General features: G+C 65.5%; 53 protein-coding genes, 1 other RNA gene and 3 pseudogenes. 37 read left to right on the plus strand and 20 right to left on the minus strand.

Features of this window, described 5'->3' with window-relative positions:
- The first annotated feature begins 82 nt into the window (after nucleotides 1–82).
- Both ACCQ16_RS07745 and ACCQ16_RS07750 read left to right on the plus strand, forming a co-directional pair.
- On the plus strand, nucleotides 83–763 hold the full coding sequence (locus ACCQ16_RS07745) for a carbonic anhydrase (protein ID WP_011346996.1): 681 nt from the start codon (nucleotides 83–85) through the stop codon (nucleotides 761–763).
- A gap of 11 nt (nucleotides 764–774) precedes the next feature.
- Nucleotides 775–2,343: a SulP family inorganic anion transporter gene (locus ACCQ16_RS07750; RefSeq protein ID WP_008572157.1), complete on the plus strand. Its 1,569-nt coding sequence runs from the start codon at nucleotides 775–777 to the stop codon at nucleotides 2,341–2,343.
- Nucleotides 2,344–2,551: 208 nt separating this feature from the next.
- Here ACCQ16_RS07750 and nth read toward each other — a convergent pair whose 3' ends face one another.
- From nth to ACCQ16_RS07765, 3 genes are read right to left on the minus strand one after another with little or no spacing between them, the layout of a single operon-like run.
- Nucleotides 2,552–3,262 carry an endonuclease III gene (nth, locus tag ACCQ16_RS07755; protein WP_057681563.1) on the minus strand — a complete coding sequence of 237 codons (711 nt, stop codon included), beginning with the start codon at nucleotides 3,260–3,262 and terminating at the stop codon, nucleotides 2,552–2,554.
- Nucleotides 3,259–3,639: a hypothetical protein gene (locus ACCQ16_RS07760; protein ID WP_014089831.1), complete on the minus strand. Its 381-nt coding sequence runs from the start codon at nucleotides 3,637–3,639 to the stop codon at nucleotides 3,259–3,261. Before ACCQ16_RS07760 ends, nth begins: the two co-directional genes overlap by 4 nt.
- Before the next feature lie 7 nt (nucleotides 3,640–3,646).
- Nucleotides 3,647–4,429 (minus strand): enoyl-CoA hydratase/isomerase family protein, encoded by a 783-nt coding sequence (locus ACCQ16_RS07765; protein ID WP_122273074.1) that lies wholly within the window; start codon nucleotides 4,427–4,429, stop codon nucleotides 3,647–3,649.
- A 163-nt stretch (nucleotides 4,430–4,592) separates the two neighbouring features.
- Here ACCQ16_RS07765 and ACCQ16_RS07770 point away from each other — a divergent pair, with 163 nt between their 5' ends.
- The 4 genes from ACCQ16_RS07770 (at nucleotide 4,593) to ACCQ16_RS07785 (ending at nucleotide 8,118) form a co-directional block, all read left to right on the plus strand.
- Nucleotides 4,593–5,291: an FKBP-type peptidyl-prolyl cis-trans isomerase gene (locus tag ACCQ16_RS07770; RefSeq protein ID WP_004429231.1), complete on the plus strand. Its 699-nt coding sequence runs from the start codon at nucleotides 4,593–4,595 to the stop codon at nucleotides 5,289–5,291.
- Nucleotides 5,292–5,403: 112 nt separating this feature from the next.
- A complete protein-coding gene (locus tag ACCQ16_RS07775; protein ID WP_014089834.1) occupies nucleotides 5,404–6,207 on the plus strand; it encodes a CoA pyrophosphatase in 804 nt (267 codons plus the stop codon).
- The gene (locus ACCQ16_RS07780; RefSeq protein ID WP_372380245.1) at nucleotides 6,204–7,076 is read left to right on the plus strand and encodes a sulfurtransferase; all 873 of its coding nucleotides are present in this window, start codon (nucleotides 6,204–6,206) and stop codon (nucleotides 7,074–7,076) included. Before ACCQ16_RS07775 ends, ACCQ16_RS07780 begins: the two co-directional genes overlap by 4 nt.
- Nucleotides 7,077–7,164: 88 nt before the next feature.
- Entirely contained in the window at nucleotides 7,165–8,118 is a 954-nt protein-coding gene (locus ACCQ16_RS07785) for a DUF1684 domain-containing protein (protein WP_277572898.1), read from the plus strand.
- Between the two features lie 219 nt (nucleotides 8,119–8,337).
- Here the strand turns inward: ACCQ16_RS07785 and ACCQ16_RS07790 are convergent, their stop codons facing one another.
- Nucleotides 8,338–8,913, minus strand: a complete 576-nt coding sequence (locus tag ACCQ16_RS07790) for an N-acetylmuramoyl-L-alanine amidase (protein WP_008576336.1) — start codon at nucleotides 8,911–8,913, stop codon at nucleotides 8,338–8,340.
- A 23-nt stretch (nucleotides 8,914–8,936) separates the two neighbouring features.
- Between ACCQ16_RS07790 and ACCQ16_RS07795 the strand changes: the two genes are divergently transcribed.
- From ACCQ16_RS07795 to ACCQ16_RS07830, 8 genes and pseudogenes are all read left to right on the plus strand, one after another.
- Nucleotides 8,937–9,428 (plus strand): MOSC domain-containing protein, encoded by a 492-nt coding sequence (locus tag ACCQ16_RS07795; RefSeq protein WP_008576334.1) that lies wholly within the window; start codon nucleotides 8,937–8,939, stop codon nucleotides 9,426–9,428.
- Nucleotides 9,425–9,952 carry an alpha/beta hydrolase gene (locus ACCQ16_RS07800; protein WP_008576332.1) on the plus strand — a complete coding sequence of 176 codons (528 nt, stop codon included), beginning with the start codon at nucleotides 9,425–9,427 and terminating at the stop codon, nucleotides 9,950–9,952. Before ACCQ16_RS07795 ends, ACCQ16_RS07800 begins: the two co-directional genes overlap by 4 nt.
- Before the next feature lie 40 nt (nucleotides 9,953–9,992).
- Entirely contained in the window at nucleotides 9,993–10,499 is a 507-nt protein-coding gene (locus ACCQ16_RS07805; protein ID WP_029819137.1) for a GNAT family N-acetyltransferase, read from the plus strand.
- A 311-nt stretch (nucleotides 10,500–10,810) separates the two neighbouring features.
- A pseudogene (locus ACCQ16_RS07810) lies at nucleotides 10,811–11,287 on the plus strand (ATP-binding cassette domain-containing protein); the annotation flags it as partial.
- Complete coding sequence (locus tag ACCQ16_RS07815) at nucleotides 11,284–11,475, plus strand: hypothetical protein (RefSeq protein WP_074053196.1); 192 nt, start codon at nucleotides 11,284–11,286, stop codon at nucleotides 11,473–11,475. The pseudogene ACCQ16_RS07810 and the gene ACCQ16_RS07815, both read left to right, overlap by 4 nt.
- Nucleotides 11,472–13,607, plus strand: a complete 2,136-nt coding sequence (rlmKL, locus tag ACCQ16_RS07820; protein WP_277572899.1) for a bifunctional 23S rRNA (guanine(2069)-N(7))-methyltransferase RlmK/23S rRNA (guanine(2445)-N(2))-methyltransferase RlmL — start codon at nucleotides 11,472–11,474, stop codon at nucleotides 13,605–13,607. The genes ACCQ16_RS07815 and rlmKL overlap by 4 nt, the downstream gene beginning before the upstream one ends.
- Before the next feature lie 220 nt (nucleotides 13,608–13,827).
- The gene (locus ACCQ16_RS07825; protein WP_008576325.1) at nucleotides 13,828–14,604 is read left to right on the plus strand and encodes an NAD kinase; all 777 of its coding nucleotides are present in this window, start codon (nucleotides 13,828–13,830) and stop codon (nucleotides 14,602–14,604) included.
- Nucleotides 14,605–14,807: 203 nt separating this feature from the next.
- Nucleotides 14,808–15,764 carry a 5'-nucleotidase gene (locus ACCQ16_RS07830; protein WP_014089840.1) on the plus strand — a complete coding sequence of 319 codons (957 nt, stop codon included), beginning with the start codon at nucleotides 14,808–14,810 and terminating at the stop codon, nucleotides 15,762–15,764.
- A gap of 30 nt (nucleotides 15,765–15,794) precedes the next feature.
- Here the strand turns inward: ACCQ16_RS07830 and ACCQ16_RS07835 are convergent, their stop codons facing one another.
- From ACCQ16_RS07835 to sbcB, 4 genes are read right to left on the minus strand one after another with little or no spacing between them, the layout of a single operon-like run.
- Nucleotides 15,795–16,346, minus strand: coding sequence for a DUF2939 domain-containing protein (locus ACCQ16_RS07835; RefSeq protein ID WP_008576322.1), 552 nt, complete (start codon nucleotides 16,344–16,346; stop codon nucleotides 15,795–15,797).
- A 41-nt stretch (nucleotides 16,347–16,387) separates the two neighbouring features.
- Nucleotides 16,388–17,380 carry an aldo/keto reductase gene (locus ACCQ16_RS07840; protein WP_008576320.1) on the minus strand — a complete coding sequence of 331 codons (993 nt, stop codon included), beginning with the start codon at nucleotides 17,378–17,380 and terminating at the stop codon, nucleotides 16,388–16,390.
- Nucleotides 17,380–18,066, minus strand: a complete 687-nt coding sequence (locus ACCQ16_RS07845) for a DUF2461 domain-containing protein (protein WP_008576319.1) — start codon at nucleotides 18,064–18,066, stop codon at nucleotides 17,380–17,382. Before ACCQ16_RS07845 ends, ACCQ16_RS07840 begins: the two co-directional genes overlap by 1 nt.
- The gene (sbcB, locus tag ACCQ16_RS07850; RefSeq protein WP_014089841.1) at nucleotides 18,063–19,508 is read right to left on the minus strand and encodes an exodeoxyribonuclease I; all 1,446 of its coding nucleotides are present in this window, start codon (nucleotides 19,506–19,508) and stop codon (nucleotides 18,063–18,065) included. The genes ACCQ16_RS07845 and sbcB overlap by 4 nt, the downstream gene beginning before the upstream one ends.
- Before the next feature lie 147 nt (nucleotides 19,509–19,655).
- Here sbcB and ACCQ16_RS07855 point away from each other — a divergent pair.
- Nucleotides 19,656–19,732, plus strand: a non-coding RNA gene (locus ACCQ16_RS07855) — sX9 sRNA.
- Between the two features lie 34 nt (nucleotides 19,733–19,766).
- Here the strand turns inward: ACCQ16_RS07855 and ACCQ16_RS07860 are convergent.
- The 5 genes from ACCQ16_RS07860 to can form a co-directional block, all read right to left on the minus strand.
- Nucleotides 19,767–21,134, minus strand: a complete 1,368-nt coding sequence (locus tag ACCQ16_RS07860; RefSeq protein ID WP_372380246.1) for an FAD-dependent oxidoreductase — start codon at nucleotides 21,132–21,134, stop codon at nucleotides 19,767–19,769.
- A gap of 171 nt (nucleotides 21,135–21,305) precedes the next feature.
- Entirely contained in the window at nucleotides 21,306–22,577 is a 1,272-nt protein-coding gene (gene kynU / locus ACCQ16_RS07865) for a kynureninase (protein ID WP_277572900.1), read from the minus strand.
- Nucleotides 22,578–22,610: 33 nt separating this feature from the next.
- Complete coding sequence (locus ACCQ16_RS07870) at nucleotides 22,611–24,791, minus strand: FUSC family protein (protein WP_055026647.1); 2,181 nt, start codon at nucleotides 24,789–24,791, stop codon at nucleotides 22,611–22,613.
- Between the two features lie 12 nt (nucleotides 24,792–24,803).
- Entirely contained in the window at nucleotides 24,804–25,334 is a 531-nt protein-coding gene (locus ACCQ16_RS07875; RefSeq protein WP_372380248.1) for a 3-hydroxyanthranilate 3,4-dioxygenase, read from the minus strand.
- Nucleotides 25,335–25,420: 86 nt separating this feature from the next.
- A complete protein-coding gene (gene can, locus ACCQ16_RS07880) occupies nucleotides 25,421–26,083 on the minus strand; it encodes a carbonate dehydratase (protein ID WP_008576307.1) in 663 nt (220 codons plus the stop codon).
- A 155-nt stretch (nucleotides 26,084–26,238) separates the two neighbouring features.
- On the opposite strand from can, the gene ACCQ16_RS07885 reads away from it, so the two are divergent.
- The 5 genes from ACCQ16_RS07885 to ACCQ16_RS07905 are packed head-to-tail and all read left to right on the plus strand — an operon-like array spanning nucleotide 26,239 to nucleotide 28,797.
- Complete coding sequence (locus ACCQ16_RS07885; RefSeq protein WP_014089846.1) at nucleotides 26,239–26,775, plus strand: glycoside hydrolase family 108 protein; 537 nt, start codon at nucleotides 26,239–26,241, stop codon at nucleotides 26,773–26,775.
- Between the two features lie 42 nt (nucleotides 26,776–26,817).
- On the plus strand, nucleotides 26,818–27,348 hold the full coding sequence (locus ACCQ16_RS07890; protein ID WP_008576304.1) for a DUF2589 domain-containing protein: 531 nt from the start codon (nucleotides 26,818–26,820) through the stop codon (nucleotides 27,346–27,348).
- A 51-nt stretch (nucleotides 27,349–27,399) separates the two neighbouring features.
- Entirely contained in the window at nucleotides 27,400–28,017 is a 618-nt protein-coding gene (locus ACCQ16_RS07895; protein ID WP_109290672.1) for a DUF2589 domain-containing protein, read from the plus strand.
- Nucleotides 28,018–28,062: 45 nt separating this feature from the next.
- Nucleotides 28,063–28,323, plus strand: coding sequence for a hypothetical protein (locus ACCQ16_RS07900; protein ID WP_008576302.1), 261 nt, complete (start codon nucleotides 28,063–28,065; stop codon nucleotides 28,321–28,323).
- Nucleotides 28,324–28,797 carry a hypothetical protein gene (locus tag ACCQ16_RS07905; protein ID WP_109290673.1) on the plus strand — a complete coding sequence of 158 codons (474 nt, stop codon included), beginning with the start codon at nucleotides 28,324–28,326 and terminating at the stop codon, nucleotides 28,795–28,797.
- A gap of 11 nt (nucleotides 28,798–28,808) precedes the next feature.
- Here the strand turns inward: ACCQ16_RS07905 and ACCQ16_RS07910 are convergent.
- Nucleotides 28,809–28,997: pseudogene (locus ACCQ16_RS07910) on the minus strand (hypothetical protein); the annotation flags it as partial.
- 52 nt (nucleotides 28,998–29,049) lie between these two features.
- Here ACCQ16_RS07910 and ACCQ16_RS07915 point away from each other — a divergent pair.
- The 4 genes and pseudogenes from ACCQ16_RS07915 to ACCQ16_RS07930 all read left to right on the plus strand — a co-directional run bounded on the left by ACCQ16_RS07915 (nucleotide 29,050) and on the right by ACCQ16_RS07930 (nucleotide 32,079).
- Entirely contained in the window at nucleotides 29,050–29,760 is a 711-nt protein-coding gene (locus tag ACCQ16_RS07915; protein WP_031422035.1) for a hypothetical protein, read from the plus strand.
- Nucleotides 29,761–29,928: 168 nt separating this feature from the next.
- Nucleotides 29,929–30,798 (plus strand): hypothetical protein, encoded by an 870-nt coding sequence (locus ACCQ16_RS07920; protein WP_039417640.1) that lies wholly within the window; start codon nucleotides 29,929–29,931, stop codon nucleotides 30,796–30,798.
- A gap of 371 nt (nucleotides 30,799–31,169) precedes the next feature.
- A complete protein-coding gene (locus ACCQ16_RS07925) occupies nucleotides 31,170–31,883 on the plus strand; it encodes a response regulator (protein WP_127167859.1) in 714 nt (237 codons plus the stop codon).
- A pseudogene (locus ACCQ16_RS07930) lies at nucleotides 31,850–32,079 on the plus strand (hypothetical protein). The gene ACCQ16_RS07925 and the pseudogene ACCQ16_RS07930 overlap by 34 nt, the downstream one beginning before the upstream one ends.
- A 140-nt stretch (nucleotides 32,080–32,219) precedes the next feature.
- Here the strand turns inward: ACCQ16_RS07930 and ACCQ16_RS07935 are convergent.
- The 5 genes from ACCQ16_RS07935 to asnS are packed head-to-tail and all read right to left on the minus strand — an operon-like array spanning nucleotide 32,220 to nucleotide 35,135.
- The gene (locus tag ACCQ16_RS07935) at nucleotides 32,220–32,855 is read right to left on the minus strand and encodes an FMN-binding negative transcriptional regulator (protein ID WP_277572901.1); all 636 of its coding nucleotides are present in this window, start codon (nucleotides 32,853–32,855) and stop codon (nucleotides 32,220–32,222) included.
- Between the two features lies 1 nt (nucleotide 32,856).
- Nucleotides 32,857–33,183 (minus strand): type 2 periplasmic-binding domain-containing protein, encoded by a 327-nt coding sequence (locus ACCQ16_RS07940; protein WP_014089854.1) that lies wholly within the window; start codon nucleotides 33,181–33,183, stop codon nucleotides 32,857–32,859.
- Nucleotides 33,180–33,485: a hypothetical protein gene (locus ACCQ16_RS07945; RefSeq protein WP_029819146.1), complete on the minus strand. Its 306-nt coding sequence runs from the start codon at nucleotides 33,483–33,485 to the stop codon at nucleotides 33,180–33,182. The genes ACCQ16_RS07940 and ACCQ16_RS07945 overlap by 4 nt, the downstream gene beginning before the upstream one ends.
- Nucleotides 33,482–33,739: a hypothetical protein gene (locus ACCQ16_RS07950; protein WP_029819147.1), complete on the minus strand. Its 258-nt coding sequence runs from the start codon at nucleotides 33,737–33,739 to the stop codon at nucleotides 33,482–33,484. Before ACCQ16_RS07950 ends, ACCQ16_RS07945 begins: the two co-directional genes overlap by 4 nt.
- Before the next feature lies 1 nt (nucleotide 33,740).
- Nucleotides 33,741–35,135 (minus strand): asparagine--tRNA ligase, encoded by a 1,395-nt coding sequence (asnS, locus tag ACCQ16_RS07955; RefSeq protein WP_011347025.1) that lies wholly within the window; start codon nucleotides 35,133–35,135, stop codon nucleotides 33,741–33,743.
- Between the two features lie 204 nt (nucleotides 35,136–35,339).
- Between asnS and ACCQ16_RS07960 the strand changes: the two genes are divergently transcribed.
- The 7 genes from ACCQ16_RS07960 (at nucleotide 35,340) to ACCQ16_RS07990 (ending at nucleotide 42,385) form a co-directional block, all read left to right on the plus strand.
- Complete coding sequence (locus tag ACCQ16_RS07960) at nucleotides 35,340–35,678, plus strand: HesB/IscA family protein (RefSeq protein WP_007966300.1); 339 nt, start codon at nucleotides 35,340–35,342, stop codon at nucleotides 35,676–35,678.
- 408 nt (nucleotides 35,679–36,086) lie between these two features.
- The gene (rpsF, locus tag ACCQ16_RS07965) at nucleotides 36,087–36,518 is read left to right on the plus strand and encodes a 30S ribosomal protein S6 (RefSeq protein WP_003485869.1); all 432 of its coding nucleotides are present in this window, start codon (nucleotides 36,087–36,089) and stop codon (nucleotides 36,516–36,518) included.
- Between the two features lie 11 nt (nucleotides 36,519–36,529).
- Nucleotides 36,530–36,760 (plus strand): 30S ribosomal protein S18, encoded by a 231-nt coding sequence (gene rpsR / locus ACCQ16_RS07970; RefSeq protein WP_002804494.1) that lies wholly within the window; start codon nucleotides 36,530–36,532, stop codon nucleotides 36,758–36,760.
- Between the two features lie 284 nt (nucleotides 36,761–37,044).
- Nucleotides 37,045–37,494: a 50S ribosomal protein L9 gene (rplI, locus tag ACCQ16_RS07975; RefSeq protein WP_003485864.1), complete on the plus strand. Its 450-nt coding sequence runs from the start codon at nucleotides 37,045–37,047 to the stop codon at nucleotides 37,492–37,494.
- A 209-nt stretch (nucleotides 37,495–37,703) separates the two neighbouring features.
- Complete coding sequence (gene smc, locus ACCQ16_RS07980; protein ID WP_011347026.1) at nucleotides 37,704–41,207, plus strand: chromosome segregation protein SMC; 3,504 nt, start codon at nucleotides 37,704–37,706, stop codon at nucleotides 41,205–41,207.
- A 56-nt stretch (nucleotides 41,208–41,263) separates the two neighbouring features.
- Nucleotides 41,264–41,995, plus strand: coding sequence for a cell division protein ZipA (gene zipA, locus ACCQ16_RS07985; RefSeq protein ID WP_372380249.1), 732 nt, complete (start codon nucleotides 41,264–41,266; stop codon nucleotides 41,993–41,995).
- A 6-nt stretch (nucleotides 41,996–42,001) separates the two neighbouring features.
- A complete protein-coding gene (locus tag ACCQ16_RS07990) occupies nucleotides 42,002–42,385 on the plus strand; it encodes a hypothetical protein (RefSeq protein ID WP_014089859.1) in 384 nt (127 codons plus the stop codon).
- A 181-nt stretch (nucleotides 42,386–42,566) separates the two neighbouring features.
- On the opposite strand, the gene ACCQ16_RS07995 is transcribed toward ACCQ16_RS07990, so the two are convergent.
- Nucleotides 42,567–43,691, minus strand: a complete 1,125-nt coding sequence (locus ACCQ16_RS07995; protein WP_031422051.1) for a pyridoxal phosphate-dependent aminotransferase — start codon at nucleotides 43,689–43,691, stop codon at nucleotides 42,567–42,569.
- 339 nt (nucleotides 43,692–44,030) lie between these two features.
- Between ACCQ16_RS07995 and ligA the strand changes: the two genes are divergently transcribed.
- The 6 genes from ligA (at nucleotide 44,031) to ACCQ16_RS08025 (ending at nucleotide 55,151) form a co-directional block, all read left to right on the plus strand.
- Nucleotides 44,031–46,532 carry an NAD-dependent DNA ligase LigA gene (gene ligA, locus ACCQ16_RS08000; RefSeq protein ID WP_218495621.1) on the plus strand — a complete coding sequence of 834 codons (2,502 nt, stop codon included), beginning with the start codon at nucleotides 44,031–44,033 and terminating at the stop codon, nucleotides 46,530–46,532.
- A complete protein-coding gene (gene epmA, locus ACCQ16_RS08005) occupies nucleotides 46,529–47,491 on the plus strand; it encodes an EF-P lysine aminoacylase EpmA (protein WP_277572902.1) in 963 nt (320 codons plus the stop codon). Before ligA ends, epmA begins: the two co-directional genes overlap by 4 nt.
- Before the next feature lie 108 nt (nucleotides 47,492–47,599).
- Nucleotides 47,600–48,286, plus strand: coding sequence for a DUF3011 domain-containing protein (locus ACCQ16_RS08010; RefSeq protein WP_008576270.1), 687 nt, complete (start codon nucleotides 47,600–47,602; stop codon nucleotides 48,284–48,286).
- 198 nt (nucleotides 48,287–48,484) lie between these two features.
- Nucleotides 48,485–49,549: an S-methyl-5-thioribose-1-phosphate isomerase gene (gene mtnA / locus ACCQ16_RS08015; RefSeq protein WP_011347031.1), complete on the plus strand. Its 1,065-nt coding sequence runs from the start codon at nucleotides 48,485–48,487 to the stop codon at nucleotides 49,547–49,549.
- Nucleotides 49,550–49,758: 209 nt separating this feature from the next.
- A complete protein-coding gene (gene gyrA, locus ACCQ16_RS08020; RefSeq protein ID WP_014089864.1) occupies nucleotides 49,759–52,458 on the plus strand; it encodes a DNA gyrase subunit A in 2,700 nt (899 codons plus the stop codon).
- A gap of 224 nt (nucleotides 52,459–52,682) precedes the next feature.
- A complete protein-coding gene (locus tag ACCQ16_RS08025; protein ID WP_277572903.1) occupies nucleotides 52,683–55,151 on the plus strand; it encodes a membrane-bound PQQ-dependent dehydrogenase, glucose/quinate/shikimate family in 2,469 nt (822 codons plus the stop codon).
- Nucleotides 55,152–55,410: the final 259 nt, after the last annotated feature.

Genomic DNA, 55,410 nt, shown 5'->3' on the forward strand with positions numbered 1-55,410 from the left:
GCCGGATTCCCAATTGATTTGTTTGTCTTGCAATTCGCGGTTTGCGCCGCGGATGGCTATTCGTTGCCTAGAGGAATCTCCCATGGAAAGTTTGCTAGAAGGTTTTCGCCATTTCCGTAAAGAAGTCTATCCGCGTCAGAGTGCGCGCTTTCAGGAACTGGCAGGCGGCCAGAGCCCGCACACGCTGTTCATCACCTGCGCAGACTCGCGCGTCATGCCGGAGCTGATCTTCTCCGCACAGCCAGGCGAATTGTTCGTCTATCGCAATATCGGCAATGTGGTGCCGCCGTACTCGCAACATGTCAGTGGCGTGGTGGCAGCGATCGAATACGCCATCGCAGTGCTGGGCGTGCGCCACATCGTGATCTGCGGGCACACCGACTGCGGCGCGATGAAGGCCGTGCTCAAGCCGGAGTCGCTGGAAGACGTGCCCTCCGTGGCAGCGTGGCTCAAGCACACCGATGCGGCGCGCCATGTCACCGCGCATCACGGGCACGATCCGCAGAGCCATGAAGCGCTGAGCTGCATGACCGAAGAGAACGTGGTCTCGCAGTTGGACCACCTGCGCACGCAGCCGGTGGTGGCAGCGCGCCTGGCGGCGGGCACGTTGCGCATCCACGGCTGGATCTACGATATCGCGCACGGGGAGATCCGCGCCTTCGATGCCGAGAAGGGTGGCTTCCGGCCACTGCTGGCCGAAAGCACCCCCGAAGCCACTCCACGCCCGCGACTGCAACAAGTCGTGCGCGCTGAACTCGCCTGACGGAGCCTGCCATGAACACATCAGGTATCGGCGGATATTTCCGCCAGGGACTGTTTGGGCGTGATTTATTGGCGTCCGTGGTGGTCTTCCTTGTCGCGCTGCCGCTGTGCATGGGTATCGCGATCGCATCCGGCATGCCGCCCGCCGCGGGCCTGATCACCGGCATCGTGGGTGGTCTGGTCGTCGGCTTTCTGGCGGGTTCTCCGCTGCAGGTGAGCGGGCCGGCCGCCGGCCTGGCTGTGTTGGTGTTCGAACTGGTGCGGGAGCACGGCGCTGTTGCGCTCGGGCCGGTGATCTTGGTGGCCGGCGCAATTCAGCTGATTGCCGGTCTGTGCCGCGCAGGCGTCTGGTTCCGGATGACATCGCCGGCCGTGGTGGCCGGCATGTTGTCGGGCATCGGCATCCTGATCGTGGCCTCGCAGGCGCACGTCTTGATGGATGCCGCGCCCAAGGCCCGCGGTCTGGAAAACTTCGCTGCATTGCCTGGCGTGTTGTGGCAGGCCATCAGCGAGGGGACCGGCCGTAATGCGCTGTTCGTGGGTCTGGCGACGATCGGTATCATCCTGGCCTGGGACAAACTGCGCCCTCAGCGCCTGCGGTTTTTGCCGGGTGCATTGATCGCGGTGGTGGTTGTCACCGCGACCGTGCAGTTGCAGGGCTTGAACGTCAACAAGGTCGATGTCCCGACCAATCTGTTCTCTGCGATCAGCATCCCCAGCATTTCCGACATCTTCGGCGTGTTCAACCACACCTTGCTGGTCTCGGCAGTGACCTTCGCCTTCATCGCCAGCGCCGAGACCTTGCTGTCGGCGGCGGCGGTGGACCGCATGCATCAGGGGGCGCGGACGCAGTACGACCGTGAGCTGGCGGCGCAGGGCGTGGGCAATATGCTCTGCGGCTTCCTGGGGGCATTGCCGATGACCGGGGTGATCGTGCGCAGCGCGGCCAACGTGCAGGCCGGTGCGGCAACGCGTGCATCGACCATCCTGCATGGCAGCTGGCTGCTGGTGTTCGCCATGCTGTTGCCGTGGCTGCTGCGGATGACGCCGGTGGCCTGTCTGGCCGGCATCCTGGTCTATACCGGCGTGAAGATGATCAAGATCGGGCAGGTCAAGGAACTGGCGACCTATGGCCGCGGAACGGCCGCGATCTACCTGGCGACCACCTTCGCGATCGTGGCCACCGACCTGCTGACCGGCGTGCTGATCGGCTTCGGTCTGTCGCTGTTCCGTCTGGCACTGCATTCGTCGCGTCTGAAGGTCGAGGTGCGCGAGCACGCCGACAAGAAGGACGAAATGCATCTGACCCTCCAGGGTTCGGCCACCTTCCTGAAGGTGCCGGCCATGGCACGTACGCTGGAAAGCGTGCCGCCGAACACTGCGCTGCATCTGGATGTGGCCAAGCTGCACCACGTCGATCATGCCTGCATCGAGTTGTTGCGCGACTGGAGCCGCAATGCGGCCTCACGCGGCTGCGAACTGGTGGTGGACTGGAAGGAGCTGGATCGACGTGTCGAAGGCCAGCCCACAGTGGATGGCGTGCTGGTGGAACAGCGCGTCGAGCAAGCGAAAGCTGCGTAAAGTGTTGTAAACGCCCGGCGTTCGCGCCGGGTGACCCCCATCGTGATCGGGTGATGCATGGCGCCAAAAGACGCATCATCCGGTCACGATTTTTTTTTGGGGGGAGTGGGGATTCGGGAGTCGGGATTCGTGAAAGCCTGCGACCTTGTGGTTTGCTGAGTGGGATCAGGTTGCGCGGTTGCGCCGTTGCTCCGGCGCCACTGCTGCCTCAATTCTTGGTTTTTGTTTGCCGCTCAGGCGCCGGTGGCGTCTTGTCGCGGTAGCGGCATAGATCGTGGATCACGCAGCCCGGACAATCCGGCTTGCGTGCCTTGCAGACGTAGCGTCCGTGCAGGATCAGCCAGTGATGTGCATCGTGTAGAAACTCGGCCGGGATCACCTTGACCAACTTGTCTTCGACCGCGCGCACGTCCTTGCCTGGTGCAAGGCCGGTGCGGTTGGAAACGCGAAAGATATGCGTGTCCACGGCCATGGCGGGTTCGCCGAAGGCGGTGTTGAGCACCACATTTGCGGTCTTGCGGCCCACGCCGGGCAGCGCTTCCAGCGCGGCGCGATCATGCGGCACGTCGCCGCCATAGCGCTCCAGCAGGATGCGGCAGGTGGCGATGACGTTCTTGGCCTTGGCGTTGAACAAGCCGATGGTGGAGATGTACCGCTTCAGGCCTTCTTCGCCGAGATCGAGAATGTCGCGCGGGGTGTTGGCCACCGGATAGAGCTTGCGGGTCGCCTTGTTGACGCCGACATCGGTGGCTTGCGCCGACAGCAGCACCGCGATCAATAACTCGAATGGGGTGGTGTATTCCAGCTCGGTGGTGGGGTGCGGATTGAGTTCGCGCAGGCGCTCGAACATCTCCTGTATCTCGGGCTTGCGCATGCTGCTGCCACGACGCGCCGGTACCATTGCCTGGGGTGTGTTCATGGCTGCGCTCCGCCAGCGGCTTTCGCCTTCGCGCGCGCCAGGATGGCAGCGGCCAGCGGCGGCAGTGCGGGCGTTGCCGGTTGGCTGGGTGCCGGGGCGGGCGCCCTGCGCGCATCGCGTTCGGTGGCGCGCCGTTGCAGGCGCGCCGAGCGCGCGCGGTAGCGTTCGCGCGCGGCCCAGGCGTCTTGTAGACGGCGTTGCGCGCTGAGCAACGTGGCGCAGACCTGCGGGCAGTCGGCGTCCAGCGTATCGTGCTGCGGGTCGGGCAGATAGGCCATCAAGCCGAGTGCCAGCGCACGATCCAGGTCGTCGGCCTGCACACAATCGAACAACCGCAGCGGCAACGGACGCGATGCCGGAATGAGCTCGAGCGTCATGGCGATATCAGCGGTTGTGGAACTGGGCGGGGCGTTTATCGAGGAATGCGCGAGTGCCTTCGCGCATGTCGTCAGTGGCGAACAACAACGCAAATTGCGCGGTTTCCAGCTGCAGGCCTTCCTCGATGGCGCATTCGCCGCCGAACACCACCGCATCCAGAATGCCGCGCAGTGCCAGCGGCGCTGCAGTTGCCAGGCGTTGCGCAAGCGCCAGCGTTTCTTCGTGCAGGGCATCCGCTTCGACCACGCGATTGACCAGGCCCAATTGCAGTGCGCGGGCCGCGTCGATCGGCAGGCCGAGCAGGCACAGTTCCAGCGCTGCGGCGCGGCCGGTGAGGCGCAGCAGGCGCTGCGTGCCGCCAAAGCCGGGGATCAGGCCGAGATTGATTTCCGGTTGCCCCAGGCGCGCTGTTGCTGCGGCGATGCGCAGGTGGCACGCCATTGCCAGCTCCAGGCCGCCGCCCAGCGCAAAGCCATTGATCATCGCGACCACCGGCTTGGGCATGCGCTCGATCCGGCGCATCAGTTGCTGGCCCAGCAACGAGAATTCGCGCCCCTGGATTGCCGACAGGTCACTCATTTCCGCGATATCGGCACCCGCCACGAAGGCCTTGGGGCCGGCGCCGGTGAGAATCACGGCGCGTACATCGTCCGCATTGGCTGCGTCCTGGAACGCCTGATCCAGGGCCTGCATGGTTTGCCGGTTCAATGCGTTCAGTTTGTCCGGCCGATTGACCGTAATCGTCCGGACGCTGGCGTGATCGGCGATCAGAATGACGTGATTGGACATGTGAACCCTTGCGAACGTAAAAAAATAGTAAACACGGAACTTCCAAAACCCTTGCTGGTCCTAGCTTTCGCGATAAGTAGCGGTTCGGTATCGCGGCCGCTATCCTAGCGCGTCATCTCAGGCGGCAGACCCGTCCTGTGCCACCACCCTGGAGAATTGTTTGATGAAGTTGCGTTCTATCGCGGTCGCTGTGGCGGCCCTGGCCCTGACGGGCAATGCACTGGCCCAGGACACGACGTCCGAGAAGGGCAAGTTGAGCTATTACTTCGGCTACGACTACGGCAACAACCTTGCCGAGCTCACCGGCCGCGGCGAGCAGCTCGACATCAACTCGGTGGTAAAGGGTCTGCAGGACGCCTATGCCAAGAAGCAGCCGGCCATCACTGCCGACCAGCTGAAGCCGGCCGTTGAGGCGTTCCAGAAGCGCGAGCAGGGCCGTGCCCAGCAGGCCAAGGCCGAGTACGACAAGGCCGCTGCAGCCAACAAGACCAAGAGCGATGCGTTCCTGGCCAAGAACAAGAGCACCGCCGGCGTGCAGACGCTGCCGAGCGGCGTGCAGTACCGCGTGATCGAAGCCGGCAAGGGCGCCAAGCCGACCCAGGCCAGCACCGTGCAGCTGGAGGTGGCCGGTCCGTTCCCGTTCGGCGACCGCGAGAAGGCACGTCCGGCGCAGCAGATCCCGGCCATCAAGGTCAGCGAAGTCGAAATGCAGGCCATGCGCGACACGCTGCTGCAGATGCCGGCCGGCTCGAAGTGGGAAGTGACCCTGCCGCCTGAAAAGGCCTACGGTGCCGACCCGCGTACCCCGTTCCCGCCGAACGTGGCTGTGCAGTTCGAGATCAAGTTGGTCAGCGTCAAGTAATTGCATGTGATGTTGTTGCGACAACGCCGGCCACCAGGCCGGCGTTGTCGTTTTGGTCCAGCGATTGTCTGAAGAGAACGATGCAACGATGCAGCGGCTGCAGGACCCAGCGATGAGTGGCAACGATGTCGGATCCGAGGCAGGCCCTCTGCCCAGTCCGTGTATCGGTGTATGTTCGCTGGACGCGCAGTCGCACTGCGTCGGCTGTTTGCGCAGCCTGGATGAAATTGCACGCTGGATGAGCATGAGCGACGCCGAACGCCAGGACTATCTGCACACGGTGCTGCCCGCACGCGCGTTGACAGCGCGGCTGCCCGAATACGCGCAGTTGAGGCGGGCGCTGTATCCGCTGGATACCGCGCCGGCCGGGCCGGGTTGGAACCATGCCGAGCTGATCGACCTGACCGACGGCGACCCGTCTGCCGAAGCGGCGGTGCTGTGCGGGCTGGTGCCGCGCGAACAGGGCACGACGGTGTTGCTGACCCGGCGCACGGACAGCCTGCGCCATCACGCCGGGCAGGTCAGCTTCCCCGGCGGGCGGATGGAGCCGTCCGATGCCGATGCCGCTGCTGCAGCGCTGCGCGAGAGTTGCGAAGAAATCGCGCTCGGCGCGCAGCACGTGCATGCCTTGGGGTACCTGGATCCGTTTGTGACGGTGAGCGGATTTCGGGTGACGCCGGTGGTGGCGGTCATCGACCCGGCGTTCGTGGCGGTGCCGCAGCCGGATGAAGTGGCGGACGTCTTCGAAGTGCCGCTGGCCTATCTGATGGACCCGGACAATCTGCGCAGTGTGGAACTGGAGTTCCGCGGACGCCCGCGACGCGTGCTCGAATACGACTGGCCTGCCCACCGTATCTGGGGCGCCACCGCCGCCATTCTTCTCAATCTTCGTCGTCGCCTGGAGCAGGTTGCATGAGTGCAGATCCGAACTGGACCACGCTGGTCGATGCCGCCACGCTTTCGGCCGCGTTGCAGCATCCACAGCTGCGTCTGCTGGATGCGCGTGCCGCGCCACCGACCGCGCCAGAGCCGCACGCAGCGCGCAAGGCGTACGCGCAGGGGCATCTGCCCGGCGCGCACTATGCCGATCTGGACCACGACCTTGCAGATCTGTCACGGCCGGCGCAGGGGCGGCATCCGTTGCCGCATAGCGAGGCTTTTGCAAGCCGCCTCGGCGAATGGGGCATTGATCCGCAGAGCCTGGTGGTTGTCTACGACGCAGGCGATGGCAGCATGGCGGCCGCGCGCGCGTGGTGGATGTTGCGGCTGATGGGCCATCGCCGGGTGGCGGTGCTGGACGGTGGCTTGGCCGCGTGGCGTGCGGCCGGTTTTGCGGAAAGCACCGAGTCGCCTGCCTTGCGCAGCGGCACCGCGTATCCGGGCCACTTTGACGCCACGGCGGTGGTGGATGCCGAGCAGATCGCGCAGCGCCTGCAACAGGCGCCGGGCTGGTTGCTGGACGCACGGGCAGGCGAGCGTTTCCGTGGCGAAGTCGAGCCGATCGACCCGGTGGCCGGGCACGTGCCCGGTGCAGTGAGTCGCCCGCTGGGACTGAGCCTGCGTGATGGTCGCTTCAAACCAGCTGCCGAACTGCGCGCCGAGTTGTCCGCGTTGCTGGGTGCGTACCGGCCCGAGCAGGCGGTGGTGATGTGCGGATCGGGCGTGACGGCCTGCCATCTGTTGCTGGCGTTGGAAGTGGCCGGGTTGTCCGGTGCACGCGTCTACGCCGGTTCCTGGAGTGGTTGGCTGCAAGATGCCTCGCGCCCGGTCGCGACCGGCGCCTGATTGCAGGCACAATGGCGGCAGGAACGGTGACCTGTGGGGACGCAGGTTCGCTGCGCGGAGCGCAGTTTCTTGCAGTGCTGGGTGAGCCATGCGGTTGCAGTTACGGATTGGCGCGCTGTGCGTCGCGGTGTGGACGCTGGCTGCCTGTTCGGCGGAGTCGTCCGCCGATGTCAGCGATACGCCTGCGGTCGCTCATCGCAATGCGGCGCCGCATGATGTGTACGAAGTCGCGCTGGAACGCGCGCGCGCGGAGCGGCTGAGGCAGCTGCGGGCGCCCGATGGGTGGTTGAGCTATACCGGTTCGGGGCGCGTGCGCGCCGGCCAGTACCGTGTGGGCAGCGACCCGCTCAGCGATATCGTCCTGCCTGCCGGCCCTGCGCAGCTGGGGCAACTGACGCTGGATGCTGCAGGACACATACGCTTTCGCGCAGATGGCTCTGCCGCGGTGACGCTCAACGGGCAGCGCATCGGCGACGTACGCCTGCAACCAGAGCGGGCAGGGCAGCGCGGCGACCGGCTGGACGTGGGGGGCCGACAGTTCTACCTGGTGCAGACCGGCGCCTTGTATGGCTGGCGCTTCCGCGACCCGGCAGCGCCGGCGCTGACGCAGTTCGACGGGCTGGAATATTTCCCGACCGATCCGCAGTGGCGCATCCAGGCGCAGTGGCAACCCTATCCAACGCCGCGCACGACCACCTTGCTGACCTCGATCGGCACGCCGCTCACCGTGGAGGTGCCGGGAGAAGCCGTGTTCTCGCGCAACGGCCACGAATACCGCTTGCGGCCGCTGCTGCAGGAAGATGGCCAGGGCCTGTTCTTCCTGTTCGCCGACCGCACCAGCGGCAAGGAGAGTTATGGCGGCGCGCGGTATCTGTTTGCCACCTCGCCCCGCGACGGTCAGGTGGTCCTGGATTTCAATCTGGCCGAAAACCCGCCATGCGCACTGACGCCCCATGTGGTCTGCCCCATCGCGCAGCCTGAAAACCGGTTGGACGTGGCAGTGAATGCCGGCGAGAAGACTTACCGTGCGACCGAACGTTGAGTGTGCTGCAACGGGTGGACGGTGTGCGAGGCAAGAGGTGTTTTCGATGGCTCATCACAGCATCCGGGAGCGGTCACGTGCGTGTTCTCCGGGCGACGCTGTCTTTCGACGGCGCGGCTGGCACGCAGGTTGGATCGCTTCTCGGCCCTGTCGGGCGCGACCGGGCATGACCGACGTAACGCAGTGACTCGCCCACCGGCAGTGGCAAGAAAGCGCCTCCTAACGCGGCGTGTGCGACCAGCTCACCGCCGCTTCGATGCGCGGCCACGGGAACAGCGGGCCGGGGTCGAGCTTGCGCCGGATTTTACGGGCCGGGTCGTCGCTGGCGGCTTCCTGGGTGGTATCCAGCGCCTGATGGCCGGCGATGCGCCGCACCGAGGGCAGCTGCTGCTGCAGCCATTGCAACAAGGTGATCAGCGCGGCGATCTGCGCTTCGGGATACGGTTCGGTCATCTGCTGATACCGCGAATCCAGCCAGTGCGGATAACGGCCGCGGTTGACCAGTTCGATGCCCAGCGTATGCGGGTTGTGCCCGCGCACATGATGCGCAACGCGCTCCAGGGCGACGTATTGCTGGATGCTGCCGTTGCGATCGAGGTAGTAATGCCCGCTGTTGCCGGTGCCGCTGTCATAAAGCACGCGTTCGCCGTATTCGCGCGCCATCGCCATGTCCGGCAATTCGGTGCAATGGATGACCACCATGTCGATCTGGGTGAGCGCGCGCCTGGCCAACCGCGATTCGTAGGATAACGGCGCATAGGTGATTGGCGGCGACGGCAAGACGGCATCGGACATGGAGCGGATGCTAGCATTGCCCGATGGCTTTGAATCCCGACAGCCCTCTGGGCAAATTGATGGCGACGCTGCCACAGACCGGTCAGGTGACCTGGATCGGCGTGCGCCCGGCGCGTGAGGTGGCGATGCAGGAAGTGGACGCGGCGCAGGTGAGCACCGGTATGGGTCTTGTGGGAGACCGCTACAAGGGTGGCAGCGGCAAGCGCGGCGTGACCCTGATCCAGGCCGAGCATTTGCCGGTGATCGCGGCGCTGTCAGGACACGCCACCATCGCGCCGGCGACGCTGCGGCGCAACCTGGTGGTGTCCGGAATTGCGTTGATCGCGCTGAAAGGGCGGCGATTCCGAATCGGCGAAATCGAATTGGAAGGCACCGACCCGTGCGACCCATGTTCGCGCATGGAAGATGCCCTGGGTGCGGGCGGCTATAACGCCATGCGCGGCCACGGTGGGCTGTGCGCACGCGTGCTGCGCGGCGGCGTGCTGCGCATCGGCGATACGGTGCAGGCGCTATGAGTCGCGGCCATTGCATCCTCTCGCACGGCTTCGAAAGCGGCCCGGACGCCTTGAAGGTGACCGCGCTGGCCAACGTGGCCGAGCAGTTGGGCTGGACCCATGAGCGCCCGGATTACACTGACCTGGATGCACGCCGCGAGGTGAGTACGCTGGGCGACGTGCCAGGCCGGCTGCAACGCCTGCTGGAAATTGCGCGGGCGGCGGCCGAGAAGGGGCCGGTGGTGCTGGCCGGCTCCAGCCTGGGCTCGTATATCGCCGGGATGGTGTCGTTGCAGGTGCCCACGCGCGGCCTGTTTCTGATGGTGCCGCCGACCAAGATGGGCCCGATGCCGGCGCTGGACGCCGCATCGGTGCCGATCTCGATCGTGCATGCCTGGCGCGACGCGTTGATTCCGGCCGCCGACGTGATCGCCTGGGCGCAGGCCCGGCATGCGCGCCTGCTGCTGGTCGACGATGACCATCGTCTGGCCTCGCACGTCGACGCGTCGGCGCGCGCGTTCGCAGCGTTGTTGCAGGGCCTGTGATGCGGACGGTTGCCAGCCATGGCTGCGCGCGGTGCCACCGATGAACGTGTTGATCCGCGAAGCCACCGAAGGCGACGCCGCTGCCATCGAACTGCTGACCATGGTGGCCTTCATGCGCGCCGAACACAGCCGGCATGACGAGCACCAGGTGATTGCAGGATTGCGTCAGGACGGCGCACTCGTGTTGTCGTTGGTCGCCGACCACGACGGCTACGTGGTCGGGCATCTGGCCGTCTCGCCGGTGGCGCTGTCGGACGATTCGCCCGGCTGGTTCGCGCTTGGCCCGCTGGCCGTGGGGCCCGGCCACCAACGGCAAGGGCTGGGGACGCGGCTGGTGCAGGCCGCGCTTGCCACGTTGCGCGAGCGCGGCGCCGCAGGCTGCCTGGCGCTGGGCGAGCCGGCGTTTTTCCGGCGCTTGGGCTTTGCGGTCGAACCTGGCCTGGTGTTGCCCGAGGTGCCTGCATCGGAATTGCAAGCCCTGGCGTTCGGCGACCGGCTGCTGCCGCTGGCCGATGTGGCTTACCACCCGGCGTTCGGGCTGGGTTGAGCGCCGGCTGCATTGGCCCGGCCTGTTGCGCCGGTGTCGCTGCCAGTGCGGCAGGTTGGACTGGCTGCACTTCACCTGAGGATTGGTCCGATGCGCCATTGATGCCGCCGTCGTGATGACGGCCTACCCGCTGCTGGACCGGTTGGATCGGCACGTGTGCTGGCATGCAATGGAGACCCGGATGACTGTCCGTCGCTGACGCTGGAAAGCGTGGCGCATGCGCTGCCCGATGGCAGCGCGCTGTTTTCCGATCTGAACATCCATATCGACCAACGCGCGACCGGCTTGGTCGGGCGGATTGGCCTGGTCGCCCGAACGGCAGCGGCAAGTCCACATTGCTGCAGCTGCTGGCCGGGCGCCTGCAGCCCGGCGCCGGGCATTGCCAGGTGCATGCGCCGACCGCCTATCTGGATCAGCACCTGGCGCTGCTGGACCCGGCGCTTGGTCGTTGCGCAGTTGCAGGACGCGGATCCGGCTGCGCCGGCCCACGCACAGCGGCTGCGCCTGGCGCTGCTGGGGCTGGACCGGGCGCGTGCCGACCTGCCCTGCAGCCAGCTCAGCGGCGGCCAGCGGCTCAAGCCGGCACTGGCCTGCGCGCTGTACCGGGCGCAGCCGGCGCAACTGCTGTGCTGGACGAGCCCACCCACCACCTGGATCTGGCCTCGGTGGAAGCGATCGAGGCGCTGCTGCGTGGCCATCAGGGGGCGCTGATCGTCGCCTCGCATGATGCCGCCCTCCTGCAGCGGTTGGGCCTGCAGCAGCGCCTGGACACGGCACAGGCGCAATAGGGGCTGGCGGCGTGGTGAACCGTGCGGCGGGCGATCCGGGCGCCGGGCTGGTAATGCCGGCCGCGATGGCCGACCATTTGCGGCCCGTCCACCGCGGCCGCGGCATTGCCCACCCAGGCGCCGGCCCGCTGTCCTGCTTTCACGCTCGCCGCCGCGGCCAGCGTCTCTATCGATACCTGCCTACGTGAAATTCTTCGCATCCTGCGCCAAGGGCCTGGAATACCTGCTTGCCGACGAGCTGCTTGCGCTCGGTGCCAGCAAGGCCACCGCCACTATTTCCGGCGTCAACGTCGAAGGCGAACTGCGCGATGCGCAGCGCGCCGTGCTGTGGTCGCGCCTGGCCAGCCGCGTGCTGTGGCCGCTGACCGAATTCGATTGCCCGGACGAAGACGCGCTGTACGCCGGCGTCGCCGAACTGCCCTGGGACGCGCATCTGTCGGTTGGGCATACGCTGTCGGTGGACGCACATGTGTCCGGGACCGCCATCACCCATGCCCGCTACGCGGCGCAGCGCATCAAGGACGCGGTGGTGGACACCATCCGCCGGCAGGGCCTGGAGCGCCCGTCGGTGGACGTGGAAAACCCCGACCTGCGCCTGAACCTGTCGCTGCGCAAGGGCCGCGCCACCATTTCGGTGGACCTGGGCGGCGGCCCGCTGCATCGACGCGGCTGGCGCATGGCGCAGAACGAGGCGCCGTTGAAGGAAAATCTGGCCGCAGCGGTGCTGATGCGCGGCGGCTGGCCGCGCGCCTATGCCGATGGCGGCGGCTTGCTCGACCCGATGTGCGGCAGCGGCACGCTGCTGATCGAAGGCGCGCTGATGGCCGCCGATGTCGCGCCCGGTCTGCAGCGCTACGGCAGCGATGTGCCCAGCCGCTGGCGCGGCTTCGATCGCGAGAGCTGGCAGCAGCTGGTGAGCGAGGCGCGCGAACGCGACAGCGTCGGCCGTGCTGCGCTCAAACAGGTGATCCATGGCAGCGACATGGACCCGCACGCCATCCGCGCCGCGAAAGAGAATGCGCAGGTGGCCGGCGTGGCCGAGGCGATCTGGTTCGGCGTGCGCGAAGTCGGTGAGTTGCAGACGCCGCCGCAGGCCATCGGCGTGGTGGTGTGCAATCCGCCGTACGACGAGCGCCTGGCCGCCGATGCGGCGCTGTATCGCCGTCTGGGCGATACCTTGCAGCGCGTCGTGCCCCAGTGGCGTGCCAGCCTGCTGTGCGGCAATGCCGAGCTGGCGTATGCCACCGGTCTGCGCGCGGGCAAGAAATACCAGCTGTTCAACGGTGCGATCGAATGCGCGTTGATCGTCTGCGACCCGATCGCAGTGCCGCGACGCACCCCGCTGGCAGCGCCGACCGCGCTCAGCGAGGGCGCGCAGATGGTGGCCAACCGGCTGCGCAAGAATCTGCAGAAATTCAAGAAGTGGCGCGCGCGCGAAGGCATCGAATGTTTCCGCGCCTACGACGCCGACCTGCCGGAATATTCCGCCGCCATCGACGTGTACCAGCAAGCCGACGGCGACCGGCGCATCTTCCTGCATGTGCAGGAATACGCGGCGCCGGCGACGATTCCCGAGGCCGATGTGCGCCGTCGTCTCAACGAATTGCTGGCCGCCGCACGCGAGGTCTTCGAGGTGCCGGCCGAGCGCGTGGCGCTGAAGTCGCGCGAGCGCGGCAAGGGCGGCAGCAAGTACGGCCGTTTCGAACAGCGCAACGAAATCGTCCACGTGCGCGAACACGGCGCGTTGCTGCGCGTGAACCTGTTCGATTATCTGGATACCGGGCTGTTCCTGGACCATCGCCCGCTGCGCGGCACCATGGCGCAGCAGAGCAAGGGCCGGCGTTTCCTCAACCTGTTCTGCTACACCGGCGTGGCCAGCGTGGAAGCGGCGGTGGCCGGTGCGGCGTCCACCACCAGCGTTGATCTGTCGGCAACCTACCTGCAGTGGTGCGCCGAGAATCTTGCGTTGAACGGGCTGGCCGGCAGCAAGCACAAACTGGTGCAGGCCGATGCGCTGGCCTGGCTGGAAGCCGAGCGTGCACACTTCGATGTGATCTTCTGCGACCCACCGACCTTCTCCAACTCAGCGCGTGCGGAAGATTTCGATATCCAGCGCGAGCATGTGCGTCTTTTGCGCGCGGCCGTGGCGCGGTTGGCGCCGGGGGGCGTGTTGTATTTCTCCAACAACTTCCGTCGCTTCAAGCTGGACGAGGAAGGGGTGGCGGAGTTCGCGCAGTGCGAAGGAATCAGCCCGCGCACCATCGACCCGGATTTCGAGCGGCATGCGCGCATTCATCGCGCCTGGCGGTTGACGGCCTGAGCTCGCGCCGGTTGCGTCCGATGGCGCGCCGGCTCGGCTCGCGTAGACGCCAGCAGACGCGGTTGCCAAAGTGCCATGCGTCGCAGGCGCGGGAGCGCGTGCTTGCCACGACGCGACCGCTGCCGTGCACGCGCAGAAGGCGTGGGCATGATCGCAACGCACCCACAACAAGCCCAGCACAGGGCTGCGGTATGCTGATTCGCATGCTCTGGAGTCAACGATGACCGCACCACCTCGCATCGCTTTTCTTGCCAGCCCCGCCGAGCCGGCGGTGGCCGCGCGCGCACGCCTTACGCAGCGCTATGGCGACCATGCCCTGGACAGCGCCGACATCGTCTGTGCGCTGGGCGGCGACGGGTTCATGTTGCAGACGCTGCACCGGCATGGCGCCTCCGACAAGCCGGTGTTCGGCATGAAGCTGGGCTCGGTCGGCTTTTTGATGAACCAGTACCGCGACAACGAAGACGACCTGCTCGAGCGCCTGCAGCGCGCCGAGCCGGCGTATCTGCGGCCGCTGGAAATGCAGGTGCAGACCGAATCCGGTGCCAGTGCCGGCTCGCTGGCCTACAACGAGGTCTCGCTGCTGCGGCAAACCCGGCAGGCCGCGCATCTGAGTGTGGATCTCAACGGCCAGACCCGCATTGCCGAGCTGATCGGCGACGGCGTGATGGTGGCCACGCCGGCCGGCAGCACGGCGTACAACTATTCGGCGCACGGGCCGATCCTGCCGCTGGGCTCGCATACGCTGGCGCTGACGCCGATCGCGCCGTATCGTCCGCGGCGCTGGCGCGGCGCCATCCTCAAGGCAGATACCGAAGTGCGCTTCCGCGTGCTCGACCCGTACAAGCGCCCGGTCAGCGTCACCGCCGACTCGCACGAAATTCGCGACGTGGTCGAAGTGACCATCCGCGAATCCACGCAACGCCAGGTCACGTTGTTGTTCGATCCCGAACACAATCTGGAAGAGCGCATCTTCAGCGAGCAGTTTGCGGTTTGAGGAGCGGGGATTTGGGATTCGAGATTCGGGATTGGCAACGGCAGCAGCGTGCCACGTCGTCTTTAGAATCGCGCGCACGCGCTACGATGCTGCGCGGATGGGCGATCAAATCCCGACCTCCAGTTCCTGCTTTAAACCAATTCCCAATTCCCAATTCCCAATTCCCAATTCCCAATTCCCAATCACCAATCCCGGCCTCCCCAATGCCCGACAACTCCCCAAGGTTATTGACCGTCGCGGTGACCTCGCGCGCCCTGTTCGATCTCGAAGAAGGCCATGCACTGTTCGAGGCCGACGGAGTGGAGGCGTATTCGGCATTCCAGCGCGAGCATGAGGACGACATCCTGCAACCTGGCGTTGCGTTCCCGGTGGTGCGCAAGCTGCTGGCGCTCAATCACGATGTGCCCGAGGACGCGCCGCGGGTGGAAGTCATCCTGCTGTCACGCAATTCCGCCGATACCGGCCTGCGCATCTTCAACTCGATCCAGCATTACAACCTGGGCATCGTGCGTGCCACCTTCACCTCGGGCGAGCCGACCTGGCCGTACGTCAAGCCGTTCGGGACCGATCTGTTTCTTTCGGCCAATCCGGAATCGGTACGGCGCGCGCTGAGCCATGGCATCGCGGCGGCGACCATCATGCCGCGCGCACTGGGCGAACGCGCCGAGGCCGCGGCGGCAATCGTGGACAACGACGAAAGCCGTTTGTCGACGCAGCTGCGGATCGCCTTCGATGGCGATGCGGTGATCTTCGGCGACGAGAGCGAACGCATCTCGCGCGAGCAGGGCGTGGAAGCCTTCGGGCGTCACGAGCGCGAGCGCGCACGCGAGCCGTTGTCGGTGGGGCCGTTCCGTAATTTTCTGGCGGCGCTGCACACCTTGCAGGCGGCGTTTCCGCCCGGCCAGGCCTCGCCGATCCGCACGGCGCTGGTCACTGCGCGCTCGGCGCCGGCGCATGAGCGGGTGATCCGCACCTTGCGCGAGTGGGGCGTGCGTCTGGACGAGGCGCTGTTCCTGGGCGGGCGTCACAAGGGCCCGTTTCTTCAAGCGTTTGGTGCGGATATCTTCTTCGACGATTCGCAGCACAACATCGACAGTGCGCGCCAGCATCAGCACGTGGCCGCCGGACATGTGCCGCACGGCGTGGCCAACGAAGGATAAGGCGAAGGCGGCTGCGTTGCTCACCCGGCATCATGGCGCCGGTGACAACGCCAACTGGAGGTCCACCACCTTCCAGCGCAACCCTTGTGGTTCCAGCACCACCTTCAGTGGTGGTTCGCCGGGGGTGCGTTCGACGTCGATCACGAAGCGGTCCAGCGTCTCGAAGCGGTGTTTGGCGTTTTTCAGCGGTCGCGCGGGTTCGGTGGGGCCGAAGGGATCGCCGCCCTGCAGTTCATTGCGGCCGCGCTTCCATAGCACATGCCCCTGCAACAGTGCACCGATGCCGATCGGCGTCACCAGCGTATCCACCGCCGCACCACCGAGCTGGTTCCCCAGGCCATACAGCAACGTGCCCCACGGACCGGTGGCGATGTCTGGACCGGCTTGCCGCACCAGATAATCGTTGAGCTGGGCGCGCAGGCTGCTGCGCACACGCGGGAAGTCGACATAACGTTCCAGTGCAGCGGTGTCGCGTTGCTCGATGGCCTTGGACAGGCCATGCATGGTCATATACGGCCCGCCGAACCACCACGCAGTGACGGTCAGCAGGAAAGCGATAAGGACGCCGATGGTTTTTTTCATGGCGCCCAGACTGCCGCAATCGCCGCCGCCGCAGGTGAAGATCAGTGACTGGGAGAGCCGCGGCCATCGCCGAAGGCGGTGACCAGACGTTGCCGTTGGACGGCGTCCAGCGCGTGTATGCGGGTCTGCAGCACTTCATCCAGATTGCTGATGCGCGTGGTGCCCAGGATGCCGCTGGCCACACCCGGGTGTTGCAGCACATAAGCGAATGCCGTTTGCGCCGGGCGCTGACTATCGATCGAAGCCACTGCATTGCGCATGTTGCGTGAGCACTGCATCAACGCGCGGCTGCTGGGCTTCAGCCAGGCGCGTGCCAGATACCAGGCGTCGGCCAGATGCGGCAGGCGCGCACGCGCGGGCAAGAGGTGGCCCTGCGCAAGCACGGTGCCGGCCAGTACGCCAATGCCCGCGTTATGCAGCTGGTCGATCAGCGGTTCACGGTCCTGCTGCAGCGCGTTGTAGTCCAGCAGCACCACATCGAAGACGTCGGGGTTGGCGATCATCCAGCGCAGGGTCGATGCCGAATGCGTATTGATGCCGGTGTGGCGGATCAGGCCGCGTTCGCGCAGACGCTGCATCGCCAGCAGCAGGTCGTCATTGATGTCGTGCTCGCTGGCGCCGTGCAGCTGGTAGATGTCGAGATAGTCCAAGCCAAGATTGCGCAGCGATGCTTCGCAACTGGCCGTGATCGCTGCAGCAGAGAAATCACGCTGTTCGGCACCACTGATACCGGCCTGGCCGGTCAACGTACCGCCCTTGCTGGACACGACAAGCGAATCCCGCGAACGCTGCGCCAGCAGGGGGCGCAGGATCCGCCCCAGGCGCGGTTCCGCATGGAAAGCGGAGTAATTGTGGCCGGTGTCGAGCAGGTTCACGCCTTGCGCCAGCGCGTGCTCGACCACCCGTGCGGCGGCGCCCTCGTCGAAGCGCCGGTGGCCCCAAAAACCGGAACATCCCAGACCGATCGGCGAGACCAATAGCTTGGTGCGGCCCAGCGTCCGGCGCTGCCGGCCAAGCGGTAGATCCTGTGTCATCAAAATTCCAGGTCCAAAGCCGCGCACAGGTAATCGACAAACGGGGCCAGGATCACCAGGTCCGTCTCGATAGTCTGGCGCAGTCGCGGCCCGGTCATGATGCTGTCGTCTAGGTGACGCAAGTACGCCCAGTTGCGGTGCTTGAGATCCTCGATGAACTCGAAGTCGTTGGGGAATCCACGCGGTGCGCGCACCAGTTTTTCGCTGTCGTCCATGGTGAATTTGCGCAGCAGTTTCGGGTTATGCGCGGCGGCCTTCCAGCTGCCGGGATTGTCGAAAATGAATTGCCGCAGCTTGCGTTGCGTGTCCGGCTCCGGATGCCACAGGCCAGCGCCGACAAAACTTTCGCCCGGCTGCAGGTGGATATAGAACGATGGCGCCGGCATCTGGCGGCGGCGTTCATGGAACAGGCGCGCGCCTTGCCAGTTCTTGTAAGGCGATTTGTCGTTGGAAAACCGCGCATCGCGATAGATGCGAAACAGCGAGCCGCCCTGGGTTTTTGGATCGGCGCGATAGTGTTCGCTGACCTGTGCCAGTGCCGGCTGCAGATCGGTGATCAGCTGCAGAAACGGCTGGCGCACATGCGCCTCATACTGATGCCGATGGTCGTTGAACCAGGTCTTGTCGTTGTGGCGGGCCAGGGCGCGCAGGAACTTGAAGCTGGCGTCGGAAAAGTAGGTGGTCATAGCGTGCGTTGGAGGTCCGAACCCCAGGCGGCGAGCTGATCGAGTAGGGCTTGCTTGGTAGCATCGTCGGGGTGAGTACGCCGTAAATCCGCAATCTGCGCGTGGTATTGCTCCAGGGTGACTTCACCCAGGCCGCGGTCTTCGAACAGGCGCTGGCGGCGATACACGTTCCAGCGCTCCTGTTCCTCGAACGAGAGTGTCTGCGGCCAGTTGCGCGCGCGGTAGCGAAACAGCAGCTCGATCAGGCGCGGGTCGCGAAAGCGCGCTTCCAGCGCGCCCAGTTCGTCCGGCGCGCTGGCGCGGACCTGTGCAAGCAGGCGTTTGTCGCCTTCGGCCAGAAATCCATCGTAGAGCGAGGCATCGGCATCGTTGACCGCCGCTGCCGCGGCGCGTTCGCTGCCGTAGACCTGGCGCACCTTCTCGGCAAGTTCAGGGCCCAAGGCGCGCAAGCGTGCCGCCTTGGCCACTACCGCGTCGTGATCCACACCCAGGCGCTGAAAATCTGCAGCGCGCAGATGCTGCCAGGCCACCAGCGCGGGCGACTTGTTCAGATGCACTTCCTTCAACGGAATGCGCTGTTCGCCTTCCGGCAGATCCGCGGCGCGGATGTACAGGCGGTCGGCAATATCGTCGGGGCTCAGCCGCAACAACACCTCCGGGTCGCCCTCCAGATCGAACACGATCACGCGGCTGTCGATGCGCGGGTGGCGCGTCAGCGGCAGCACCGCTGCGGCGCACAGGCGCGAGGCGGGGTAGCGCTGGGAGATATGCAGCACCGGCTGCATGGCGATGACATCCAGCAAGGTGGCGGCAAAGCGCTTGTCGCGCAGGCGCAGCGCGTAGTCCCACAACTTTGGCTGGTGCTGCTGGAATTTGCGCGCCATGCCGATGGTGGCGTACACGTCCGACAAGGCTTCGTGCGCATCGCCTTCGCGCACATCGTTGGCATCGGCCAGGTGCTCCAGCTTGAACGAGGTGGCGCCATCTTCGCGCTGCGGCCAGACGATGCCGTCCGGGCGCAGCGCATGGACCAGTCGCAGCACATCCAGCAGGTCCCAGCGCGAGTTACCGCCACGCCACTCGCGCTCGTACGGGTCGTAGAAATTGCGGAACAGGCCGCAGCGGATGAATTCGTCGTCGAAGCGGATCGAGTTGTAGCCCAGCGTGCAGGTCTGGGGCCGGCCCATTTGTTCGGCGATGCGCGCGAACGCCTCTGCTTCGGTGACGCCTTCGCGCAGCGCATGTTGCGGGGTGATGCCGGTCACCATGGTGGCATAGGGCGAGGGCAGCAGATCATCGGCCGGCTGCACGAAAAAGCTGATGGGCTCTTCGATCACGCGCAACTGCGCATCGGTGCGCACCGCAGCGAACTGTGCGATGCGGGTGCGGCGTGGATCCTGGCCGAAGGTTTCCAGGTCGTAGAAGAGAAAGCTGTCAGGCATGCGGGTACGACATCCAGATGCGCGGCGCACGGCGTATGCGCTGCCGGTGCCGCCCAGTATCCCTCATCGCGGCAACGTCACGCTAAGAGCAGCCAACAAAACTACCGCGCAGCCGCCAGGCGGGTGCGGCCGGTGCTCGGAATCCTCATGTACCACTCGTGCACTGCGGTTCTGAGCGCGCCGTCCGCGCCCACCTGACGACTGCTCACTACGTTTTGTTAGCCGCTCTAAGGCTGTCCTCCGTGTCTTCCGCAGAGGTCAATGCGCGCCGTCCAGCGGCTCCAGGCGTGCGTGCACAACCGCTTCCAAGGCAGCCCAGTCGATGCGCGACAGATCGCGGTGTCCCCGCGTGGCCTCCACCAGGATCTGGCGCTGGATCTCGCTGCGCGCCAGCGCAATCGAATAGCGCGTGCGCAGGAACGTCACCATGGTGTAGTGCGGCACGAAGCGGGTGGGCCAGCGCGCCTGCAATTTCTGTTCGAGCTCGCGCTGCAGCAGGAAGTCGGGGTCGTCGACGCGGTCGCGCATTTCCAGGTAGTTCTCCAGCGCCATCTGTTGGATGGCGGCCGCATCGTCGCGACGCGCAGCCTCGAAGGCCGCGAACGCGCTGGCGAGGTCGTCGTGCGCGTCCAGCTGATCTGCCAACGCCACGCAATCTTCGAATGCGCAATTCATGCCCTGCCCGTGGAATGGCACCATCGCATGGGCGGCGTCGCCGATCAGCAATGCGCGGCCATCCAGATGCCAGCGATCCAGGGTCAGCGTGCCGAGCAGTCCGGGCGGATGCTCTTCCCAATGCTCCCTGAGCTGCGGAATCAGCGGCAATGCGTCCGGGAAATCGCGTGCGAACAAGGCCAATGCTTCATCGCCGGTACGCGTGGTGGCAAAGCTCGGCTCGCCGGCGTTGGGCAAGAACAGGGTGACGGTGAACGTACCGCCATCGTTTGGCAGCGCAATGCACATGTAGCGCCCGCGCGGCCAGAGATGCAGCGCGTTGCCTTCGATCCGGAATCCGCCGCCCGGCTGCGGCGGAATTTCCAGCTCCTTGTACGAGTGATCGAGGAATTCGGTGCGTTCGCCCAGTGGCGATTTGCGCTGCATCGCCGCGCGCAAGGCCGAGCCGGCGCCATCGCTGCCGATCAAGCTCTGAAAGTGGATCTCGTGCGGTTGGTCGTCGCGGTCGTCGATGAAGCGCGCATAGCCGGCGTCGAAGTCCACGGTATGCAGGCGGCGGTAGAAATGCACGCGCGCGCCGGCCTGTTCGGCCAGGTCGAGCAGCGCGACATTCAGCGCGGCGCGGTGGATCGACCAGATCACCTCGCTGTCGTCGCGCCCGTAGCGTTGCAGCTGCGGTTGGCCGATGATTGGGTGCACCATGCGCCCACGCATCATCACCGCCTTGGCCATCACCGCATCTTTGGCGCCGGCCTGGCGCAGCGCATGCCGGCCGCGCTCGGCCAGCGCCAGGTTGATCGAGCGGCCGGACTCGTAGCCCTTGATGCGCGGGTCGCCACGCCGTTCGTATACGGTGACCTGCCAGCCGCGACGCGACAGCAGGATGGCCAGCAGGCAACCGGCCAGACCGGCGCCGATCAGGGTCAGGGAACGCGGAGAAACTGGGCTCAATGCAATGTCCGGCAGCAGCCGGACGCAGCGCCGGCGAAAAGGGGAAGACAGCGACTGGCAACGACGGTGGCCCCGGCAGCAACGCCGGGCGGGCTGGGAGTTTACGTGGGCGCGCGGCGATTCCGCGTGCCGTACAAGTGCTTTGGTGGCACTGCAGTCAGACTGCCGCGCTCAAGCAGCCGCCCAGGCTTCCACCTGCTCGACGAAGGTATGCAGATCGCTGAAGCGGTTGTACAGCGGCACCGGCGCAATACGGATCACGTCCGGTTCGCGCCAGTCGCCGAGCACGCCGGCCGCGTGCAGATGCTCGAACAGCGCGCGGCCCCGTGCGCGTCCGCCGGCCACCCGCAGCGACAGCTGGCAACCGCGTCGTGCAGGTTCGGCCGGGGTGACGATCTTTAGTACCTGCGGCACCCGCGCGTGGATCAATTGCTCCAGATGCCCGGTGAGCTGTTCGGATTTGGCGCGCAACGCAGCCATGCCGGCCTGGTCGAACAACGCCAGCGACGCGCGCAGCGGTGCCAGCGCCAGCACCGGCGGATTGCTCAGCTGCCAGCCTTCGGCACCGGGCGAGGGCACGAACTGCGGGTCCATGCGGAAGCGGGTCTGCTGCTCATGTCCCCACCAGCCGGCCATGCGCGGCAGGTCGCTATTTGCATGCCGCGCGTGCACGAAGCAACCGCCCACCGCGCCGGGGCCGGCGTTGAGATATTTGTAGTGGCACCACACCGCGAAATCCACGCCGTCGTCGTGCAGGGTCAGCGGGAGATTGCCCACCGCGTGCGCCAGATCGAAACCCACCGCCGCGCCCTGCGCGCGCGCCAGCCGCACGATCTCGGCCAGGTCGAAGGCCTGCCCGGTGCGGTACTGGATGCCCGGCCACAGCACCAAGGCCAGGCGCGGGCCATGCTGCGCGATGGCTTCGGCAATGGCCGTCATCGAGACGGTGCCGTTGGGTTCGTCGGCGTCCACTTCGATCAGATGCGTGGCCGGGTCCAACCCGTGCAGGCGCAGCTGCGATTCCACCGCGTGGCGGTCGGATGGAAATGCGCCTGCCTCGATCAGGATCGCGCCGCGCTCGGCAGTGGGACGGTAGAAGCTGGCCATCATCAGATGCAGATTGACGCTCAGGGTATTCATCGCCACCACTTCGCCGGGTTGCGCACCGACCACGCGCGCCAGCCCGTCGCGCACCAGTTGGTGGTAGGTCAGCCATTGGGTCGGGCCGGTGAAGTGACCTTCCACCGCCAGCGCGCCCCACCGGTCGAGCACCTCGTCCACCATCGCACGTGCCGCACGCGGCTGCAGGCCGAGCGAATTGCCGACGAAATAGGTCTGATCGTCATCGCCGTGCTGCGGGAACACGAAGGCATCGCGCAGGCCGCGCAGCGAGTCGGCGGCATCCAGGGCAGCAGCATGGGCGCGGGACAGCAGGTCGGTCATCGTCGGGCTCGCAACACGGATCAGGGCGGCAGTTTACCTGCCCGCATCGTGCACGCCGTCATGCACGGCCGGCGCATCGGCCGAGGCCGGTCGGGCAGGGCGCAGCAGGTGGGTGAGCGTGCCGATGCTGTCGGTGACGCGGTCGATGGTGTCGGCCAGCGCGGCGGTGGTTGGGGAACTGTCGGGCAATGCGGCCAGCGCATCGGAAAGCTGGCGCTCGGCGTTGCGCAAGGTGGTCGCGGCAGGAATACCGCCAGTGCGCAGGCAGTCGATCACCGCGGACAGCGCCTCATCGGCCTGCCGCGCGAAGATGGGCAGCGCGTCCAGCGTGGGCAACGGATGGCCATCGCGCAGCGCCGCTTCCAGCAACAAGCTGGCGCGGATCAGCCGGTTGCCATTGGCCAGCAGCGATTCGGCCAGCTTGAGCTCCTGCAGGTTGCGGCGGCTGCGCGGTTCGCCGCGCAGACGCTCGATCGAGGCCTGCGCATTGGTGCGGGCAACACGCGCGGCGGCACGCGTATCGCTCAGACCCTCCATCTGGCCGAGCAGCACATGGCGGAGATGGTCGCGATATGCGCTGAGCAAGTGCGCCAGCGAGGCGCGAATCTGCCGGCGTTCGCGCGTGGGCCACAACGCATAGGCGACCAGCGCCAGCGCGCTGCCGGCCACTGTCGCCTGCAGGCGCGCGCCGACCGCTTCGCCCGGTGCAACGCCTTCGAAGGACAGCAGCAGCACCAGCATGCCGGTCAAAAACGCCACGCCGATGCCGTAGTTCACCTGTGTCAGCAAGCGAAACCCGAGGCAAAACAGCGCCAGCAGGGCCATGCGGACGCTGGCGCCGTCCATGGCCAGGTGCGCGAGCAAGGTGGCAAGCAATAGTCCGACGAAGGTGCCGGCCACGCGCAACGCGCCAAAGCTGAAGGTGCCACCGAAATCGGGCTTGAGCACGATGGCGGTGGTCATCGGAATCCAGAAGCCGTGCGGAATCTGCTGCCAGCGCTGGAAGGCGATGGCCAGCGCCAGGCACACGCCGCAACGCAACGCGTGCCGGAAGGCGACCGACGACAGGTCCAGATTCGCGCGCAACGTGGCCCAGGTCGCGGCCGGGCGCAACGCCGACGGCAGCCGCGCTTCGGCCAGTTGCGCCTGGATTTCGCCACGGCTGCTGGCCCAGTGCGCGTTGCGGATCAGCGCGCGCAGCTGGCCGCCCAGGCCTTGCGCGCGCGCGACGGCGACACGCACCAGGCGGCGTTCGCGCGTGTCGGCGTTGTCGTGCTGAAACTGTGCCAATGCACCGACCAGATCGTCGAACCCGGTCATCGAGGCATTGGCGGCCTGCGGGTCTTCACCCATGGTCATCGCGTGCGCGAGCTGTTCCAGCACGATGGCGCTGCGTTCGAGCACGCGTTCGATCGCCGGTCGCGCCTGCGAGTCGGTCAGGCGCGTCTCGGCATCGGCCAACGACAGCAGCTCCAGCCGCACCCGATCGCACAGCTCGGCGATGATGCGAAAGCTCTGCACCGCGATCGCGCGCGAGCGATGCTCGCCGTGCAGCATCACCATCGCGTCGAGTACTTCCTGCGTCGCCGGCGGCGCCGCACTGGCGTCCGGGCGCTGCCGCGCGATGCCGGCCAGCTGGCGCATCAGGTCCGCCAATGCAAAGCGTTCCGGGCGATAACGCTGCAGCGGCCACGCCGCCAACGCCAGCACCACCTGCAGCAGTCCGCCAGCGAAGATCAGCGCCGCCACACCGGGTGCCTGCTGCACCGGTAGCCGCATGTCTGCGCTGACGACCAGCAGGATCATGCTGGTCAGGCCCACCCGCGCGGCCACCGGTCCGAGCGCCACCAGCAAGCCGCCGCCCAGGCCGAGCAACAGGCCGGCCAGCACCAGCGCCGGCGTATTGTGGCCGACCCAGATGCCGAGCAAGGCAGCCAGGCCGGCCGCCAGGGCTGCCATCAACATGCGTTGCAGACGCGCGCGATACGGCCCGGGCTGGTCGGAAAACATGGTATTGAGCGCGCCGCTGCACACCGCCAGGCCGGCGGCAACCTGCCCGGTCGCCACGCCGATCGCCAGCGGCAGGACGACTGCAGCGGTGTTGCGCAGCGCGACGCGCAAGGGCACGTCGCGCGGTTTGAGGTCGATCAGTGCGCGCAGCATGGTGCCGGTTTCAGAGCATGCGAGCGGCAAACCTGCTGCGCGCAGCCGCATGCCATCGCGCTGTCAGTCCTCGATCGTGGCATATCGCTCGGGCGCAGGATGCAGATGCCCGCACTGCGAACAGGTGCGCAGCGCCAGCGAACGGTAGAAGCGATCGAACACCGGCGGGAAGTCGGCTTCGATGTTCTTCAGCGGAAACATCGCTTCATACAACTTGTGATTGCACTGCGGGCAATACCATTGCAGGCCGTCCTGCTCGTTGGGCAGGCGCTCGCGTTCGATCACCAGGCCGATCGAGCCGGCCGCGCGTTGCGGCGAGTGCGGCACCTTGGGCGGCAGCAGAAAGACTTCGCCGGCACGGATCGGAATGTCGCGCGCCACGCCCTCGTCCTGCACCTTCAGCACCATTTTGCCTTCGAGCTGGAAGAACCACTCCGGGCCTTCGTCGTAGTGATAGTCGGTGCGCGCGTTCGGCCCGCCGACCACCATGATGATGAAGCCATCCTGCTGGATGCACTTGTTGCCCACCGGCGGTTTGAGCAGATGGCGGTGTTCCTCGATCCAGGCGTGCAGGTTGATCGGCGGGATCAGCATCGACGTTCCTCGGCAAAGTAAGGTATCCGGCTCAGCCGGCCTCCTATGTCCCATGGACGCTGCGGCCGGCCAGGTGTGCGTGCGGCTCAGCGCTCGGCGCGATCGGCCTGAATCCGCGCCAGCGCTGCGTCATAGCGTTCCTGCAGCAACTCGGGGCGGTCGATCGACATGCCCAGGTCGTGCGCGCGGCCATCGCGCAGGCTGTATACCCAGCCATGCACGCTCAATTGCTGGCCGCGCTCCCAGGCATCGTGCACGATGGTGGTGCGGCACACGTTGACCACTTGTTCGAGCACGTTGAGCTCGCACAGGCGTGCGTGCTGCACCGACAGCTCGCCGGCGTTGTGCAGGCAGGCTTCGTGCTTGTCGGCCACGTCGGTGACGTGGCGGATCCAGTTGTCGACCAGGCCCATGCGCTTCTGGGTCAGGCTGGCGAACACGCCGCCGCAGCCGTAATGGCCGACCACCAGCACGTGCTTGACCTTGAGCACATCCACCGCGAACTGGATCACCGACAGGCAATTCAGATCGGTATGCACGACCACGTTGGCGATATTCCGGTGGACGAAGACTTCGCCCGGCGCCATGTCGATGATCTGGTTGGCCGGCACGCGCGAATCGGAGCAGCCGATCCACAGATATTCCGGCGTCTGCTGGGTCGAGAGCTTGGAAAAGAATTCCGGATCCTCGCGGCGGATACGCTCGGACCAGGCGCGGTTGTTTTCAAGCAAGTGGTTAAGCTCGTTCATGCGTGCAGTATTCCAGAAAACGTGGCGGTGGCGGCTTCTATGAGCGCCCAGGATGAATCAGCTTTCAGGCTTCCCGGTCTCGGCGAACGACCGATGTGCGGCCAGTGCACCCCTGGGGAAACTGGCGCCACCGATCAACTCCACAGGTGGCGCCGATGGCCGACTTCAACGCATTCTTTCCGACCTTGCTCAAACACGAAGGCGGCTTCGTCAACGATCCCGTCGATCCGGGCGGAGCCACCAACAAGGGCATCACCCTGTCGACCTTCAAGGCCTACGCGCAGAACCTGCTGGGCATCGAGCCAAGTCTGGCGAACCTGCGTGCGTTGACCGACGCCCAGGCTGGTGTCATCTACAAGGCGCAGTACTGGGACCGGCTGCGCGCCGATCAGATCGCGCTGCAGCCGTTAGCCAACATCGTGTTCGACTTCTACGTCAACGCCGGTAACAACGCCATCAAACTGCTGCAGACCGTGCTCAACAGCCAGACCGGCGGCAAGTTGGTCGCTGACGGCCGCATGGGGCCGGCCACCTTCGCGGCGCTGGCATCCAGCAACCAGCAAGACCTGTATGCACGCTACAAGGCCGGCCGCAGGGACTATTACCACAGGCTCGTCGCAGCGCGACCGGCGCTTGGCAAGTTTCTCAAGGGCTGGCTGGCGCGCGTGGATTCCTTTCCCGACTCGGTCTGAGCCGGCAGCGGCCCAGCGACACTTCCCACCGACGAGCCCGACATGGCGCAGATATCCCTCAATGATCTGATCGAAGCACTGGCCGGCGCGGTCATCGACGCCCAGGACCGGATCGAGCAACACCAGATGGCCAACCTGGGTGCGTTCTTCGACGAAGACAACCGTCCCAGAAGCGTCCTGATCCGCTTGCCGTCGCAGCACCCGGAAGCGGGTGAGAACGACGAAGACCTGTATCGGGCACCGCTGTTGCCGCTGGTGTCGTCCAACGTCCTGCGGATCAAGGATGTAGAAATCAGTTTCGATGCACAGCTCGGTGAACTCAGCGAGCTGGACGAAGCAGGCGTGCCGGATGCGTTGGCGGTTGCATCCGTCGTCGAGGACTGGCATCCCAAGCCGCCGGCGCTGCCAGGCCAGATCGGCATCGATCTCGGCTCCAACGCAAAAAATGCACGAAACAGTGCGGTGCACGTCGTGTTGCGCGTGGAAGGCAGCGAGCCGACCGAGGGCGTGGCACGTCTCATCAATCGCCTTGCGCAGTCGCAAGGTGTGTTCAAGACGGTCAAGGGAGAGTAACGCCCGCCGTCATCGCTTTCTTCTTAAACAACCGTTCTTCAGGAGAACATCATGAGCGATATCGTCAACATGTCCGACCAGTTCAAGGGCCTGCCGATGGCAGACCTGATCGGCGCCCCGTTGCGTGCAGCCTGCGATGCGCAGGTCATGCTGGCACGGGCCACCGCCGACTTCATCAAGGTCATCGGCTTTCTGCCGCCGACCGACCCTGCCGATCCCAACGGGAACGGCGGCACGCGCACCGCGCAGTTCAAGTTCAAGCGCCCGGTCGAAGACCCTAGCGGTACCGGCATGGCGGAGGAGGAAGTGGAGATCGTTGTACCGCTGTTGACCCTCGTCAACGTCCCCAACCTGAGCATTCAGACCGTGGACGTCACCTTCGATATGGAAGTCAAATCCTCGTTCTCGGAAAAGGAAGCCGAAGACAAGAGCCTCAAGGTGGATCTGGAAGCCAGCGTCGGCTGGGGCGTCTTCAAGGCCAAGGTCAACGTGCAGGGCTCCGTGTCCAGCCACAAGGAAAATACCCGCTCTTCGGATAACTCGGCCAAGTATCACGTCGCGCTGCACGCCGAAGATCGCGGCACGCCCGAAGGCCTGTCGCGTGTGCTCGACATCCTGCAGACCGCTGCGGCCCCTCGCAAAATCACCGCACCTGTGCCGGTGCCGTAACGTCGCTAGTGCGTCCCGTACTTTCCCTAACCCGAGTCGTTGCCGATGATGGATTTTTCAGAAGTCAGTTTCATCAAGCGCATCGTCGTCGGCAGCGACAACCCGGCAAAAATGCAGACTGCCGAGCAGGTCGAAGCCGCGCAGCAGTTGCTCAATCGCTGCCTCAGCGAAGCGCCCAGGGGGGCAATTCTCGGAATCGAGAAGAGCTTCAATATCCTGCAGTTGGGCGAGCACCAGGTCGTGCTGCAATGGCTGTGCTACCACGTCGGGTTCAAGCGCAAGCCGGTCTGGCTGACGGAGGCATAGATGGCACGTGCGAGCTATTGCCTCGACACCTTCGTGGAGCTGCTCGACCAGGCCGTCCGACGCGCGCAACAGCGGTGCCGCCAGCGGCACGCTGCAGTCGTAAATGCCGCGGCGGCCGCATGCGACCTGTGGGTGCAGTGCATGGATGCAGAGCAAACGGCGCAGGCCGAAACGGCAACCCTGTTCTCCATTCCTGTATGCCAATTGCGTGCGCTGCGGCTGCAGCAAATCAGCGAGCTTTCGTTGACGCTGCAAGTGCAGATCGAGCCGATCACGCAGGCTGACGGTGCACCCGGGTTGGCATTGCGTCTTGCGCCGCCAGATGGCCGTACGCCTGGGCATACGCTGAAGATCAGCTATCAAGGAGCCGAGCGTCCGCGTGGCGTGCTTTGGTTCGATGGTGTCGCACTGAAGGAGTGGACGCTGCACCCGTTCATGGACGTGCCACTATCCGATCCAGGAGCGCTGCGGTGAGGCTGCTGCTGTCGAATGCCGATGCCCGGGCGCTCGCCGAGCGGCTGGGAACCGATGTGGCCGCCTTGCATGCAGATCTCTGTCGGCAGTCCCGGCGCAAGCTGCGATCCAGCTTCGTCATCTGCCTGGTCGTTGTTCTGGTTATCGCTGCGTTCGGTGTGCTGAGCGGCAGCGTGATCGATCTCTCCATGCTTTCCAATTTCTTATCGGAGCTTTTTCATGGCTGGTCAACATCGCTATCGACATCACATTTTGCGCATCACCTCGGCACTTGCCTTGTGTGTATCGCTGACCGCAGCGCAGGCAGCTCCGGCGGGCGGGATTCCGGCTGGTGACTGGCGCGGCATCCTGTCCGCCAGCGGCAGTGCCGGGCCGGTCTACGTCCGTCTGAGTGCGCGCGCGGCTGGAGGCGAGGGCACCCAGGTGGCGGATCTGCGATTCGGGCCTCCCTACAATTGCGCGCTCGAGTTGCGCGCGCAGCCGGACGGGTATGCGTTGCTGTCGCGCAATGGCGGCAAGTTCTGCGAGGCGCTGACCGGCGGGCTTGCCCAACTCCAGATCGCAGATGGTGGGGCGCACGGGATGCAGCTCACCTTGTCTGGCGGCGCCTCGCCGCTCGTGGTTGCCCTGAGTCAGAGCAGTGCTGGATTGGCCGAAGCCGGGCGCTGGCGTGGGGCGGGGCTGATTTCCGCACAGCTGGAGATCGTGGCGACCACGATCCGTCCCGGCGACGTGCTCGGTCGCCTGCGTTACGGTGCTCCACGGGATTGCCAGGTGGAATTGCGCTATGCCGGGCGTGCAGCAGGTGCGTTGAATGCCTGGGTCGTGGCCAACGATAGAGGCTATTGCCGTCAGCTCAGCGATGCCCAGGCCAGTCTGCAGGTTCGTGCAGATGGCAGTGCCGAGCTTGCATTGCTGTTGAAGGGACAGCGAGAGACGGCGCTGTTCGAGCGGATGCCTTGAGGTGTCGTCGCCGCCTGGCTGCCAGTAAGGACGTCATTTATGTGGAAGCGAGCCAGTCGGCGCGCCGGCCTACGACGACGTGCAGTGGCCCAGCCGGTCCCGCCGGCGGATTTCGGCGGGCCGGCATTTTCCAGCGTGCTCGAACAACTGGAGCTCGAATGCCGGGCGATGGTGTCCTACGCACTGAAGCAAGGTCTGGCGATGTCTCCCGATCTGCCTGGCCGGCTGGCAGAGCTGCGCGTGATGCCTGGCGCCTCCTTGCACGGCGAATCCGGCGCGCGCGAATTGGCCGGTCTGCACCGACAGCTGGTGCGTGCGATCCAGCCGGCAACGCCGCAGGCGGTGGTGCTGATCGAGCGCGAGCGCCTGCGCGGTGGTTGGTTGCGCTGGCTGGGGCCGATTCCGTTGATCCGCACCTTGACCTTGACCTCGGTCGGTTGCCTGGCCTCAGTGGTCGGTCTGGCAATGTCCAGCCTGGTGAACGAGCACAACATCACGCTGGGCTTCCTCGCTTCCTCGGGGAGCACGCTGGGCTGGAACGTGATGTTCATCCTGGCCTGTGCCGGACTCGGTGCGGCGTTCTCCGCGTTGTTCCAAGCCCATCGTTACGTTGCCGACGCAACATACGATCCGCGCTTCGATTCCTCCTATGCCGCGCGCATGATCCTCGGTCTCATCGCTGGCCTGATCCTGGTGGAGTTGCTGCCGGAGAATCTTTTTGCTGACAGCAGCCTGGGCGCGTTCGGAAAGCCCGCATTGGCGATGATGGGCGGCTTCTCGGCAAGCGCGGTGTATCGCCTGCTGCAACGCATGGTCGAGGTCATGGAAACGGTCGTGCGCGGCGATTCCGGCCAACAAGCCGCTGCCGCGATCCAGTCGCAGCGGGCGTCTGCCGAATCCGAAAGCATCCGCGCCCGTGGCGAACTTGCCGCGGGTCTGTTGGACCTGCAGCGTGAGATGCAGGCCGACCCGCGCCTGGATCAGGTGCGCCAGCAACTGACCGGCCTTGCCAGGCAGATGATGTCAGACGAGTCCTGATCGTTCGCGCATGAAATGCGCTCAGACCCACGTGCGTCCTTCTTTGCCCGTCCGTAGAGTGCGGTTTGGCACGGCCTGCCGGGCATCAGGTGGCAGCGCGCGTTCGCATCGTGCGGCATAGCTCGCTTCGGCGTCGGCGCAAATTGCGTAACACGCTTCAGGCAGGCGCACCCGACACGGCGCCTCAGCGACATTAGCGGCGCTGTCGATACCAGCATCTGATGCTCGCCAAATCAGTTCAAGACCGATGGCCCGGAGATAAGCGTGTGACAAGCTCGCTCAAGTGCTCCTGCCGAGCATCTGCCGATTCGCTGCAGCGCGCCGCGTGCAAGCCGCTGCACAGCGCGGTCCCCATTCGTGCACCAGAGGGTATGATGAAGACACGTATCGTCGTCGCTGCCGATCGCACCATCCTTGTGGAAGGGATGGTCGCTTTGCTGCAAAAGGTTCCCGGTATCGAAGTGGTAGGCCATGCAGAAGACGGGCTGGCATGTCTTCAGATCGCCGCCAGAGAGCGGCCTGATATCGTTCTGGTGGATGTGCTCCTACCCGGCCTCAATGGTATCGATCTGACGCGGCGCTTGATGCAGCGCAGCCCCAACAGCCGGGCAATCTGTATCGCTCCGTCCGATGCCTGTACCCAGGCCAGCGCAGTCTTCGAAGCTGGCGCCAAAGCATATCTGGCGCGCACCAGCCGTTTTGCCGAATTGCTGCGGGCGATTCAATGCGTCATCCAGGATCAGACCTATATCAGCCCGCAGATGTCGCGTTCGCTGATCGCCGGGCTGCGTCGAGCCGCCAAGGCCGATTCTGCCTACACCCGACTCACCTCACGCGAGCGCGAAATCGTGCAGCTCTATTCGGAAGGCCTGTCCACCAGGCAGATCGCCAACCGCTTGCACCTGAGCGTGAAAACGGTGGGGACGCATCGCGAAAACTGCATGTTGAAGCTCAATATCCAAAGCATCGCTCAGCTGACCCGTTATGCGATCGCCCAGGGCCTTTCTCCGCTTGAAGCGGCAATCGACGATAACAGTGAGTCATCCGATGGCTGCGTAGCGCAGCACATGCGCCGTGCCGGCTGAGGCGTGTCGGCATGCACTGCGGTACATCGGCGTCGGCACATTTCTGAGCGCCAAAAGCGCCGATCTGGCTGGCGCGCTGTCCAAGGCCGGCAATGGTGCCGTTGCCGGCGCGCGAGGCGGCAATCTGGAGTCGATTCAATGGCTGAAGCGAATGCTCGAACATGACCGCACCGGCAAACTACTGCTCATGCCATGAGCGTCGCGAAGGGCAATTCCTTGCGAAGTGGGGACACCTGCAATGACCTGTGCGCGGGCCGATGCAGGCGTCGGCCGCAGTGTGGCCGACGCGCCCCAGCCGTTTGGTGACTAGCCGTTCGGGGTACGAATACGGCTGCCTCAGCGCGTCTTATCGGCGTCCAGCGCCGCCTGCATCAATGCCGCGATGGCGTGCGCGTCTTGGTCGGCTTGCTGCGTCAGGAACTGGGCGACACTGCGTTGATTGCCGGCCGGATGGTTCTGGCTCAGCTTGAAGGTGAGCTCGATGCGGCTTGGAACGAAGCGGAAGCCGACCAGGCCGCGCAATTGCCGGCGATGACTGTCGCGCTCCATTTCGAACTGCCAATCGCTGCCCACGCGTTGCTCGAAGTGCGCGCTCATGCGCGCAATCAAACTGCCCAGCGCGTCTTCATCGCTCACCTGGTTGCAGCGTCCATGCAGGTGCGCAACGGCGTAGTTCCAGGTGGGCACACGCGCAGCTGCGTCCTTGTCCAGGTACCAGGTGGGCGAGACATAGGCATGCGGGCCCTGCAACACCATGACCGCGTCGCCAGCAGTGCGCGCCTGCGGATTGGGGCGTGCCCAATGGCCTTCGATCACGACATCCTGGCCATCGCGCTGATACAGCACCGGCAGGTGCGAGATCGCCGGCTGCCCGCCCTCGTCCTGGCTGATCAGGGTGACGAACGCATCGCGCGCGAACAGCCAGTCCAGCAAGGCCAGATCGGTCTGCGCAAATGCGCGCGGGGCGTACATGTCAGGCGCGGCCGCCCATGTTCACGACCATGCGCGCACGCAGCTCGGCATCGTCGTTACCTTGGGGCGGCGAGACTTCATGCAGCGAAAAGCCGCGGATGAGTGCGTCTTCCTCGTCCAGCCCATCCAGTGCCACGAATTCGGCGTCGAACAAGGCTGCGCGTGCGCTATCTTCGCTGTCGTAGGGCAGCGTCTTGCCGTCGCTGTCCAGTACCTCGGCGGTGCCGGCTTCGTTGACGCGCAGGCGCGCCCAGATCAGCGTGCGGCCGATCGTGGCCAGCCACCAGGAGTCGCGGGCGCCCTGCAGGGTGTCTTCGTAAGTAGTCATTGCATTACCTTGGAAAGCAGGCCGAGCAGGACCGCCATGCCCAGGCCGAAAAAGATGGTGAGCAGCGAGAGCCAGGCGGGTGTGGCCAGACCGGACAGTGCAGTGTCGCGGTAGCTGCGGTAACGGCGCGCCAATAACCAGCGCAACGCCACAGGGCTGATGAAGGCCGGGTCGCCGAAGCTGGCCAATGCCTCCGGGTGGCGGTCGCGCATGTGCACCAGGGTCAGCGGCCAGAAGATCAGCAGCGCGGTCAACCCGGCGACGGCGACACCCACAAAACACAGTGCGAAGAACAGGGTCATGTGGCCGCCAGCAGGAGTGCGAGTTTGGGGAGTGTCGCGCCGATGACCAACGCGGCGATGGACCAACGCATTGGACCGGTGGCATGCCGGGTTGCGGCGCGCGCGGCGTCGGTCTGCCACCAGCGTTGCGGCTCCAGTTGGCGCGCTGCCAGCCGCGCCAGCAACACGCTCCGTACCGCCGTCAGCCCGGCCATGATCGCCGCTAGCCAGAAGGCCAGCGATTGCAGCAGGGGGACGGCGGCCGGCAAGCTCACCTCAGAACTCCGCGCTGCCTGGCGCACGCGGGTAGGGGATCGCGTCGCGGATGTTGCTCAACCCGCACACGTACACCACCAGCCGCTCGAAGCCCAGACCGAAGCCGGCATGCGGCACCGAGCCGTAGCGACGGAAATCGCGATACCAGCTGTAGTGCTCCTTATCCAGGCCGAACTGCGCCATGCGCGCGTCCAGCACGTCCAGGCGTTCTTCACGCTGGCTGCCGCCGATGATTTCGCCGATGCCCGGCGCCAGCACGTCCATCGCCGCAACGGTCTTGCCGTCATCGTTCAAGCGCATGTAGAACGCCTTGATGTGCTCGGGGTAATTGGTCACCACCACCGGGCGGCCGATGTGTTCTTCGGTGAGCCAGCGCTCGTGCTCGGTCTGCAGGTCCAGGCCCCATTCCACCGGGAAATCGAACTTCTTGCCGGAGTTCTGCAGCAGCTTTACCGCCTCGGTGTAGTCGATCTGCTCGAACGGTGCATTGATGAACGCTTCGAGCTTGGTGATTGCGTTCTTGTCCACGCGCTCGGCCAGGAACGCCAGGTCGTCGCCACGCTCATCGAGCACCGCGCGGAACAGATATTTGAGGAACTGCTCAGCCAGGCGTGCGTCTTCGGCAAGATCGGCAAAGGCGATTTCCGGCTCGATCATCCAAAACTCGGCCAGATGGCGCGTGGTGTGGCTGTTCTCGGCACGGAAGGTCGGGCCGAAGGTGTAGACCTTGCTCAGCGCCAGGCAGTACGCCTCCACGTTGAGCTGGCCGGACACGGTCAGAAAGGTTTCCTTGCCGAAGAAATCGCGGCTGAAATCCACATTGCCGCTGGCATCGCGTGGCAGGTTGACCATGTCCAGCGTGGAGACGCGGAACATCTGCCCGGCACCTTCGGCATCGGAGGTGGTAATGATCGGCGTGCTGATCCAGTTGAAGCCGTTCTGATGGAAGAAGCGGTGCACCGCCTGCGCCAGGCAGTTGCGGATGCGGGTCACCGCACCGAACAGGTTGGTGCGCGGGCGCAGATGCGCCACTTCACGCAGGAATTCCGGCGTCATCGGCTTGGGCTGGATCGGGTACGTCAACGGGTCTTCGACCCAACCGACGATCTCCACGCCGCTAGCCTGGATCTCGAACGACTGACCCTTGCCCTGCGATTTCACCAGTACGCCCTTGGCGATCAGCGAGCAGCCGCTGGTCAGCCGCTTGATCTCGTCGAAATTAGGTAGGGTGTCGTTGGCCACCACCTGGATCGGAGCGAAGCACGAGCCGTCGGTCACGTTGATGAAGGCCAGTCCGGCAGATCCGCGCAAGGTGCGCACCCACCCCCGTACCGTGACTTCGCCGCCTTCCGGGAGCTTTCCCGCAAGCGCATGTTCAACGCTGACCACCGTCATGACTGTTCCTCGCCGTAGCGACCTTGAATGGCCTGCGAGTTTACTGGCTGCGGCCGCGCCGGCGCGAGCATCTGAACCGCGTGCCGACGGCGGCGCTTGTCGCAGGCGCAGGCTGCCCCCATCTGTTGCGGACGCCGCCACTCAGCGTTCTGCCCGGTTGTTGCGGCCTCGCTATACTTGCCACCACTGTTTCGGAGTGCCCTCATGGCCGTCAGCCTCACCCCCGCCGCGCTGGAGCGCGTGCAGCGTTTCGTGCAGCAGACCCCGGGTGCGTTGGGTCTGCGCTTTGGCGTGACCAAGACCGGTTGTTCCGGCTGGGGCCACGTCACCGACCTGGCACGCGAGGCGCGCGACGACGACGCGGTCTTCGAGCAGGGCGGGGTACGCATCTTCGTCGACCCTGCCAGCCTGCCGCTGGTGGATGGCACCTGCATCGACTTCGGCAAGCACGGCCTAAGCGAGACCTTCACCTTCAGCAATCCCAACGCCACGGCCGAATGCGGCTGCGGGGAGAGCTTCACCACCGCGGACGAGCATCGCTGAGCGCGACCTGAGCCAAGCGGCGCTGGAGTGTTTCCTTCTCCCACCGGGAGAGGCTGCCCCAAAAAGGGTCTGATGAGGGTACGGGCGAAGCTTCGCGTGGTTGAACGACACGAATGGCTTTGCCCCGTATCCTCACCCCAACCCCCGCTCTGCGCCCCAGCCCGCGCTTGCAGCGCGGCCGCTCCAAGCCACGCGCGCCAGTGGCGCGCAGACCGCGCCTTGGAGCCCCGGCAGGAGAGGGGCTTTGAAAGTACCCCTTGCCCGGTCTGTTGCGGCTAAGCATCTGATCTGCCATACTTTCCTGCTTCCTGCCCGATTCCGGGCGGGAACCCTTGCTCCACCGGCCGCTTGCGCGGACCACCGGGGAGCTGTCCGGCCCACGTGGCCACATCCGAAAGGTAAAACAACATGAGTCGTCATTACGAAGTCGTGTTCCTGGTCCATCCGGACCAGAGTGAGCAGGTCCCGGCCATGATCGAGCGCTACAAGTCGCTGATCGAGGGCGGTAACGGCACCATCCACCGCCTGGAAGACTGGGGCCGTCGTCAGCTGGCCTACCCGATCCAGAACCTGGTGAAGGCGCACTACGTGCTGCTCAACATCGAAGTCGACCAGGCCGTGCTGAGCGAGCTGGTGGAAAGCTTCCGCTTCAACGATGCGGTGCTGCGTCACCTGGTCGTCAAGCGCGATGGCGCCGACACCGAGCAGTCGCTGATCATGAAGAGCAAGGACGAGAAGGGCGACAAGCCCGAGCGTAGCGAGCGTCGTCGTCGTGACGACGAAGAGGGCGAAGCGCCCGCCGCCAACGATAACGACGGCGACAACGCCGAAGCCGCTTAAGGAGCGCTGTCATGTCCAAGTTCTTCCGTCGTCGCAAGTTCTGCAAGTTCACCGCCGAGGGCGTCAAAGAGATCGACTACAAGGATCTCAACACCCTGCGTCAGTACCTCACCGAGAACGGCAAGATCGTGCCGAGCCGCGTGACCGGTACCAAGTCCAAGTACCAGCGCCAGCTGGCCACGGCCGTCAAGCGCGCACGTTTCCTGGCGCTGATCCCGTACACGGACAACCACGACGTCTAAGCAGTTCCGCGCAGGAGTCCGCATTGTTGCGGCTCCTTGCGCACGACCCGCACGGGTTTGTGTGGGTCACAGGCAAAACCGGCAGGTTGTATGTGGGTCCCTCACAAGAGGCCACACGTCCATGTGCGGGTTATTAAATTGATAGAGGCTGGTGGTTCGGTGTGCAGTGTCAGTCGGGGCTTTACGATTCCCGATTCCCCAATCCCGATTCCCGGCTTCTCCTATTCGGACAGCACCCGTTGCGCCCTCCACATGCCGGCGCTAACGAATAACGGAGTAACACCATGGATCTGATTCTTCTGCAGAAAGTGACCAACCTGGGCAACCTGGGCGACAAGGTCAGCGTCAAGCCGGGTTACGGCCGCAACTTCCTCGTGCCGCAGGGCAAGGCCGTGCCGGCTACCGCTGCCAACGTTGAAGCGTTCGAAACCAAGCGCGCCGAGTACGAAGCCAAGGCCAACAGCATCCTGGCCGAGGCACAGAGCCGCGCCACCAAGTTCGAGGGCGCCAGCGTCACCATCGGTGCGCATGCATCGACCGAAGGCAAGCTGTACGGCTCGGTTGGCCCGCGCGACATCGCCGAGGCGTTCACCGCCGCCGGCCTGCCGCTGGAAAAGAGCGAAGTGATCCTGGGCGAAGGCGCATTCCGCAATGTCGGCGAATACGACGTTGTGCTGCACCTGCACGCAGATGTGGAAACCACGGTCAAGGTCATCGTCGAATCCGACGCCTGATCCAGGCCACATGTGTCACCCGAAGGGCGCCTTGTTAGGCGCCCTTCGTTTTTGGGGCGCCGCCGCCAGCGCTGGCATGCCCGTTATACTCATGCCCCATTGCCGGTTCCACGGCCCGCGGATCTTATGGATCAAGGGCTTGGGCGCTGGCTTCACAGGAAAAGTACCTGCCGGCCTCGTCCGCGCGGTGCCCGGAATCTCCAGCCCCCATGCGCCTGTCCACGATCAAGCTGTCCGGTTTCAAGTCGTTCGTCGACCCGACCACCTTGCACCTGCCCACCAACATGACCGGCATCGTCGGCCCCAATGGTTGCGGCAAGTCCAACATCATCGACGCGGTGCGCTGGGTGATGGGCGAAAGCTCGGCCAGCCGCCTGCGCGGCGATTCGCTGACCGACGTGATCTTTTCCGGCTCTTCGGCGCGCAAGCCGGTATCGCAGGCGACGGTGGAGCTGATCTTCGACAACTCCGACCACACCATCAGTGGCGAGTTCGCCTCGTTCAACGAGATCTCGGTCAAGCGCCTGGTCAGCCGCGACGGCAATAGCGCCTACTACCTCAATGGCACCAAGTGCCGGCGCCGCGACATCACCGATCTGTTCCTGGGCACCGGCCTTGGGCCGCGCAGCTACTCGATCATCGAGCAGGGCATGATCAGCCAGATCATCGAAGCGCGCCCGGAAGACCTGCGCGTCTATCTGGAAGAAGCCGCCGGCATTTCCAAGTACAAGGAGCGCCGCAAGGAAACCGAGACGCGTATTCGGCATACGCGCGAAAACCTCGATCGTCTGAGCGACCTGCGCGAAGAAATCACCAAGCAGCTGGCGCATCTGCAGCGCCAGGCGCGGCAGGCCGAGCAATACCAGGCATTGCAGGAAGAGCGCCGGATCAAGGACGCCGAGTGGAAGGCGCTGGAATACCGCGGTCTGGATGGTCGGTTGCAGGGCCTGCGCGAGAAGTTGAATCAGGAAGAGACACGCCTGCAACAATTGATTGCCGAGCAACGCGATGCCGAAGCACGCATCGAGACCGGCCGCGTGCGCCGCGAAGAAGCCGCCGAAGCGGTGGCCAAGGCACAAGCCGACGTGTACCAGGTCGGTGGCGCGTTGGCGCGTATCGAGCAGCAGATCCAGCACCAACGCGAACTCTCGCATCGCTTGCACAAGGCGCGCGATGAGGCGCAAAGCCAGCTGCAGGAATTGACCCAGCACATCAGCGGCGACTCGGCCAAATTGAGCGTGCTGCGCGAAGCGGTCGCCGCCGCCGAACCGCAACTGGAGCAACTGCGCGAAGACCACGAATTCCGCCAGGAGTCGCTACGCGAAGCCGAAGCGCGGCTGGCCGACTGGCAGCAGCGCTGGGAAACCCATAACCGCGACACCGGCGAAGCCTCGCGTGCCGGTGAAGTGGAGCGCACGCGCGTCGATTATCTGGACCGCCAGGCACTGGAAGCCGACCGCCGCCGCGAAGCACTGGTCAACGAGCGTGCCGGGCTGGACCTGGACGCATTGGCCGAGGCGTTCGAGCAGATCGAACTGCGCCATGAAACCCAGAAGACCTCGCTGGACGGCCTGACCGAGCAGGTCGAGGCGCGCAAGCACGCGCTCGCCGGGCTGCAGGAACAGCAACGCGCCAGCCAGGGCGAACTGGCCGAAGTGCGCAAACAGGCGCAGGCCGCGCGTGGTCGGTTGTCGTCGCTGGAAACCCTGCAGCAGGCCGCGCTCGGCCAGGAGCAGGGAGCCGCAGTGGCCTGGCTGAAGTCGCGCGGACTGGATTCGGCCGCGCGCGTGGGCGAGCGCATCAGCGTCGAGAGCGGCTGGGAAAATGCAGTCGAAGGCGCCTTGGGGCAGTTGATCGAAGGCGTGCTGGTGGAGGCGCCGGAGCAACTGGTCGACGCGCTGGGCGAGTTGGGCGATGGTCGCATCGCGCTGGTGTCCAGTGCCACTGACAATGCGAGCTTCGCGCCGACCTCGCTGGCTGCCAAGGTGCAGGGGCCGATCGCGATCCGTCGCCTGCTTGCGCGTCTGCACACCGCCGAGGATCTGGACGCTGCGCGCACGCTGCAACGCAGCCTGCCCGAAGGCGATTCGGTGATCACCCGCACTGGCGAGCGGCTGGGCGAGGGTTGGGTGCGCGTCTCGCGCTCGGGCGCGGCCAAGCAGGGCGCGTTGCTGCGTGAGCGCGAGATTCAAGAACTGCGTACGCAGATCGAAACCTTGCAGGAGCGCGAAGCCGAGCTTGAACATCAGCTCTCCAGCTTTCGCGAACAATCGCTGGCGGCAGAGCAGCAGCGCGAAGACGCGCAGCGCCAGCTGTACATGGCGCACCGCAGCGTTTCCGAACTGGCCGGGCAATTGCAGAGTCAGCAGGGCAAGGTCGAGGCGGCGCGCACGCGCATCGAGCGCATCGAAACCGAATTGGCGCAACTGCTGGAAACGCTGGACACCAGCCGCGAGCAGGCCCGCGAGGCGCGCGCAAAACTCGAAGATGCGGTCACCTTGATGGGCGATCTGCAGGGTACGCGCGAAGCGCTGGAAAGCGAGCGCCGTCAACTCACCGATGCACGCGATCAGGCGCGCGATGCCGCGCGCGGCGTGCGCGATGCGATGCATGCATTGGCGCTGACGCTGGAGTCGCAACGCACCCAGATCGCATCGCTGAGCCAGACCCTGGAACGCATGGACAGCCAGCGCGGGCAGCTCGATACGCGCCTGGAAGATCTGGTCGCCCAGCTGAGCGAAGGCGATTCGCCGGTGGAAACACTGGAACACGAACATCAGGCCGCGTTGAGCGAACGCGTGCGCACCGAGCGCGCGCTGGGCGAAGCGCGCACCCTGCTCGACAGCATCGACAGCGAGCTGCGCAGCTTCGAACAGACCCGCCAACAACGCGACGAACAAGCGCTGGCGCAGCGCGAGCGCATTTCGCAACGCAAGCTCGATCAACAGGCGCTGGTGCTCAATGCCGAGCAACTGGAAGCGGCGGTGGTCAAGGCGGGCTTCGTGCTGGAAGACGTGGTCAACGGGTTGCCCGAGGCGGCCAACGTGGCCGAATGGGAAGCGGCCGTTGGCCAGATCGACGCGCGCATGCGTCGCCTGGAGCCGGTGAACCTGGCCGCCATCCAGGAATACGGCGAGGCCGCGCAACGCTCCGAATACCTGGACGCGCAGAACCTGGATCTCAACACCGCGCTGGAAACGCTGGAAGAAGCCATTCGCAAGATCGATCGCGAGACCCGCGGCCGCTTCAAGGATACCTTCGACCGCGTCAACTCCGGCGTGCAGGCGCTGTACCCGCGCCTGTTCGGCGGCGGCCATGCGTATCTGGAACTCACCGGCGAAGACCTGCTCGACACCGGCGTCACCATCATGGCGCGCCCGCCGGGCAAGCGCGTGTCGAGCATTTCGCTGCTCTCCGGCGGCGAGAAGGCGATGACTGCGGTGGCGCTGGTGTTTGCGATCTTCCAGCTCAACCCGGCGCCGTTCTGCCTGCTCGACGAAGTGGACGCGCCCCTGGACGAAGCCAATGTCGGCCGTCTTGCCAACATGGTGCGCGAGATGAGCGAAAAGGTGCAGTTCCTGTTCGTCAGCCACAACAAGGCCACGATGGAAGCCGCGCGCCAGCTCTCCGGCGTGACCATGCGCGAGCCGGGCGTCAGCCGTCTGGTCAGCGTGGACCTGGAAGAGGCCGCACGTTTGGCGGGTGCGGCATGACGTGCCATGCTTGTTGGAATAACGACACCTGTCACTCTTATGCGGAGGCACGCTGAATGTCCGACATGGCCATGATCCGGATCGGGATCCTGATCGCTGGACTGCTGCTGGTCGCGGCCATCTTCCTGTTTGGTCGCCCGAAGAAATCGCCGCAAGGGCGCCGGGTCGACAAGGACGAAGGCCAGCAGCGCGAACGGCGCGAGCCGGTGATTTCCAGCGAGTTTGGTGTGGAGGGTGACGCTGCAGAACGCGCAGAAGGCGTCGAGCAGAGCGAGCTCAACCTGGAAGGGCAGGATGCTTCCGGCGGCAACGAGGTCGGCAAGCGCCCGAACCAGGATTTCGACAAGATCGTGTCGTTGTTCGTGGCCGCCAAGGCGGGCCAGGTGTTGCGCGGCGAAGATGTGGTGGTGGCCGCAGAGAAGACCGGGCTGGTGTTCGGCCACATGAACGTGTTCCACCGCTTGGTGGAAGGCTACCCGGAGCGCGGGCCGATCTTCAGCATGGCCAGCATCCTCAAGCCCGGCAGTTTCGACATGGCCAACATCCGCGAGATGCAGACGCCGGCGATTGCGTTCTTCCTCACGCTGCCGGCACCGATGACTGCGCTCGACGCCTGGGAAAAAATGCTGCCCACCGTGCAGCGCATGGCCGAGCTGCTGGATGGCGTGGTGTTGGACGACAGCCGCAATGCGTTGGGCCGCCAGCGTGTTGCGCATATCCGCGACGAACTGCGCGCCTACGATCGCCAGCACCAGGCACCGCCGCTGACCAAGTCGCCGCGCTGGTGAGTTGACATGTTGAGCCTGCGGGGCGTGTTGGCGGTGGCGTTGCTGCTGGTGCTGTGGGCGATCTTGGCGATGCCGTTGTTGTGGATCTTCACCAGGATCGCCGCGCGTCTGCGCAAAAGGCCGCGACATTCGCCCTGGGTGGTCGTGGGCTTTGCTGCCGCGATCACGTTGCTGGTCGCGCCGGTGCCGACGCCTTTCGTCAGCGTGTTCATGCCGCACGCCATCGCGCTGCTGGATCGCCGCTATTACCTGCACATCCTGCAAGGCCCGCCGCTACTGCACGAGCTGCTGTTGTGGAACGCCGGCTCGATGGCGCTGACCTTCGTCATCAGCTATCTGTGGATCCGCCGCACGCTGCGCGCACCGGAGCCTGATGGATTGGATCGCTAGGAACTTAAAGCCCCTCTCCTGCGGGAGAGGGGGTGGGGTGCGGGTACGGGGCGAAGCCCTCGTGCAGCCGGACAACGCCAGGCGTCGCTCGCATCCTCATCCACCCCTTCGGAGCACCTTCTCCCCCATGAAGGAGGACAATGTCCCCAGGGAGAAGGATCTACCACTCAGTGCTGAGTGCTCAACGCTTGGCTTTCCCGAATGCCTCGCGGAAGCGCAGCATTTCCGCTTCGGTCCCCACGCTGACGCGCACGCGCTTGGGCCAGATCGGCCAGCTGCGGCCGACGATGACGCCCTGCTTTTGCATCGAATCGGCGAACACGCTCGCATCGCGTTTGACGTCCAGCAGGAAGCAGTTGGCTTGCGAGGGCAGGCAGGTGTAGCCCTTGCCCTTGAGCCAGGCGATGGTCTCCTCGCGCACGCGGGCGTTCTCGGCGCGGCGGGTCTGCACCAGCAGCGGGTCGCGCAGGCTGGCGATACCGGCGGCCATTGCCGGAACCGACACCGGGTTGCTGCCGAAAGCGGCAAGTTTGGTCTGCAGGCCGGGCGGGGCCAGGGCGGCGCCCAGGCGCAGGCCGGCCATGCCGTAGAGCTTGGAGAAGCTGCGCAGCACGATCAGATCCTGGCGCTGACGCACCAGATCGGCCACCGAGGGCTCGTTGCTGTAGTGGATGTACGCCTCGTCGACCACCAGCACGGCGCTGGCCGGTTTGTTGGCCAGCAACCATTCGATGTCGGCGCGCGGGGTGATGGCGCCGGTGGCGTTGCCGGGGTTGCACAGATACAGCATGCCGGCAGTCGGGTCGGCCTTGGCCATCGCCTTGACGTCATGCGCGCCATCGGCACGCAGCGGCACCTTGCGTACGGCCACGCCGCGGGCGGTGGCGCTTTCGATCAACGGGTCGAAGCTCGGGTCGGCCACCACCAGCCCTGCACGCGCGGACGTGAACAGGCTGCCGGCACGGTTCAGCGCGTCCCGCGACCCGGGGAATAACGACAGATGATCGTTGGGCAGCTGCAGCTCGCCGGTCATCAGGTTACGCAGATCCTGCTCCATCTCGAGCAGGTAGCGGCCCGAGCGTGCCAGCGAACGGGTGGCAGCGTCCAAGGCGGCCGGGGCAGGCCCGAGCGGATGCTCGTTGAGGTTGAGGTAGACCGTGCCGGCCGCCGCGGCCACGCCCGGCGTTGCCGGCGCCGCGGCGCGCTTGCGGGCCGCTTCGGCTGCGGGTGCCAGCCCCAGTGCGGAAACCGCCACGCCGGTGGTAGCGAGGCTGAGAAACGAACGGCGCGAGACGGGCAACGACACGGCGAACTCCATAGGCGGCGGGCAAAGAGGGCGCCACGCTAGCGGGTTTGTGTCTATCTGCCTATCGGGGAATTGCCATAAAACTGTTCGACGCATGCTTGCAGGCGTTGGACGGCAGAGACAGGTGGCGTGACGGTGGCTGGCTGTAATGGCCGTGCTCCTGCCGGGCCCGTTGTCCAGCCCGGATGCGAATGGGTGCTGGCGCCCGGTGCGCATCGACGCAAACGACTTCATCCATCGCAGGCATCGCTCAATCATCGCGAACGGCACCCACACCGCTGACCTTGGCATCGGCATGGCCCGTTAGAATAGGCGGCCCAGAGCCAGCCTTGCGATCGTATGACTGCCAGCCCGGATCCCGCTCAGCGCATCGATGCCCTGCGCCGTCGCATCGAAGACGCCAACTACCGGTATCACGTGCTCGACGAGCCGCAGATGGCCGACGCCGATTACGACAAGTTGATGCGCGAGCTGGAGGCCTTGGAGCGCGCGCACCCGGAATTGGCCAGTGCCGATTCGCCAACCCAGCGCGTCGGCCATCTGGCCGCCTCGCGATTTGCCGAAGTGCGGCATGCCTTGCCGATGCTGTCGTTGGGCAATGCGTTCAGCGAGGAGGAAGTGACCGAGTTCGTGCGGCGCATCAGCGAGCGGCTGGAGGTCAAGCAACCGCTGTTTTCGGCCGAACCCAAGCTCGATGGCCTGGCGATCAGCCTGCGCTACGAGAATGGCGAGTTCGTGCAGGGCGCCACGCGCGGCGATGGCGCCACCGGCGAGGATGTCAGCGCCAACCTGCGCACCGTCAAGGCGATTCCATTGCGGCTGCGCGGCGAGGGCTGGCCGCAGGTGCTGGAAGTGCGCGGCGAGGTCTATATGCCGCGCGCCGCGTTCGAAGCCTACAACGCACAGATGCGTGCGCAGGGCGGCAAGGTGCTGGCCAACCCGCGCAATGGCGCGGCCGGCTCGCTGCGCCAGCTGGATGCGCGCATCACCGCGCAGCGCCCGCTGAGCTTCTTTGCCTACGGCGTCGGCGAAGTGAGCGAAGGCGCATTGCCGCAGACCCATTCGGCGATCCTGGCGCAACTGCGTGCGTGGGGCTTTCCGGTCAGCGCGCTGGTCGAGGTGGTGCAGGGCAGCGATGGTCTGCTGGCGTATTACCAGCGCATCGGTGCCGCACGCGATGGGCTGGCCTTCGATATCGATGGCGTGGTGTACAAGCTCGACGATCTGGCCGGGCAACGGGAAATGGGCTTCGTCTCGCGCGCGCCGCGTTGGGCGATTGCGCACAAGTTCCCCGCACAGGAGCAGTCCACCACGGTCGAGGCGATCGAGATCCAGATCGGCCGCACCGGTGCGGCCACGCCGGTGGCGCGCCTGAAGCCGGTGCATGTGGCCGGGGTGATCGTCACCAATGCCACGCTGCACAATGCCGACCAGATCGCGCGGCTGGATGTGCGCGTGGGCGACACGGTGATCGTGCGCCGCGCCGGGGACGTCATTCCTGAAGTGGCCGCTGTGGTGGCCGACCAGCGCCCGCCCGGTACCCAGGCCTGGCAGATGCCGACGCAATGCCCGGTGTGCGGTTCGCAGATCGTGCGCGAAGAAGGTCAGGCGGTCTGGCGCTGTTCCGGCGAGTTGACCTGCCCGGCGCAGCGCAAGGAGGCGTTCCGGCATTTTGTCTCGCGGCGCGCGATGGATGTGGACGGCCTGGGCGAAAAATTCATCGAAGTGCTGGTCGACAGTGGCCTGGTGAAAGGCGTGGCCGACCTGTATCTGCTAAGCGTGGATCAGCTGCTGCAATTGCGCCTGATCAGCACGGCCGAGAGTCCGCACGCGTTCTTGCGCGAGGCGCGCGAGCATCTGGCCAGCGGCGCATATGCGCAGCTGGAAACCAGCGTGGTCGGCATCGGCGTGGACCTGGCGGGCGAGCGCGACGTGCCGCAGACCTGGCAGGCCGATCTGCTGCGCGCAGGCTTGCCGCGCTTCGACTGGAACCGCAAGAAGATCGCCACCAAGTGGGCGGAGAATCTGATCGAGGCGATCGAAACATCGCGCGACACCACGCTGGAGCGTTTCCTGTTTGCGCTGGGTATCGAGCATGTGGGCGAAAGCACGGCCAAGGCGTTGTCGGCCTGGTTCGGCGACCTGGAATTGATCCGGCATCTGCCGTGGCCGCTGTTCAAACGCGTGCCGGACATCGGCGGCGAAGTGGCGCGTTCGCTTGGGCACTTCTTCGATCAGGCCGGCAATCAGCAGGCCATCGATGACCTGCTGCAGCGTGGCGTGCGCATCGGCGATACGCATCCACCTTCGCCCAAGCTGCGCGAGGCGCTGAGTTTTGCCAGCGTGTTGGAAGACATGGACATTCCCAAGGTGACGCCGGTGCGTGCGCAGCAGCTTGCCGCGGCGGTGGATTCGTTCGCTGCGTTGCGCACGGCCGGTGCCGATGCCTTGCAGCAAGCCGGCGTTCCGGCACCCGTGGTGGCCGCGTTGCTGCAATGGCTGGATCGCCCCGAAAACACTGCGCTCGCGAATGCGGCGCAGCAGGCGATGGAAACCGTGCTGGCGCGTCTGCCCCAAGCCGATGCGCTGCAGACCGGCCCGCTCGATGGCCAGACCGTGGTCATCACCGGGACCCTGGCTGCGCTGACACGCGATGCGGCCAAGCAGCGGCTCGAAGCATTGGGCGCCAAGGTCGCCGGTAGCGTCTCCAAGAAGACGGCATTTCTGGTGGCCGGCGAAGAAGCCGGTTCCAAGCTCGACAAGGCGCAGTCGCTGGGCGTGGAGATCTGGGACGAAGCGCGTCTGCTGGCCTTCCTGGGCGACCACGGCCAACAGCCGTGAGCACGGCGCAGTTGGATCTGGCCGCGCTGCAGTTGCGGGCGCGGCTCAACGCCACGATCCGCGACTTCTTCGCCGAACGCGGCGTGCTGGAAGTGGAAACGCCGGTGCTTTCGGAGGCCGGCAATACAGAACCGAATATCGAAAGTTTCAGTACGCGCTTCACCGGCCATGTCGATGCCGGCGCGCCGCTGCGCTGGTTGCGTACCTCGCCGGAGTATCCGCTCAAACGCCTGCTTGCCGCCGGCCTGGGCGATTGCTACGAACTGGGACGGGTGTTTCGCAACGGCGAAGCCGGTGGCCGTCACAACCCCGAGTTCAGCATGCTCGAATGGTATCGGGTGGGCTGGAACGATCGCAGCCTGGCGCAGGAGACGATCGAACTGGTGCGTCGCGCGCTGGCGCTGGTCGGACGCCAGGCGAGGGTGCAGGTGCTGACGTATCGCGCGCTCTTTGTGCAGGCGCTGGGCATCGACCCATTGTGCGACCCGATCGAAACGCTACGCGCTGCCTTGCATGACGTGGCGATCGATCCTGTGGGTCTGACCCGCGACGATTGGCTGGACCTGCTGATGACCCATCGCATCCAGCCGGGCTTTGCCGCCGACACTCTGACGGTGGTGCACGATTGGCCGGCCAGTCAGTGTGCGTTGGCGCGGATCCGCCACGACGACCCGCCGGTCGCCGAGCGCTTCGAGCTGTATCTGGGCAGTTTCGAGGTGGCCAATGGCTATCACGAACTGAACGATGCGCAGGAGCAGCGTGCGCGCTTCGTGCGCGACAACGCCTTGCGTGCGGCACGTGGATTGCCGCAGCTGCCGCTGGACGAGCGCCTGCTGGCGGTGTTGTCGCAGTTGCCTAACTGCGCCGGTGTGGCGGTGGGCGTGGATCGCCTGTTGATGGCCTTGCGCGGCACGACGCAGATCGCCGACGTGCTGGCGTTCGACTTCGCCCGCGCCTGAGTCATCTGGCTGTCATCGGCGCCGTATTGCTATCTTCACATCGATGATGCTCTCATCTTCACGTCCACGGGGGCGCGACGAAGATCGTTCGGGGTGAGGATTGTCGGCATGAAGTGGCTGGTCAGCTTATGCGGTTTGTGGTGCTTGCCGCTGCTGCTGCTCGCCGATGCGCGCGCGTCCGACCGCGCAGCCGGCGTGGTGCGCTGCGAGTCCAAGGACCTGGCGCGCGTGCACTGCGCGATGGACACCGCCCAAGGCGTGCAACTGGTGCGCCAGCTCTCCGAAACCAGCTGCATCCGCGGTAGCGAATGGGATGTCGAACGCGACGGCGTGTGGGTCGAACAAGGCTGCCGCGCCGAATTCGCAGCGACCCGTGCGAAGACCGCAACCGTGATGCGCCGCGTGGTGCGCTGCGATTCCAACGGCGGCACGGTGGCCTGCCCGGTGGTGCTGCGGGGCGCGCCGGTGCGGCTGCTGCGGCAACGCTCGATGTGGCCATGCAAGGAAGGGCGCACCTGGGGCGTTCGCCGCAACGAAATCTGGGTCTCGCGTGGATGCGACGGCGAATTCGAAGTGGGCGCAGAAGATGGCTCCGGCTTCGTCGCGGTGCCGCGCATGGTTACCTGCGAATCGAAGAAAAGCGCGCGGCGCACCTGCGGGGTGTCGGTGGAACGTGCGGTGCGCCTGGGCCGGCAGATGTCCAAAACGCCCTGCGTGGAAGGCCAGACCTGGGGCTGGAGCCGCGACGGGGTGTGGGTGAACGACGGCTGCCGCGCCGAGTTCATCGTCGACTGAGAGCGGCCAACACGACATCGCGCGCAGTCGTCATGCGGGTCGGGACGACGCGCCGTCAGCGCAGGTGTACGAGTGGTACCTGCCGATTCCGGGCACCGGCCGCGGCCGCCTGCCGGCTGCGCAGTGGGTTTGTTCGCCGCGCCAAGGCCGCGCGGTCGTGCAACGGCGCAGGCGCTGCGCGCGCCTTACAATGGGCGCATGAACGACAGCGCCCATATCGATTACGCCCGCTACGACCACATCCGGCCACTGCTGTGGACCGGCGATGCCCTTGAGTTGCTCGACCAACGCAAGCTGCCCTTCGAGGTGGCGCATGTGCGTTGCGACAGCAGCGACGCGGTGGCCGAGGCGATCCATTCCCTGGCCGTGCGCGGTGCGCCGGCGATCGGCATCGCGGCAGGTTGGGGCGTGGTGCTGGCCGCGCGCGACATCGCTGCCGACGACGGCAGCGCTGCGCTGCAGAAGCTGGAGCCGGCGCTGCTGCGGCTCAACGCGGCGCGTCCGACTGCCGTCAACCTGGCCTGGGCGCTGATGCGCATGCGCCGCGTACTGGGCGCGGCCGGCGCCGACTGGCGCGAGGTGATCGCGCGCGAGGCGCAGGCCATCGCCGATGAAGACCTGGCCGCCAACCGCCACATGGGCGCGCTTGGCGCCGCGTTGATCGCACCTGGCAGCGGCGTGCTCACCCATTGCAACACCGGCTCGCTGGCCACCGCCGGCTTTGGCACCGCACTGGGCGTGATCCGCGCCGGCATGGCGCAACAGCGCATTGCCAAGGTGTTCGCCGGAGAGACCCGGCCGTGGCTGCAGGGCGCACGCCTGACCGTGTGGGAGCTGCAGCAGGACGGTATCGACGCCACCCTGATCGCCGATTCGGCGGCCTCGCATCTGATGAAATCCGGACTGGTGCAGTGGGTGATCGTCGGCGCCGATCGCATCTGCGCCAATGGTGATACCGCCAACAAGATCGGCACCTACCAGCTGGCCATCGCCGCCCGCCACCACGGGGTCAAATTCATGGTGGTGGCGCCGTCGTCCACGGTGGATATGGCAACGGCCAGCGGGGACCAGATCGAGATCGAGCAACGCGATCCCGGCGAGTTGTTCGGCGTGGGCGGGGTCAGGACGGTGGCCGATGGCATCCATGCCTGGAACCCGGTTTTCGACGTCACTCCGGGCGATCTGATCGACGCAATCGTCACCGAACGCGGCGTGATCGCGCAGCCGGACCTGGCGCGGATGCAGGCCGCCTTCGGCGCCTGAGCCCGGGGCCGGCCGCCCGGCTTCCAACGCCGCCCAAACTCCCTGCAAGTGCTTGTTTCTGGCTGGTAAAGCGGAGGCGTCGGGATGCCCTGCCGTGGTACAATCCGGCGCTTGAATCGATCGGCGGGAGCGTGGGGTCGGCAGCCTGATGCAAGGGCGCTCCCGACGCGGCTTTCCGGCTCGCCCGCCACCTCACATACGGAACCCGAATGGCAGAAACCGCCAAGGAAATCATCCAGGTCAACCTGGAAGACGAGATGCGCAAGAGCTACCTCGATTACGCGATGAGCGTGATCGTGGGCCGCGCACTCCCCGATGCCCGTGATGGCCTCAAGCCTGTGCACCGGCGCGTGCTGTACGCGATGCACGAGCTGGGCGCACACAGCAACAAGGCCTACTTCAAGTCGGCGCGTATCGTCGGCGACGTCATCGGTAAATACCATCCGCACGGCGACCAGTCGGTGTACGACACGCTGGTGCGCATGGCGCAGCCGTTCTCGCTGCGCTACATGATGGTCGACGGTCAGGGTAACTTCGGTTCGGTCGACGGCGACTCCGCTGCGGCAATGCGTTACACCGAGTCGCGCATGTCGCGGCTGGCGCATGAGCTGATGGCCGACATCGACAAGGAAACCGTCGATTTCCAGCCCAATTACGACGAAAAGGAACAGGAACCGACGGTCATGCCGACCCGGTTCCCGAGCCTGCTGGTCAATGGCTCGGCCGGTATCGCGGTGGGCATGGCCACCAATATCCCGCCGCATAACCTGACCGAGGCGATCAACGCCTGCATCGCGCTGATCGACACGCCCGAGCTGGATGTCGAAGGCCTGATGGAATACATCCCCGGCCCGGATTTCCCCACCGCCGGCATCATCAACGGCACCGCCGGCATCGCGGCCGGCTACCGCACCGGCCGTGGCCGTGTGCGCATCCGCGCCAAGGCCGATGTGGAAGTGGCCGACAACGGTCGCGAGGCGATCGTCGTCACCGAGATCCCGTACCAGGTCAACAAGGCGCGGCTGATCGAGAAGATCGCCGAGCTGGTCAAGGAAAAGAAGCTCGAAGGCATCAGCGAGTTGCGCGATGAGTCCGACAAGGACGGCATGCGCATCTACATCGAAGTCAAGCGCGGCGAATCTGCCGAGGTTGTGCTCAACAACCTGTACCAGCAGACCCAGATGGAGGCGGTGTTCGGCATCAACATGGTGGCGCTGATCGACGGCCGCCCGCAGTTGATGAACCTCAAGCAGATGCTGGAGGCGTTCATCCGCCACCGCCGCGAGGTGGTCACCCGTCGCACCATTTTCGAACTGCGCAAGGCGCGTGCGCGTGCGCACGTGCTGGAAGGCCTGACCGTTGCGTTGGCCAACATCGATGAAATGATCGAGTTGATCAAGACCTCGGCCAACCCGCAGGAAGCGCGCGAGCGCATGCTGGCCAAGACCTGGCAACCGGGCCTGGTGGGCGCGCTGTTGGGCGCCGCCGGCGCCGAAGCCTCCAAGCCGGAAGATCTGCCGCCGGGCGTGGGCCTGATCCAGGGCTTCTACCAGCTCAGCGAAGTGCAGGCCTCGCAGATCCTGGAAATGCGTCTGCATCGCCTCACTGGTTTGGAACAGGAAAAGCTGACCGACGAGTACAAGCAGTTGCTCGGCGTCATCGAAGGCCTGATCCGCATCCTGGAAAACCCGGACGTGCTGCTGCAGGTGATCCGCGACGAGCTGATCAATATCCGCGAGGAATACGGCGACGAGCGCCGCACCGAAATCCGTCACAGCGAAGAAGATCTGGACATCCTGGATCTGATCGCGCCGGAGGACGTGGTGGTGACGTTGTCGCATGCCGGTTATGCCAAGCGCCAGCCGGTGAGCGCGTACCGCGCGCAGCGCCGCGGCGGCCGTGGCCGCTCTGCCGCAGCGACCAAGGAAGAAGATTTCATCGACCAGCTGTGGCTGGTGAACACGCACGACACGCTGCTGACTTTCACCAGCAGCGGCAAGGTGTTCTGGCTGCCGGTGCACCAGTTGCCGGAAGCCGGCTCCAATGCGCGTGGCAGGCCGATCATCAACTGGATTCCGCTGGAAGCCGGCGAGCGCGTGCAGGCGGTGCTGCCGGTGCGCGAATACGCCGACAACCGCTACGTGTTCTTCGCCACACGCAACGGCACGGTCAAGAAGACGCCGTTGAGCGAATTCGCCTTCCGTCTGGCGCGCGGCAAGATCGCCATCAACCTGGACGAGGGTGATGCGCTGGTCGGGGTGGCCTTGACCGATGGCGACCGCGACGTGTTGCTGTTCGCTTCCAACGGCAAGACCGTGCGCTTTGGCGAATCCACCGTGCGTTCGATGGGCCGTACCGCCACCGGTGTGCGCGGTATTCGTCTGACCAAGGGCGAGGAAGTGGTCAGCCTGATCGTGGCCGAGCGTGCTGGCGGTGTCGAAGAAGAGATCGAAGGCGAGGAGGTCGATGACGTGGTGGAAGCCACCGATGGCGGCGAGTCTGCCGTGATCGAGGTCGCCGACGACGGCAATGTGGCCTACATCCTGACGGCCACCGAGAACGGCTACGGCAAGCGCACCCCGCTGACCGAGTACCCGCGCAAGGGGCGTGGCACCCAGGGCGTGATCGGCATCCAGACCACCGAGCGCAACGGCAAGCTGGTGCGTGCAGTGCTGCTGGGCGCCACCGACGAAGTGCTGTTGATTTCAGATGGCGGCACGCTGGTGCGCACGCGTGGTTCGGAGATCTCGCGCGTTGGCCGTAATACGCAGGGCGTCACGCTGATCCGCTTGTCCAAGGGCGAAAAGTTGCAGGCGGTGGAACGCCTGGACGCGTCGCTGGATGAAGTGGATGAGGTGGTGGACGAAGCAGGCGCAAGTGTGAGCGAGGCGCCGCCAACTGACGCATGATCGCAGCGCCAACGCGACGCAGTTGAGCAAAAACGCCGGTGAAAACCGGCGTTTTTTTATGCGCGAAGGTTTGGGGCGCCACGCTTTATGGCGAGTGCTGACATCTGCAACGCAGTGTCTTCATGCGTTCGCCGCAAAGATCGCGGCTCTTTCACTGGCCCGGGTCGAAGGTTGTGGGTGGTGCGGCGGCGTTGCGTCGCCGCTGAGTCGAAGAGGAACAACGGATGACGATTCTGGATCGTCCTTCCGGTCGCGGCCATTGGGCGCTGGCGACCTTGGGAGGCGTGATTGCTTTACTGGGCGCGGTGCTGCTTGCCGGTGGCGTGTGGCTGGCTGCGTTGGGCGGCTCTTGGTATTACGCACCGGCCGGCGCGGCGATGCTGATTGCTGGTGTGCTGCTGTTTCGTGGCCGCAATGCGGGCGCCTGGTGGTTTGCCGGCGTAGTGGCGGTTTCGTTGCTCTGGACGTGGTGGGAATCAGGCAGCGATTACTGGCGCTGGGTGCCGCGTCTGGGCCTGATCGTGGGTCTGGCATTCGTGCTTGCGCTGTTGCTACCGAAACTGCATCGCCCTGTGTCGCGCACGGTATCGCGCAGCCTGGCCGGTGCGCTGGCGATGGTATTTGTGGTGGCGTTCGCATTGGCGTTCATGCCGCATGGCGTGACTGAAGCCGATGGCGCGCTGGCGCATGCGGCAGGCATGCTCGGTGGTCTGGTCAACCGCGACACCTCCGCCCCGGTCGAGGCGTCCGGCGTACAGCCGGCGAATGCACCGGCCGACGGCGATTGGGCCGCATACGGACGCAGCCAGGCCGGCCAGCGCTATTCGCCGCTGCAGCAGATCAATCGCGACAATGTGACGCAGCTGCAGCAAGCCTGGCTTTTCCACACCGGCGATCTGCCGGACAAGCGCTGGGGTGCGGAAACCACGCCGCTGAAGGTGGGCGACAGCCTGTACCTATGTACTGCACGCAACCAGGTGATTGCGCTGGATGCCGCCAGCGGCAAGCAGCGCTGGCGCTACGATCCCAAGGTCAAGGACGAGGCGATTCCGTACACGGCGGCATGCCGTGGCGTCTCGTATTACGAAGTGCCGGCGGCTGCCACCGCTGCGGATGCTGGAGCAACCGCACAGCTGTGCGGCACGCGCGTGATCGAAGGCACGCTCGACGGGCGCTTGATTGCGCTGGACGCACGCAGCGGCACGCCATGCCCGGATTTCGGCAGCAACGGTCAGGTCGACATCACCGTCGGTATGGGCCAGACGCCGCCGGGCTATGTGTCGATCAATTCGCCGCCGGCCATCGTGCGCGGCGTGGTGGTCACCGGGCATCAAGTGCTCGACGGGCAGAAGCGTTACGAGCCCTCCGGTGTGATCGAAGGCTTCGATGCGGTGACCGGCCAGTTGCGCTGGGCCTGGGACATGACGCATCCGGAATGGAACGGCGCACCGCCGCCGGGCCAGAGCTGGACGCGCGGCACGCCCAATATGTGGACCACCGCCGCAGCCGATGAGCAGTTGGGCTATGTCTATCTGCCGATGGGCAATTCCACAGCCGATTACTGGAGCAGCTCGCGCACGCCGCAGGAAAACCGTTACGCGACCTCGCTGGTGGCGCTGGATGTCGCCACCGGCAAGCCGGCATGGAATTTCCAGACCACCCACATCGATGCATGGGACTACGACCTGGGCTCGCAGCCGAGCCTGATCGACTTCCCCAAGGACGGCGTCAACGTGCCGGCGGTGCTGTTGCCGAGCAAGCAGGGCGAGCTGTACGTCCTGGATCGGCGCACCGGCAAGCCGCTGGTGGGCGTGGAAGAGCGTGCGGTGCCAGGCGGTGGCGTGGAGCCGCAGATGCGTGCCAGGACGCAGCCGTTCTCGCTGTATCACACGTTGCGCAAGCCGGATCTGACCGAACGCGACATGTGGGGCATGACCCCGATCGACCAGCTGGTTTGCCGTATCCAGTTCCGCAAGGCCAGCTATAAGGGCATCTACACGCCGCCGGAAGCGGACCGGCATTCGATCGAGTACCCCGGTTACAACGGTGGTTCGGATTGGGGCAGCGTGGCGGTAGATCCGCACCGCGGTGTGATCGTGGCCAATTACAACGACATGCCCAACTACAACCTGCTGGTGCCGCGCGCCAAGGCCGACAAGCTGGGTTGGGCACCGCGCGATGAAGTGCGTGGCGATGCGGGCGGTGCGGAAGGCGCAGGCGACCCGCAGACCGGCACGCCGTATGCAGTCAACGTCAATGCCGGCTGGCGTCTGCCGTTCACCAAGTTGCTGTGCAAGGAGCCACCGTATGGCGGCATCCGCGCCATCGATCTGGCCAGCGGCAAGACGTTGTGGGACCGCCCGTTCGGCAGTGCGCGCGGCAATGGCCCGTTCGGCATCCGTTCCGGCCTGCCGATCGAAATCGGTACACCGAACAATGGTGGCGCGGTGGTGACGGCAAGCGGTTTGATCTTCATTGCCGCAGCCACCGACGACCTGATCCGCGCGATCGATCTGGCCACCGGCAAGGAGCTGTGGCATGCCAAGTTGCCGGCCGGCGGCCAGGCCAACCCGATGGTGTACGAATACGATGGACGCGAGTATCTGGTCATCATGGCCGGCGGGCACCACTTCATGGAGACCCCGGCAGGCGATGCGTTGATCGCCTACGCGTTACCGCAGAAGGCGCAATGATGTCGGAGACGAGCGGGGGCGGCTGCTAAAGACAGGCAGACGCCATGCCACGTGGTTGGTGGCTGGAATCGGTGTGCAATGCAGGCAGACATGCTGATGTCGCCCGTGAGTCGTCCTCCGGCAGCTACGAGGGATCGCACCATTCGTCAGTGACTCAGGACGTTGAAGCACGAAAAAGCGCACCGCAAGCGGTGCGCTTTTTTCTTGAAGCACATCTGGCAAGCGCTCAGCTATCTCGGCAAGACAACGCTAATCTTGC

This window comes from Xanthomonas sp. NCPPB 1062, assembly GCF_041481705.2.
Lineage (GTDB): Bacteria > Pseudomonadota > Gammaproteobacteria > Xanthomonadales > Xanthomonadaceae > Xanthomonas > Xanthomonas euvesicatoria.

Coding starts and splice junctions, on each gene's coding strand:
- can (WP_008576307.1), bottom strand. CDS start 26,083: ATGAACGAGCTTAACCACTTGCTTGAAAACAACCGCGCCTGGTCCGAG.
- gyrA (WP_014089864.1), top strand. CDS start 49,759: ATGGCAGAAACCGCCAAGGAAATCATCCAGGTCAACCTGGAAGACGAG.
- ACCQ16_RS07750 (WP_008572157.1), top strand. CDS start 775: ATGAACACATCAGGTATCGGCGGATATTTCCGCCAGGGACTGTTTGGG.
- rpsF (WP_003485869.1), top strand. CDS start 36,087: ATGAGTCGTCATTACGAAGTCGTGTTCCTGGTCCATCCGGACCAGAGT.
- ACCQ16_RS07890 (WP_008576304.1), top strand. CDS start 26,818: ATGGCGCAGATATCCCTCAATGATCTGATCGAAGCACTGGCCGGCGCG.
- asnS (WP_011347025.1), bottom strand. CDS start 35,135: ATGACGGTGGTCAGCGTTGAACATGCGCTTGCGGGAAAGCTCCCGGAA.
- rplI (WP_003485864.1), top strand. CDS start 37,045: ATGGATCTGATTCTTCTGCAGAAAGTGACCAACCTGGGCAACCTGGGC.
- ACCQ16_RS07940 (WP_014089854.1), bottom strand. CDS start 33,183: ATGACTACTTACGAAGACACCCTGCAGGGCGCCCGCGACTCCTGGTGG.
- rpsR (WP_002804494.1), top strand. CDS start 36,530: ATGTCCAAGTTCTTCCGTCGTCGCAAGTTCTGCAAGTTCACCGCCGAG.
- ligA (WP_218495621.1), top strand. CDS start 44,031: ATGACTGCCAGCCCGGATCCCGCTCAGCGCATCGATGCCCTGCGCCGT.
- ACCQ16_RS07830 (WP_014089840.1), top strand. CDS start 14,808: ATGCCCGACAACTCCCCAAGGTTATTGACCGTCGCGGTGACCTCGCGC.
- ACCQ16_RS07935 (WP_277572901.1), bottom strand. CDS start 32,855: ATGTACGCCCCGCGCGCATTTGCGCAGACCGATCTGGCCTTGCTGGAC.
- kynU (WP_277572900.1), bottom strand. CDS start 22,577: ATGACCGACCTGCTGTCCCGCGCCCATGCTGCTGCCCTGGATGCCGCC.
- ACCQ16_RS07920 (WP_039417640.1), top strand. CDS start 29,929: ATGGTGTCCTACGCACTGAAGCAAGGTCTGGCGATGTCTCCCGATCTG.
- ACCQ16_RS07845 (WP_008576319.1), bottom strand. CDS start 18,066: ATGACCACCTACTTTTCCGACGCCAGCTTCAAGTTCCTGCGCGCCCTG.
- ACCQ16_RS07800 (WP_008576332.1), top strand. CDS start 9,425: ATGAGTCGCGGCCATTGCATCCTCTCGCACGGCTTCGAAAGCGGCCCG.
- ACCQ16_RS08025 (WP_277572903.1), top strand. CDS start 52,683: ATGACGATTCTGGATCGTCCTTCCGGTCGCGGCCATTGGGCGCTGGCG.
- ACCQ16_RS07780 (WP_372380245.1), top strand. CDS start 6,204: ATGAGTGCAGATCCGAACTGGACCACGCTGGTCGATGCCGCCACGCTT.
- ACCQ16_RS07770 (WP_004429231.1), top strand. CDS start 4,593: ATGAAGTTGCGTTCTATCGCGGTCGCTGTGGCGGCCCTGGCCCTGACG.
- nth (WP_057681563.1), bottom strand. CDS start 3,262: ATGAACACACCCCAGGCAATGGTACCGGCGCGTCGTGGCAGCAGCATG.
- ACCQ16_RS07925 (WP_127167859.1), top strand. CDS start 31,170: ATGATGAAGACACGTATCGTCGTCGCTGCCGATCGCACCATCCTTGTG.
- ACCQ16_RS07875 (WP_372380248.1), bottom strand. CDS start 25,334: ATGCTGATCCCGCCGATCAACCTGCACGCCTGGATCGAGGAACACCGC.
- mtnA (WP_011347031.1), top strand. CDS start 48,485: ATGAACGACAGCGCCCATATCGATTACGCCCGCTACGACCACATCCGG.
- sbcB (WP_014089841.1), bottom strand. CDS start 19,508: ATGCCTGACAGCTTTCTCTTCTACGACCTGGAAACCTTCGGCCAGGAT.
- ACCQ16_RS08010 (WP_008576270.1), top strand. CDS start 47,600: ATGAAGTGGCTGGTCAGCTTATGCGGTTTGTGGTGCTTGCCGCTGCTG.
- smc (WP_011347026.1), top strand. CDS start 37,704: ATGCGCCTGTCCACGATCAAGCTGTCCGGTTTCAAGTCGTTCGTCGAC.
- ACCQ16_RS07785 (WP_277572898.1), top strand. CDS start 7,165: ATGCGGTTGCAGTTACGGATTGGCGCGCTGTGCGTCGCGGTGTGGACG.
- ACCQ16_RS07885 (WP_014089846.1), top strand. CDS start 26,239: ATGGCCGACTTCAACGCATTCTTTCCGACCTTGCTCAAACACGAAGGC.
- ACCQ16_RS07765 (WP_122273074.1), bottom strand. CDS start 4,429: ATGTCCAATCACGTCATTCTGATCGCCGATCACGCCAGCGTCCGGACG.
- ACCQ16_RS07825 (WP_008576325.1), top strand. CDS start 13,828: ATGACCGCACCACCTCGCATCGCTTTTCTTGCCAGCCCCGCCGAGCCG.
- ACCQ16_RS07775 (WP_014089834.1), top strand. CDS start 5,404: ATGAGTGGCAACGATGTCGGATCCGAGGCAGGCCCTCTGCCCAGTCCG.
- ACCQ16_RS07795 (WP_008576334.1), top strand. CDS start 8,937: ATGGCTTTGAATCCCGACAGCCCTCTGGGCAAATTGATGGCGACGCTG.
- ACCQ16_RS07900 (WP_008576302.1), top strand. CDS start 28,063: ATGATGGATTTTTCAGAAGTCAGTTTCATCAAGCGCATCGTCGTCGGC.
- ACCQ16_RS07895 (WP_109290672.1), top strand. CDS start 27,400: ATGAGCGATATCGTCAACATGTCCGACCAGTTCAAGGGCCTGCCGATG.
- ACCQ16_RS07990 (WP_014089859.1), top strand. CDS start 42,002: ATGTTGAGCCTGCGGGGCGTGTTGGCGGTGGCGTTGCTGCTGGTGCTG.
- ACCQ16_RS07960 (WP_007966300.1), top strand. CDS start 35,340: ATGGCCGTCAGCCTCACCCCCGCCGCGCTGGAGCGCGTGCAGCGTTTC.
- ACCQ16_RS07840 (WP_008576320.1), bottom strand. CDS start 17,380: ATGACACAGGATCTACCGCTTGGCCGGCAGCGCCGGACGCTGGGCCGC.
- ACCQ16_RS07805 (WP_029819137.1), top strand. CDS start 9,993: ATGAACGTGTTGATCCGCGAAGCCACCGAAGGCGACGCCGCTGCCATC.
- ACCQ16_RS07745 (WP_011346996.1), top strand. CDS start 83: ATGGAAAGTTTGCTAGAAGGTTTTCGCCATTTCCGTAAAGAAGTCTAT.
- zipA (WP_372380249.1), top strand. CDS start 41,264: ATGTCCGACATGGCCATGATCCGGATCGGGATCCTGATCGCTGGACTG.
- ACCQ16_RS07905 (WP_109290673.1), top strand. CDS start 28,324: ATGGCACGTGCGAGCTATTGCCTCGACACCTTCGTGGAGCTGCTCGAC.
- ACCQ16_RS07790 (WP_008576336.1), bottom strand. CDS start 8,913: ATGTCCGATGCCGTCTTGCCGTCGCCGCCAATCACCTATGCGCCGTTA.
- ACCQ16_RS07760 (WP_014089831.1), bottom strand. CDS start 3,639: ATGACGCTCGAGCTCATTCCGGCATCGCGTCCGTTGCCGCTGCGGTTG.
- ACCQ16_RS07870 (WP_055026647.1), bottom strand. CDS start 24,791: ATGCGGCTGCGCGCAGCAGGTTTGCCGCTCGCATGCTCTGAAACCGGC.
- ACCQ16_RS07835 (WP_008576322.1), bottom strand. CDS start 16,346: ATGAAAAAAACCATCGGCGTCCTTATCGCTTTCCTGCTGACCGTCACT.
- ACCQ16_RS07945 (WP_029819146.1), bottom strand. CDS start 33,485: ATGACCCTGTTCTTCGCACTGTGTTTTGTGGGTGTCGCCGTCGCCGGG.